This is a genomic window from Bacillus infantis, from assembly GCF_008180445.1.
Lineage (GTDB): Bacteria > Bacillota > Bacilli > Bacillales > Cytobacillaceae > Bacillus_AB > Bacillus_AB infantis_B.
On sequence record NZ_VTER01000006.1, the window covers coordinates 115,344 to 171,276 of the forward strand.

Sequence of the window (55,933 nt, forward strand, 5' to 3'; positions counted from 1 at the left end):
CACTGCAAGCAGCATTAATACAAAAAGCAGGAGCATTTCTATCATCTGATCACCTCAATACTAGTACTGACAGCCCTTATAAAGGTTCCTATTTATCTGCTGGGTTTATAAGTCCATAATACACGAGGCTCTCATACCGGCCTTCCTTCCGTACATGGTCAGCGAGGATTCCTTCTTCCTTCATGCCGAGCTTCTCCATGACCCGCCCTGAAGCCGGGTTGGACTGGAAATAGCGGGCGAACACTTTGTGGTACTTCTTTTCTTCAAATGCAAACCTGATGACTGCCTCTGCTGCCTCGGTGGCATAGCCTTTTCCCCAATATTCCTCACCTATCCAGTAAGCCAGCTCGCCATGGCGGAAATTTTGGTTGTTGGATAGGGCAATCGCACCGTACAGCTTACCGGTTTCCCTATCCGTCACTGCCAGTTCATAGTATCGGTCACTGCAGAAATTATTATGATGATTCTCCATCCAGGAAAGGGCGTCATTTACTACATAGGGATAGGGCAGGTACAAAGTACTTTTATAAAGATTATAGTTGTCGCAGAGCCTGGCGACTGTTTCTGCATCGGAAACCTGGAACAATCTAAGCAGCAGCCGGTCTGTGGATATGGTTTTATTGACATGGTCATAAATCATCTGCAAACCTCCGTATTTTTTGTAATAATATACTATATTTGTAAATATTAATATACACTGAATAAAGGCAAGTAATCTATTGAAATATTGATATAGAACCGGCTGTGAGATATATAGCCGCACTGAACATATCTTGGGGGGAACTATATGGTACTGCCGGGGCAGGAGAAAAGCAGACATTATGATTTAGATTGGATTAAGGTATTAGCGATGCTGGCTGTATTTCTCTACCATTGTTCGATGTTCTTTAACTCATTTGAATGGCATATAAAGAACGAAGAAATCAATAGAACCTACATAGAACTGTTTTCCTTGGCTGTCGGCAATTGGATCATGCCTGTCTTTTTTGCCATTTCCGGGATCAGCACCTATCACGCTTTGAAAAAGCGCCATTCCGGAGCATTTTTGAAGGAAAGGGCGGACCGCCTTGGCATTCCGCTGCTTTTGGGTATTTTTATCCTCTCTCCTCCTCAAGTTTATATTGAGAGGCTGACCGGAAAACAGTTTGAAGGTTCTTTCTTTCAATTCTTCCCTCATTATTTCGATGGGCTGTATTTAGAAATCGGCGGGACAGGTAACTTTGCCTTTTTTGGCCATCATCTTTGGTACCTATTGATGCTCCTGATTTTTTCAGCCCTAACTCTGCCTTTCTTCCTAAATGAGAGGCAGAGACAGCATATTCGAAATGGTTCCTTTGCCATTTCCCATTACTTGTTTTTGCCCCTGCCTTTAACAGTGGCAGCTCTATGGGCGAATGATATCTTAAATTTGGCTAGCTGGGGGATTTTGTTTTACTTGCTGCTGTACGCTTATGGCTATTATTTTTTTGCCCGGGAGTCATTCAGAAGTTTTGCACGAAATAGCGGCAAGCTTACAGGTACGATCAGTGCAGTCAGCTTATCAGCCTATATTTTATGGGTATTCATGTCAGGCTTTCCCGCTTATGGGACTGCTGCCTTTTATATCTTCACTGTTATTCGCGTTCTTTTAGTATGGAATGTCCTGCTGTTCATTTTTTTCCTGGGGGATAGGCATTTGAATACTTCCACTCCAGCACTATCTTATGCGAGTGAAGCGGCCATGCCTTTTTACATTCTTCATCAGCCTGTCATAATCGTTTCAGGCTTCTGGATTGCTCATTTAGATTGGAGTATTCCTTTTAAGTTTGTTTTTCTTGCAACAGCTGCATTTGCAGTAATTATGATTTTTCATCATGCAGCAATACGCAGGTACAATGGACTGAGAATTGTATTTGGCTTAAGAAGACAGCATAAACTGGCAGTGCCTCAAGAAACGAATGTGGATAGAGTTGTATAGCAAGATTAGAAAACAGCCGAGCTTAGCTGCGGCTGTTTTCTAGTGCCTCCCGTATAGAAGCTGACTGATTTAACTATTTGGAAGCCAGGTTCTGCCTCTCCGCTGCTTCGGGGGGTTTTTCCATCCAGCCGTTCTCCATCATAATATCCGATGCTTCAGTGACAAATTGAGTGATATTCATTAGGGATTTTGAATATAAGAGTCCGATATCATGCCTGCCGTTTACAGCCAGTGAATTGCCGAATGCCCTGATCTTCATGGAGAACATATCCATCTTATGAAAAAGCATGAGCTTATCCGAGAAAGGGGCAAAGGTTGAATCTGTCACCAGGTCATCTAAAAAGGTTGGCGAAGGCAGATTTTCATCATGCAGCTTTTGCATATACCTCTCCAGAGTGCTGTGTGTGATGCTTGTCCCTTTTTGGAATAGCTTCCGGATTTTCTCGCTTTTGGCTGTTTGGGCAAAGGCCATGATAAAGGCTTTGCTCGTCACATTGTTTTCAATGTTGTCATAAAGATGGGCAATTTCCAGGGCGTGCAGCGGCCTGACGCGTCCCAGGAAGCCATTTAAGAAGTCCTTTTGAGCATAATCGACCTTTTCGGGTACAGGAATAAACGGGGGCTTAATGATCAGGCCTTTTTTCATGAGGATAAGTTTAATCTGGTCCAGCAAATCCATTGTTGCTTGAGTACAGTATTTTAGAAATTCTACAATATCCTGCCTAAATACAAGGGGATAGCCCACACTATAAATGCTCATCCCCGCTTTGACTGCATATTTCAAATAATGGACGTAATAGTCGTCATGAAATAAACGGGGAGCTTCTAAATTGACATCTTTTTCACTGAAAGCATCCGGTATTGGGAAATTCTCTTCTTTTAAAATTCCGGTCGTGGTATCCAGAAACTCATTGCATAGTTTTAATGCATTTTCCAATAGAACTTTAATATCCGGATCATCCACATGGCGAAGATAGTACGACAGGATACATTTGGACATGCTGTTTCCCATATAGGTCGCCCAAAGCTTCCCCATTTCTGCAGAGGTTAATGGCTCTTTGGGATCCGTCTTATTTGTTCCAACTTTGATCGGCTTAATCGTATTCATGATCGATCTCCTTCATCCGCTTTATTGTATTAGTATCAACCTCCCTGCGGAAACGTATTCTCTGTAAATATGCATAGAAAAAGCCTGCTTCGACTGTTCGAAGCAGGCTCATATGATTGTTTTTACATTTCCAGATCAGTAAAAGCGTAAGGCAATAGCTCTTTCAGAGGCAGTTCCAGTATATCTTTCTTTTCGTTCGTTAAGTAAACAGGCATATCCGGTGAGCAGAATTCTGCCAGCACCTGCCTGCAGATGCTGCAAGGCGGAAGAAAGTCAGCCGTGTTCCCGGAAACCGCGATTGCCTGGAAGTCTCCTTTTTTATAGCCATTTGCAATAGCAGTGAAAATGGCTGTCCTTTCAGCGCAATTCGTCGCCCCAAGGGAAACATTCTCTACGTTCACTCCGCTGATAACGGTTCCATCTTTCAGCAGCAAAGCTGCTCCTACTGGAAAATTAGAGTACGGTGCATACGCAGCCTGTTTTACAGCACGTGCACTTTCCATTAATTTTTCTTTATCCATCACAATCCATCCCCTCAAATAAGAATGAACCTTTCACAGTCCCCTTACGCCAATTTTTAGTTGGCAGGACTTATTATATTATATTTTCGGGAAAAGTTTGTCAATACCGAATATTAGTGAATATGAATCCCCTTGGATTTTCCAAAATATAAACAGTAAATTTTATCAGTTCCATTATTCAGCTGCCAGCATGCAGCTCCCAGTCTTTCTTCAGCAGCGAGTAAGAGTAATGGTCATAATACTTGCCGCGGAACAGATGCTTATCCCGATAGATTCCCTCATTTACGAAGCCGAGCTTTTCAAGCAGCCTGCTCGATGCTTTGTTCTCAATTGCCACATAAGCATTGATGCGGTTCAGGCCCATGCGGCTGAATCCATGTCCAATAGCTCCTTTCAATGCCTCATTCATATAGCCCTGTCCCCAATACTCATGCCAAAGATCATATCCTATCTCTGCAATATGATTAGTCCGGTCCCAGCAATGAAAGCCGCAGGTGCCGATCGGCCGCCCATCTTCTTTTTTGACCAGCATCCAGCGGTTATAGAGCCTTTCTTCCGGATTGCTATATGATTCAACAAATTCCTCTGCCTCCGCAAGGCATGTAAAAGGCTCTTCATCATACAAAAATTCACAGATTTTTTTATCACTGAAAAGCTGGTAGATAAATTTTGTGTCCCCTGCAATTGGCTTTCGCAGGAACAGCCTTTCTGTTTCAAGATCAGGAAATATTTTAGATGCAGCCATCAGAGAAAATCCCCCTTCACAGTATCCCGTTTGCCACATATGTATATTCTGCAAAAAGGGGGCCAATCCTTCATTTCAGCTGCCTTATTCTAATTGCACAAGATGAATACAACTTCCTCTTTCTTGGGATAGTAACATTAATAATTACACAGCCGGGAAGGATACAGCATGAATAAATTTGAGAAAAACACATTGAGATTTCTTCTTGTATTTGGATTGATTTCTTTTATCAATTTGATGAGGAAGCCTCCGGTAAAAGACTGGATGCTGATCTTTCTCTTTAAAGGATACATTTCTTCCATCCTCGACAAGCTGCTTGTCAGAAAAGGTTATATAACCTACCCAGTTAAGCTGGTGAAATCATTTGACGTCAGCTTTATTTTCGACTATCTTCTCTACCCGGTTACCTGTGTCTATTTTAATCAGGTTACAAAATCATCGAGCCCTATGGGCATTTTGATTAAGTCAGTCTGCTTCAGCGGCCCAATGGCTATAGTTGAACACTTTTTTGAAAAGAGAACAAGACTAATTAGATTTAAAAAAGGATGGAGTTCGGCTACCAGTTTCTATTCTCTTACCCTGACCTTTTTGATTTCCAGGGCTTTTATAGCCATTATACGAAAGGCCAGTAAGGCACCAGTTCCCGATAATAAGTAGGAGCTGGTGCTGCTGTTTTAAGGACCGCCGCAAGTATAATGTGCTAATGATACAAAGATGGAATGGATTGTGCCTGTTCATTTTTCAGAGAGATATGCAGTTTTTTTTCAGGGCTCATAGAAGCAAAGAATATCTCCTGCAGCCGGGAGATGCCCAGCCGGGACAGCTCCAAATCAAGCCAGTCCTGATCCACATCAAACCGTTCCAAAACTTCCCGGTATACCGTTCCTTCAACAATGACAGGAAAGGCAATTTGTGAAGTGCTTCCGGAAATATTCAAGTCTCCCTTTGTGGCAGGCAACTGTGCAGGCTTGAGCTGGACACTCAGCATTCCGTTTCCCTCCAGTATCCCCAGTTCCACATATTGAATGTCAAAGACCTGCTTATCCCTCAGCATTTGCAGGATGTTATCAATGCTGTAATGGTACTTTTTTAAATTGGCACTAAGGAATTTGCCTTTATGTATAACAATGACCGGCTCAAAGGTGATGAGTTTTCCGAATTTACGCTTTGAAATCTTCAATCTCCCAATCAGCCGCTGGAGAAGGCCGATGGCAATAATGGCAAAGCCTGTTTCCAGATGCCTGATGGAGGGATCAGCTATATCCGCCCCGGCCACCGCCCCCAGTGTAATGATAACAAGATAATCAAAAACAGGAAGCTCGCCAATCGAGCGCCTCCCCATAAAAAGAGTAATAAAGAGCAATAAAGGCAGAATGGTGATGATCCTTCCGAAAATAAGAAGGCAGTTATGCAGCAGATCTTCCATAATCTTTCCTCCTGGCAGATGATGACTTTAGTTTATCGGAGGAGAGCTGGAATTATACGGGAAATCAAAAGGGCCGCCTGGCCAGAGTTTAGTTTTCTGCTCCTTGCAGCTGAAGAGTGGGCTGCCAGTGAATTAAGGGGAGTTTTTGCTGTTAAATCCAAATCAGACTTGTTTTTTTGGAATATAAGAGGAGGTTTTCCCTCTATGCAAAGAAAAACTATCTTTTTTCATGGTTTCGAGTCATATAAGGGGAATTTCTCCCTCTATTTAAGCTGTTTTCAGCACTATTTTTAAAATAAAGGGAATCTTTCCGTCTATACATTTCCAATAGCAGATAATCTAGTTTCCTTGTTTAAGAATGTTAAAGTTAAAGGAGAATCGCCTGTCCAACTGTTCAGCCATTGAGTGCGTTTATTGAATAAGAATATTCAAAAGTAAAAAGCCTGGGATATCCCAAGCTTTTTTTGTTAGTTAAGCACTGTACTGTATATTCTGCTAAAACGTATGCTGTTTAGTCTGTGATCTTAAGCCTCCCCCACATTACCTGAACTGCATAAGGTCAGAGGGCAGCCCTTCTTCATTTTAAAGTCCAAACAGCCCCGGCAGCACCATGCTGACCTGCGGGATATAAGTAACTAGCAGCAGCACAACGATGATGGCAGCGTAGAATGGAAGCAATGGCTTCACAAGCTGCTCGATCTTCACCTTGCCGACGCTGGATCCGACGAACAGGGCGCTTCCGACAGGCGGGGTAATGCTTCCGATGCAAAGATTGAGGCACATCATGATGCCAAAGTGCACCGGGTCCATCCCGATGCTCGTGGCAATCGGCAGGAATATCGGCGTGAATATCAGGACTGCAGGCGTGATATCCATGAAAGTCCCGATAATCAGCAGGATGACGTTCATCAGCAGCAGGATCAGGATCGGGTTATCGGTCAGGCTGAGGATGCCGCTGCTGATGGCCTCAGGGATGCCGGTAAATGCCATGACAAGGGAAAGGATGGTCGATGCGGCGATCAGCAGCATGATGATGGCTGTCATCTCCACCGTTTCCATCAGCATCTTCGGAACATCCTTTATCTTAAATGTCCGATAAAACATCGAGAGAATGAGAGAATACGCAACCGCAATGGCAGCGCCTTCGGTTGCCGTGAATACCCCGGCAATAATCCCCCCGATGACAATGAACACGAGCAGCAGGCTCGGAATCGCGTCAAGGAATACTTTCATCACCTGGCTGAACGTAATCTTCGGTGCGATGGGGTAATTCTTTTTCTTCGCAATCACATATGCTACAGCCATGGTCGCAAGGCCCCAGAGGATACCGGGAATATAGCCGGCGATGAAGAGCGCGGCTATCGACGTCCCGCCGCTGACAAGGGAATAGACGATCAGCAGTCCGCTAGGCGGGATCAGAAGCCCTGTCGGCGCCGATGCGATATTAACCGCAGCAGAATACGCCGGGTTATAGCCTTCCTTCTTCTGAAGCGGAGACATGACCCCGCCGATTGCTGCTGCAGCGGCAACAGAGGAACCGGAAATCGAACCGAACAGCATATTCCCGACTACATTCGTATGGGCGAGCGACCCGGGCATCCTCCCGGAAAGGACCTTCGCAAAATTGATCAGGCGAATCGCAATTCCGCCATTATTCATGATGACCCCTGACAGGATGAAGAACGGGATGGCGAGCAGGGAAAAGCTGTCGAGACCCGCCACCATCTTCTGCGCCGCTGTGAATACGGCGATATCAAAAGGAAACAAAACCAGCATGGTGACAAGAGAGGCACCGGCGATGCTGATGGCAATGGGCACGCCCAAAAATAAGAGAAGAAAGAATACAAAAAGCAATAGGAGTCCTGCTGTGATTGTCATCCCAGCCCCTCCTTTCTATCCTTATCAATATGTATGGGCTCAGGAGTCTCTACTTCTTCTGAATATAAGTCCGCTTTTCGGTTTGCGGAGATTTCCCTGATGGAAATTATAGAATAAGCGGCAATCAGGACGCCGCTCACCGGCAGGGACAGATAAATATAGGCCATCGGGAGGCCGAGTGCGGCAGAATACTGCTCCATGGAGATCCCAACTGTTTTAGACCCGCCGACAATCATGACACATACAGCAAATGCCAGGACAATCAGCTCAATCAGGATAGCTGTGGCAAGCCTCTTCCTGTTTTCCAGCTTTTCTACGATGAACTCGATTGCGATATGCTTCTTGTTTCCGAAGGCATAAGCTCCGCCGAGCATGGAAACCCATATCAGCGAATACCGGAGAAACTCCTCTGAAATCGTACTTGGCGAATCCAGCGCATATCTTGTGAATACTTGCCAGATGGCCATCAGGACCATCACACCCAAGAGGGTGCAGGTCACAAAGGCAATGCTCAGATCGATCCATTTTTTCATAGTCTGCATGATTGCTCCCCCTTTTAATTGCCTTCAGCCATATCCCGGATTTCTTTATAGTATTTTCCGGTCGATTTCTTTTCTGCAAACTCCTTATGCAGCGGCTGAACTGCTTCCATGAAAGGCTCTTTATCCGGCCTGCTGAATGTGACATTCATATCTTTGGCGTCTTTTATCGCCTTCTCTGTCGCTTTCCGCCAAACCTCTTTATGGTAAAAAGAAGACTCTTCTGCCGCTTCTGTTATAGCTTTCTTCTGTTCAGCAGTAAATTGCTTCCATTTGCTTTCATTGATAATCAGGATATCCGGGATGATGGCATGCTCGCTGTAGCTGTACTGCTTTGCCACCTCTCCATGATTATTATCCGTCAATGCTGTTTCATTATTTTCCGAGCCGTCGATGACACCCTGCTGCATAGCCGTATAGACTTCACCGAAGGACATCGGCGTCGGCGACCCGCCCATCAGCTCAAGCATCTTCAGGTTTGTCGGGCTCGGCTGGACCCGTATTTTCAGCCCCTTCAGATCATCAGGATGCATAATCGGCTTATTTTTTGTATAAAAATTCCTTGTGCCTGACTCATAGAATGTCAGTCCCCTCAGACCGATATCAGTCGTAGTCTGGTAAACTTCTTTTGCGGTGCTGCTGTTCATCGCTTTATAAAAATGGTCTTTATCGTCGAATAAATAAGGAAGGCTGAACAATGAGTAGACTTCTGAAAAGTTCTCAAGCGAGCCTGCGCTCACCTTGGCAAAGTCAATCGCACCGGTCTGTGTCAGCTCAAGTGCCTCGCGCTCCCCGCCAAGCTGTCCGCTCGGGTAAATTTTGACCTTCATACTGCCATCTGTCTTTTCCTCTACCAATCTTGCAAACTCTGTCAGCGAAGTATGTATCGGATGTGTTGTTCCCTGATTATGGGCAAGCCTCAATGTGACGGTCCCTTCCTCCTCGGCAGCCTGCGCTGTACAGCCAGCCAGGATTCCTGCCAAGAGCAGAAGGATAATGCCAAACACCTTAAAATTCTTCATAAATCCCCCTCCAGGTTATGTATGCAATGTTGTATGATTTCCTGAAGATATTCCCTAAAATATGACTATTAAAACTGAGGGGTTTATAAAGAGCATAAAAAAATGCCGGAGCAAGGTCCGGCATTTCAAGATTTTATTCAATGGAGAGCCCTTCTGGCAAAGTCGGTGAAACGGAATTTGTCCGGACGGTGCCTGGACTCTGTGAACTGGAATAGGCTGGCATCGTTCAAGTAGACATGGCTCCTGATGACCACTACATTCTGGAAGCCATCAAGGTCCAGAAGGGATCGGTCCTCATCGGTTGGTTCCTCTACGATGATTTCTTTTTTGGCAAAGCTGATATTCAGGTTCAATTCTTTTTCAAGGTACTGATAGATGGAATCCCTGCAAATATCACCAGTCAGATGGGGAACATGCTTCTCAGCCAGAAAGTCGCGGTCAAGAATGATTCTTTCTCCTCCCATCTTTCTTGTCCGCAGGACGTCCCAGACCAGATCGCCTTCCTCCAGCTGCAGCTCTTTTTTAATAAAACCCCCGGCTTCCCCCAGGCTTAAGCCGTTCAGGATCGTCTGTGAAGCTTCACTCATCTTGCCTGCCAGCTCCTTGAAGCTGACCAGGCCGGACACTGGGAAATCGAATTTGGAAGAGTTGAGGACCATCGAGCCTTTTCCCCTGATTTTTTGAATATAGCCATTTTGAGCAAGGAGATTCAAAGCTTTTCGGATGGTCTCCCTTGAAGCCTGATATTCTTTTACCATTTCATTCTCAGATGGCAGAAAGGTTTCCGGTTTGATGCTCCCGCTCCTGATTTGCTCTGTGATGCTTTGGCAGATATCGAGATACTTCTTTCTCATAAAACAAATCTCCATTCTTCATAGTTTTATCAGGCAAAGAAAAAGGAAGGGAGAAACCCATCCCCCTTCCTTATGCAGTTAGACAGCTGCACTCTGTTTCTTTTGCTTTTTAAAAGTAAAATTCTTTACCCCTGTTTTAGCGAAGATGGTTGTCAGGACGAATGGAACGACAATTGCGATGATCATACAGATGGCAAATGTTCCGATATACTGCGCCTGGATGGAAAGAATTCCAGGCAGTCCGCCAACACCGATAGAGTTGGCCATGACGCCGCTCGCTACAGAAACAACGGCTGCAATCATCGATCCGATCATAGCAGCCAGGAATGGGAACCCGTATTTCAGGTTGATCCCGAACATGGCAGGCTCGGTTACGCCCAGGTAACAGGAGATGGCCGCAGGGATGGAAACCTGCTTTTCTTCCTCATTTTTGCGGTTGATGAAGATCATAGCCAATACGGCTGAGCCTTGGGCAATGTTTGAAATCGCGATCATTGGCCACAGATTCGTTCCGCCCAGCTCACTCATCAGCTGAAGATCAATAGCATTCGTCATATGATGCAGACCGGTTATGACCAGTGGTGCGTACACGAAGCCAAACACTGCTGCAAACAGCCATCCGAATGAAGACGTCAGGCTGGAGTAAACAACATCCGAAATCACTGAACCGATCTGCCAGCCGATAGGGCCGAGCACTGTATGCGCTATCAAAACAGTCGGCACTAGTGCAAGGAAAGGAACAACAATCATTGAGATAGAGTTTGGAACCACTTTGCGCAATCTTGTTTCCAGGAAGCCTAACGTCAGACCAGCCAGGATCGCAGGAATGACCTGGGCCTGATAGCCGATCATATCAATCTGGGCAAACCCGAAGTCCCATTGCGGTATATCTCCTGCCCCTGCCCCGGCAACGCCATAGGCATTCAGCAGCTGCGGCGATACTAATGTGATACCAAGGACGATTCCGAGAATCTGTGATGCACCCATCTTCTTGGCAACAGACCAGGTGATCCCGACAGGAAGGAAATGGAATATCGCTTCCCCAATCAGCCACAGGAAGGCGTGGACGCCAGCCCAGAACTGGGATATCTCAACAATCGTCTTGGTGCCATCTTCCACGAGCTTAATGTCACCGATTACATTTCTGAAGCCGAGAATCAAACCGCCGACTACAAGGGCGGGAATCAATGGTGTAAAAATTTCTGCCATATGCCCCATCATCCGCTGAAGCAAATTCTGGTTCTGCTTGGCCGCTGTCTTGGCTTCCTCTTTTGAAGTGCCTTCTACACCGGCAATCTTAGTGAATTCATTATAAAAGCTGGAAACTTCATTGCCGATGACCACCTGGAACTGGCCGGCTTGTGTGAAGGTTCCTTTTACAAGCTTGATGTTTTCTATTTTCTCAATATCAGCCTTGGATGGATCATTCAGGACGAAACGCATGCGTGTCACACAATGTGTCACCGCTGCAATATTGTCCCGGCCGCCGATATGCTCCAGCAGCTCATTTGCAGGGCCTGTATATTTTGTCATAGGTATTCCCCCATATTTTATAATCAGCATAAATATATAACAGCGCTTTCATTAACTTGTATATACAAATACTGAGCTCTCTTAAAATTTAACTTATATATACAAGTTTGTCAACACAATCTTTTTTGCAACGATTAGGTTTATCTGAGACCCTCTGAGTCCCTTTTTCCTGGATCTGAGGGCAATAAAAAAGCTTATGAGCCTTTGCAGCCCATAAGCTTTCCTATATCTGATGCTCCACCACAACTGTCATCCATCCATCTGCGTATTCCGCATAGATCTTCCCTCCATGCAGCTCAACGATCCTTTTGGAAATAGCCAGTCCCAGTCCTGTTCCCTGGTTTTCTGTTCTCGCTTTTTCGCCTGTGACAAACCGGTCGAATAATTGATTCAAGTCAGCAACAGGAGGCTTATCCGTCCTATTGGAAATTTTTAAAACAGCTCTGGAACCCTCAGCATCTAGAAAAATTTTTATTGAAGACGGCTTCGTGCTGTATTTTATGCTATTGGAGAATAGATTTTCGTAGACCCGAACCATCATTTCAACGTCCATGGAAATCCGGACAGGCTCTTCTGTAATAAAAGTATGAAGAGTGAGCTGCTCCCGTTCCATGATCGGCATATACTCGCCGGCCATCTGCCTCAATAAAGCTGAGAGGTCGACCTTATCCATATTCAAGAGAACATCAGGGCTGGCCAGGCGTGTGTATTCCAATAACTCATTCATCAGTGATTTCAGCCTTTGTGACTTTGAATAGGTTGTTTCCAGATACTCCTTTAATTCTGCGCTGTCCTGGTATTGCCCTTTTCTCAAGAGATCCAGATAGCCGATAATTGAGGTTAACGGTGTCCTTAAATCATGGGAAACATTGGTGATCAGTTCATTCTTGGCGTTTTCAAGGCTTCTTTCATGCTCAAATCTGCTTTCAAGCTCCTTTGACATAAAATTAATATTACCGGCGAGCTGGGATAATTCATCCTTCCCTTTGATATTGATGGTCAGGCCCTGCTGTCCTCCGGCTATTTCCTGGACGCGATCGCTGATCATCTTCAAATAGAAGATTTTCTTGCGCACCAGCAAAAGGAAAACCAGAATGAAGCTTAAAATAATGATGGTAAAAAACAGGAATATGGTGACATTGTAAATCGGCACACTCAGTTCTGTCAGAAATTTCACATCGTATACTCTGAAAATCATCTGAGACAGCAGAACCATCACCAGGAAGGATGCTACAAAGCTGATGGCGATAGACCCGAGAAGCTTAAAAAACAGCCTGTTTTTCAGCATCATATCTTGTACCCCACTCCCCAGATGGTTTTGATATAGATTGGATGCTTGGGATCTTCCTCGATTTTCTCCCTGATTTTTGTAATATGGACCATGACCGTATTGTCTGATTTCAGCAGATCTTCTTTCCAGACGGACTCGTAAATCTTGCTGACACTCATGACAATCCCTTTGTTTCTCGCAAGCAGCTCGAGGATATCAAATTCCTTCGGGGTGAGCCTGATCTCTTTTCCGCCTGCGTACACCAGCCTTGTATCTGTATTGATCTCCAGGCTGCCAATCACAATTACATTTTTATCTGCTTCCGATTCTGTATTGTATTTCTTGTATCTTCTCAAATGGGATTTGACCCTTGCGATCAGCTCAAGAGGGTTGAACGGCTTTGACATATAATCGTCTGCCCCTGAGGTCAACCCCTGGATTTTGTCCATATCCTCCGATTTTGCCGAGAGCATGATGATCGGCATATGCTGCTCTTCCCTGATTTTCATGCATGCTTCTATGCCATCCATTTCCGGCATCATAATATCCAGGATGATCAGATCGAATGCCTGCTCTTCCAGCTTGCATAAAGCGTCCAGCGCGTTCTCGGCCTGGCTTGTCTTCAGTCCTTCGTTTTCCAGATAGACCGAAATCAGATGCCTGATTTCTTTATCATCGTCCACAATTAAAATATTGCCATCCACCCGTAACACATCCCATCATCCTTCTAGTTTATCGTTGCTGCAGCTCAATACATAAGCCGGAGGGACATTGCGGTACTCCCGTTTAATGTCTATGTTCTTAAAGAATTGCTCTATATATGCTTTTTTCAGCATTGTATATTGAAAAGTGATAAAACGCCCGCCAGGTTTCAGCAGCCTTCTGGTGTTATTTAAGATAGCATGGGATACAGGCTCAGGCAAACTTGCAAAGGGCAGTCCGGAGATGACAAAATCAATCTTTCCAAGCCCGCGGCTTTCAATATAAAAATCTATCTTCTCTGCCGACCCGTTAACAATGATCACATTATCTTCGTTCTGATATTTTTCCTTCAGCAAAGAATAAAATTCCAAGTTGTTTTCGATCAATAGGACGGTGGCTTCGGAGTTTCTTTTTTCCAGGATCTTTTTGGTGAAAACGCCTGTTCCAGGGCCATACTCAACAATCAATCTTGCGTTCCCGAATGCAGGATCACTGACCATCTTTTCAGCCAGATAGCCGGAGCTTGGCAAGAGTGCCCCAACTTTTCTTGGATGCTTCAAATATTGCTGCAGAAATACAGGCCCCTTCATTTCGCTTCACTCCATCTGTCGAATTTATATCTTTAGCATAAATTCAAAACCTGAAGAATTTCTCAGGGAATTTATTAAGAATTATTAAGATGCTTATATAGTTGCCAAGAGGCTGGAAAACTAAAAAAAGCTGCCTTCATGGCAGCTCAGATTTTAACCTTTATAAGAATAAGCCGGACTTCCCTTCACATCCGTTTTCACCCTGAACAGCCCGCCTGACAATGGATAATCTTTCAGCTGCTCTTCGTTCAGCCCATCTCTTGCCGTGGTGATGTACAAGTCCTTTAGGTCCCCGCCCCCAAATGTACAGCACGTCACGTTCTTGGCAGGCACCTTTATTTCTGAAAGCTGCTTACCTGTATGAGGATTCCACCTCGATACCTTGCCGCCGCCATAGTGGGCAATCCACAGCATTCCCTCTCCATCAATCGTCATCCCGTCCGGTGCACCGGCTCCTTCTGGAAAGCTGATGACTTCAGTGCGGTTTTCAATTGCCCCCGTTCTAAGGTCAAAATCAAAGCGGCTGATCTTTTTGGTTGGTGTATCGATGAAATACATGAATCTGTTGTCCGGTGACCACGCGAGGCCATTCGAAATGCCAAGCTGATCTAGCTTTTTCTCAACCTGCTGATCTGTATCCAGACAGTACAGCGACCCTTCAGCACCTGCACCCTGCTTGTCCATCGTACCTGCCCAGAACCGGCCGGCAGGATCGCACTTGCCGTCATTAAAACGATTAGAAGGAATATCGCTCTCTAATTCCTTTATTAAAGTGAGCTTCTCTGTCTCGAAGTTAAGAAGATAAAGGCCATCCTCCAAAGCCACTGCCGCTTCCTCCGTATTTCTTGGCACAATCGTCCCCACATTCTGCTCCAGCTGGATCTCCCGGTTTTCTCCTGAAGCCGGGTTGAAGATGTTCACCTTTTTCTCCTTGATATCCACCCAGTATAATAGCTGCTTCTCTGCGTCCCAGCATGGGACTTCTCCCAATGTGGCTTTTGCGTCCAGGACTAATTCTACTTCTCCCATTCTTAACACCTCGTCCTTTATATAGATTTTACTTTATTATAAACTTTCCCGGGACGGAGCGCTGGAAACGTATGAGCTAACAATATAAAAACGGCTGCCGACTTAGTCGGCAGCATGAAGTGCGGCATGCTTTAAGGGCATTTCAATTTTTTCAGCTGAAGGGTTTGAGTTTTCTTAGCTAGAACCATTATTTCGGCTTTACCCCAGAGATAGTGGTTCCAGCTCTCTTACCTGGAACCACTATTCCGGCTTGTCTCTGAAATAGTGGCTCCAGCTCCCTCATCTAGAACCACTATTCCGGCTTTTCCCTGAAATAGTGGCTCCAGCTCTCTCATCTAGAACCACTATTCCGGCTTTTCCCTCAAATAGTGGCTCCAGCTCCCTCATCTAGAACCACTATTCCGGCTTTTCCCTCAAATAGTGGCTCCAGCTCCCTCATCTAGAACCACTATTCCGGCTTTTCCCTCAAATAGTGGCTCCAGCTCCCTCATCTAGAACCACTATTCCGGCTTGTCTCTGAAATAGTGGCTCCAGCTCTGTCCTGGAACGCTAAATTTCCTTCCGCTCCACCCGCCGGATCAGCTCTTCCAGCCAGTAAATCGTATGCTCCATCCTGGTTGAAACATAGCCTTCCATGAATTCTCTGATGTTCTGATGCGCCTCGCCGACATGCTTCTCGGCGTCTATGCTGCTGATCTGCTCCCAGCGGGCCTTGATGGCGTCAAGCTTTTTTTCCAGGATGGTGATGACCTTGCCGCGTTCCACATATTTAATATTGGCGATCGCGACGACCATCTCCCCGATCCCAGTGGATTTCTCGAATTCCTTGTAGATTTTCTTCGGCAATTCTTCACGGCCTTTTGCTGTGATGCCGAACACCTGCTTATCAGGGCGATGTTCCTCTTTGATGATTTCGACTGTCTCAATGAGGCCCTGCTTCGCCAGTGTATCGAAATGGTAGTACAGCTTGCTTTCCGTCAGCCCGCTCAGCTGATCGAGCGGGATCGGTTCGGAAAGCTGCTTTTTTAATTTATAAGGATAATTATTATCCTCCATCAGTTTGCTTAAGATGAAAATTTGAATGGACATATTATATCCTCCTGCAAGAAGACTCTTCTTCTTATCATAGCAAAACTAGGCGGTGACTTCATCTGCAGCCTTGAGGGCATCACCTGCATCAAGCTCCGGAACCACGACTGGCGCCGGTTTATGAAGGAACGCTACAATGGCGATATTGATCAGCATCGCAGCTCCGCCGATTGCAGCCATGGACCAGAGGTACGGACTTGGGCTGATGCTGCTGTACATATTGGCCATATAAGCCTGGACGGAATAATACATCGGAGAAATATGGCTCATCCATTGGAATGGAGCATACATCATTTCCCGTGAGATGGCAGCGCCATTTGCTAGTGTCTGCATCAGCAGGATCGGCAGGTTCAACACCATTCCGCCTTCCCCGATGAGGAAGATCAGAACTGCTGTGAAGTTGAAGCAGACCATATAGTTCAGGATCTGCTGTCCGGCCATGCCGAAGAACAGATCACCGCTTGGCTCATTGACCAGATACGCCACTCCGACGGCAACTGCCGAGGATACAACAGCAATCAAAAGAGCTGTTAATTGCACATAAAGAAACAGCCTGGTTTTACTTGCATTGCCGCGGCTTTCCCTGAAAGCGGCGACCAGCTGCATCGCACCAATCATCGCACCAACATAGCCGGCCATTGTCAGGAACATCGGCAGCATATTATTATTCATGCCAGCAGGAATCTTATTGATTGAAATGACATTCCCGCTATACGCTGTTTCAATTTTTTTAGCCATCTCTGCTGCCTGGTCTTCCGGCAGATTCAAGTTCATTAGGACACCCTGCGCGGTTTGCTGTGAGAATTGGCTGCGCAGCTGGTTGTTAATTTCACCGACAACAGATTTCATAGTAGAAGAAACGGTAGTGGCCGAGGCTTCATTAATTGTAAAATCAATCCCTGTCGATCCCTCACCTTTTTGGAGATCCGCAGAGAAGGTTTCCGGGATCCGCACGACTAAAGCCAGGTCATTATGATTCAGGTCTTTAATGGCCTGCTTATTGCTTATATCTGTTTCAATTTCTTTAAAAGGCAGATTCTCCTGGAGCTGCCCGGCAATCTGGGCACCATAAGCGCCGGCATCTTCGTTCACTATCGCAATCGGCATTTGATCGACATTCCCTGGAATCGCAGAATAGCCTGGGAGAAAGATGCCAAGCATCGCAGCTGCATAAAAAACCCCCATAAAAATCGATGCGATCGCCCCTCGTGTTTTTAGAAACTGCGTAAATTTCATTGTTGCTTTCCTTCCTTCTGTAAAATTTATATTATTTTCATCAATATACTTTATTAAAAGTACTTTAATTTGAGTACTTTGTTAGTTTATTGCATCTTTTTGGGAAAGTCAACATAAAAAAACTGCAAAGAGAGGCGCAATTAAGCACTCTTTGCAGTCACATATGATATTCATCAACCCATTCGCTATATTCACCATACAGTTGCCTTAAGCTATCAGTCCGGGCTGCAATAACCTCACATCCGCGGTCATCATAAATGAAAAAGATAATATCCCTCGTCATGTTAATGAAAAAAATATCAGGATAATAGGAACCCTCCGCACTGCCGAACCTTGGCTTCAGAAGGAAGTCTTCATTGCAGGCTGCTTCAATAAGCTTGCGGCAATGGAAATCACTTTTTCTGCCCTTTAAATAAAATCGCGAAGTATAGCCATCTTCCCCGTCGTCAAAAAGATGAGGCAGAGCCTCGTGCCTGATTAGATATTTAAGACTTTTGTTCCTGAGATAGTGATCAAACACCTTGGTTGGCCGTTGTCTCTTATTACTCTTCTCAGGATGATAGATATTTAAGGAAACAGCCATTTCATCTTCTTCCGAAAAAAGTGACATAAAAATGGAGCATGCCTGGCTGTATACAGGCTCGAACAGATCCAGGTTCAATTCCCCATCTTCCTTGAACTGATAGATTCCGTTCCCGAGTTCAAAGTGGATGCCAATATTCCATTGGGAGTAAAGGCTCGGCTTTAATATAAGATTAGGGAAAGTCCTCTCCAAGTAAGATTTGACTTCCATCAGTATAACCTCCTAAAACCAGCTCAAAATCAGCACAAACAATCCAACACCGCAGACCAGAATCTCAAAAAAATGAATTCCGGCTACGACCATATGGCTGCTATTTTTTTGATGAAAGCCGAGAAATGGGGCGTGCTGGTTGATATACAGGCAGGCACAGGACACCAGGAGAGCGGCATTGAGATGGAATTCTGTCCTGAGCGAGGTGGCATAAGGGCTGTAGCCTTCCTGATCAATCACAAGGCTGATTCCGTATTTCTTGGATAATAGCAAAGACAAGTTCATCAGAATGAATACAAGGAGGGCGAGGCTGAACGGATGCCTGCGGTAATCAATGAAGCGCAGCCAGCGGTAAGCATTGCCCGGTTCATCATCTTCCTCCGGCTCGGCTTTCGCCATATAAAGAACGAAGCCGGCTCCAGCTGCAGCCGGGATCATTGTGAAAACTACATCGAGCAGCGGAAAACCCGGAAAGGCAAAAAAGACCGCAGCCAGGATGATTACCACGGCAATCAGCAAAGCCCAAATACGCTTATCACCGTTTTGTGCCTTTGCCGCTAAAGGCTGGATATATTCCCTCATATCTTTTCTTTTAAAACCAGGGAAGCCTGAATCGCTTCCGCCGGCCTTCCCCTTCAGCACTTCCGTAAAAGTAAAAGATATGAGCATAAGAAGAACTCCGGCAAAGAGCCATAGATAGGCGGCGAACGGATAAGGAGCAGGGTCTTCATAGCTGCTGATGATCCATATACCATCGCCAAGCAGGCAGATCAGGCCGGCAAGCATCAGGTATGCTGATATTTTATAAAGAAGCATAAGATTCCCTCTTTTTTCACTCTTTTTCTCTTATTATATCAAAGGGGAAGCAGATGGAAATTCCCTGTCGGCTCCGGATATGGATGCGCTTACTTTTCTTCGGATCTTAAAAGCTACTCAAAGAATGATGTATTGAGGCGGACAACCAGCTTTCCGAACATCTCCTTTTCTTCTTCTGTCCAGTCCTTTAGAACTTTGAAATAATGGGCCCTTCGGTTTGCGATATCTGCTGACAGTTTTTCTTTTCCCAAGTCTGTAATCGAAAATACACTTACTCTGCCATCCTTTGGATCGGAACAGCGCTTGATAAGGTCTTTTGATTCAAGTGACGCAGCCTGTCTGGACAATGTCGAGATATCAAGCTTAAATGCTTCAGCAAGCTCTTTAACGCGGGCTGGGCCGAATTCATCAAGCTGTCTGAGCAGCAGATAGGCTGAGCGCTCCAGCTGGCCGATCTTCTTTTCCGACTGCTCAAGATAGACTGCCTTGCGGATGAAGGTCGCCAATTCGTATTCTATTAGTTCAACGTCGTTTTGTTTCTCTTTTGACATGCTTTCATCTCCTAGTATGAGTGGCACATAGATTGACAAAGATTAAAATGCTTGTATAATACAAATATATACTTGTACTATACAAACATTTATCTGAAAAGTAAAGTGATTTTGAAAGGAGGAACGCTGTTCTTATTTTCCAGGACAGCTATGACTATCATGAAAAGGCTTCAAATTGTCCTCCAAATCTGTGTACTATACGCCTTCACCTTTACGGGTGATGTGATCCAGCGGGCTTTTCATATACCAATACCAGGAAGCATCATAGGACTCTTGCTGCTTCTTGCCTGTTTGCTGCTCCATATTGTGCCGGTCATCTTTGTGAAAGACGGAGCAAGCTTCCTGCTGTCGATCCTGCCTCTCCTGTTCATCCCGTCGATGGCAGGTGTCGTCAATTATCCGAGCCTGCTTTCCGCTACCGGAGCAGTACTGGCTGCCATCGTTGTCGTGAGCACGATAGCCACGATTGCCGCTGCAGGCCTGATGAGCCAGTTTTTAGAAAACCGTGCCGATAAACGAAAGGAGAAAAAAGCGTGCAAAGCCTTATCATCGCAATCCTGATGATTTTCTCGACCATCACCATCTATATGGTGATGGCTTCCGTATATAAGCGATATTCTTATCCTGTATTCATTCCAGTCCTGACTTCTACCATCATTATCGTCGCCCTTCTTGCAGGACTTCATGTGCCGTATAAAGAGTATATGACAGGCGGGAAATGGATCCACTTTTTGCTTGGCCCTGCTGTGACAGCCCTTGCCTATCCGCTTTATACTCAGCGCGAAGTCTTGAAAAAATACAGTCTGCCGGTACTTGGCGGCGTGTTCACGGGCCTGTTCACCGGGATGATCACCGGCATGCTGTTTGCTATGCTGCTCGGGATGAACCACGAGCTCATCCTGTCGCTCATCCCTAAATCGATCACCACGCCCGTTGCCATGCAGATTGCAGACGGCATCGGAGGCATTCCTTCCATGACCGTCATCTTTGTCACACTCGCCGGCTTCTCAGGTGTCCTATTAGGCCCTTCCATCATCAAGTGGGTCCGGATCCGCTCCTCGCTTGGCCGCGGCATCGCACTCGGCAGCGCCTCACACGGACTCGGCACCTCAAAAGCGTCCGAGTACGGCGAAGTCAGCGTCTCCATGAGCTCTATCTCGATGACCCTGTGCGCCCTTCTTGGATCCGTGTTTGGTCCGGTTATTGTGTGGCTGTTCCATATATGAAAAACACTGCTTTTCCATTGGGAAGGCAGTGTTTTTATGCATGAAAAAGCGTCAATCCCGGCTGGATTAACGCTTTGCTCTATTTCATCCATATTTTGGCATAACCACAACAGATAGAATTCCAGTCAATACCAAAAAAGGCTGCCTTTTTGAAATGACAGCCTTTTCCCCAGGTTTTCAGTTGTTTTCTTTATCGTCCCTGGATGGTTCAAAATAGATATAGTCGCTCCGGTCCACCGGGGTAAATTCTTCTGGCGTGTAAAAACGGAGCAGGTCCCCATTGACGATCCGGTCTGAGAGTGCTAGCTTTTGCTCTGCATTTTCCTTGTATCTGCGGGCTTCCTCCAGGCGATCATCCTCTAGCAGCACGCCGGTCTCAGAGTCATAGTACTTCCCTTCAGCAGAAGTAAAGACCGGGCTTACATAGTCGCCATTCCGGAAAGGGATCACTTCATCATGCTGTTCAGACAGCAAATCAGAACCGAGGTGGACATAATCTTTCGTGTCTATGCCAAGCAAGTGGAGCAGAGTTGGAAGCAAATCGATCTGGCCCGCATATTCATGGTTGACTCCTCCCTCCATTCCCGGTACACGAATGAATAATGGCGTCCGCTGCAGACCTGCACTTTCAAATGCTGTGACTTCCTTTCCGATCACTTCTTCCATTGCTTTGTTATGGTTATTGGAAATGCCGTAATGGTCTCCATACATAATGATAATCGAGTTATCATACAGGCCGTTTTCCTTCAGGTAGCCAAAGAACTGCTCAAGCGCTTCATCGGCGTATCTGGCAGTCTGGAAATAATTATCAACAGTTTTATCACCTGTTGTATGCTTCCCAATTGTTGCTTCCTCATCATTCAGTTTAAACGGATAATGGTGGGTAACCGTAATGAAGTTTGCATAAAAAGGCTGCGGCAATTCTTCCAGATACGGCATGGACTGCTCAAAGAAGGGCTTGTCCATCAAACCGTAGTCAGCCATTTGATCTGGGTTCATCTCAAAATAATTGGCGTCATAAAAATGGTTATAGCCCAGTGATTTATAAATTTCATTCCGGTTCCAAAAGCTTCCCATATTGCCATGGAATACTGCGGACGTGTAGTCCTGCTTCTGAGCTAAGATGGCCGGAGCTGCCTGATAGGTATTGAGCCCTTTCATCGTAAAAGCTGAACCCTGGGGCAGCCCGTAAAGAGAATTGGCCACCATGAACTCAGCATCAGAAGTTTTCCCCTGGGCAGTCTGGTGGAAAAAGTTATCAAAGTAAAGGGTGCTCCCGTCCTCTGCAAGAGAGTTCAGGAACGGAGTAACCTCTTCTCCATGCAGTTCATAATTAATCAGGAAGTTTTGGATGGATTCCATGTGCAGATAGATAACATTCATACCTTTGCCGGCCCCAAAGTAATCAGGATCGGGTTCAGCATAATTCGATTTCGTGAAATTAATTACCTCTGTCATATCATCGCTGTTTGCCATAACCCTCTGGGCAGCTGCTTTTGTGGTTTGAACGCCATCATAGATCGTGTAATTATACATGCCTAAATACTTAACGATATAATTGCGGTCGAATCCCCTTGTCAACAACTGCGGCCGGTCCACTTCCGAGAGAGCCAGATTGAGCCCGGAAATGCCTAAAGCAAACAGCAGCAGGACCTTAACCTTTCTCTGCGGTATTTTTTTCCCTTCGAATTTCGTGAATGGCAAGAAAAGTAATGCCACGATCAGCAGGAAATCAGCGAAGAAAATGAGATCGGAAGGCTGCAGCAGAGTCAATATGCTTCCGCTTACATTTCCAACATTTTGGGTCTGCGTCAATGTCGGCAAAGTGATGAAATCATTGAAGAAGCGATAATACAGCACATTCGCATACAGTAGAATCGACATGAACAGATCAATGACTATCAGGGCTGTATATTTTGCACGCCCTTTGAAAAGAAGTGCGATCCCCAGGATCAATAGCGAGGAGCCAAGCGGATTCACCAACAGCAAAAAGTGCTGGAGGATATTGTCTATTCCGAGATTGAACTGGGTCAGCTGCACAATATAAGTTTTGAGCCAGAGAAAAACGACAGCAGTGAAGTAAAAGAATGTAAATTTATCTGCTTCTGTTTGAATTGAAGTTAGTTTCATTACAACCCTTCCTCCTTGCCAGTTTTGTATTTTTTGAGAGTAAGCCCGATGTCAGTTAAAAAAAGTGTAACATGCTTTGAATTTTAAAAAAACCAATTTGGCATGGAGGATTCATTCTCAGAAATGAATAAGAGACCGGCATAATTACCGCTCTCTTTGGAAAAGAAATATTATCAAGACAGAATCATTTAACAATCAGCACCGGGCAAGCCGCCCGCTTGGCAACCTTATGGCTCACACTTCCCAGTACAAATTCCTGGAGGACATTTAGCCCCCTGCTGCCTATGATTACGATATCAGCTTTATTTTTATTGGCATAGTCGACAATGCATGGGCCCGGGTCTCCATCCAGAACAATGATCTCATACTGTACTCCGGATTCCTTTGCAAGCTTTTCAACTTCAGTCAGCCGCCTCTTTTTCCCCTCGCCAAGATTGGCAGAATTCCAGTGGCTCAGCGTTTCCGACTTGGCTTTATCAGGATCGGCGACATAGACGATTTCAATCCTGGAACCTGAACTGCATTTGGCGATATGGATGGCATTTTCAGCAGCCCTTTTACTGTGCTCTGAACCATCTGTTGCTAATAATATCTTTTGGTACATATGATAACCTCCTGATATTAAAATGATAACGCTTTCATTTTTTGTAAAAAAAGCTTTTCCCGCAACTTATTTATGATTATAACTATTTCTTATTTGAATAGCCATGGTTCAGAATAAAAAAGGAAATATTGCCCTCCTGGACTGGAGGGCATCTGTTTTATTTTACGATAAGGACAGGGCAGTCTGTCCTTTTCACGACTTTATGGCTGACACTCCCGAGAACCATTTCCTGGAGAGCATTCAATCCGCGGCTGCCGATGACAACCAGGTCAGCATCAGAAGAATTGGCATATTCAACGATTGCAGGGCCAGGTTCGCCATGAAGGATTTTGACACTGAAGGAAGTACCGAGCGCCTCCAGCTTTTCTTCAAAAGGCAAAAGCTTTTCCCGCCTCGCAAGATCAAGGTCCTCTTTGCTTTGTGTATGGAGGACGTCAGTCATAGCTTTGGAATAGTCCGCGACATAGACGATTTCTATTGATGCACCGGACAGCTCTGCCAGCCCGGCAGCTTGGTCTGTGGCTCTTTCTGAATGCTCTGACCCGTCAATGGCCAGAAGGATCCTCTTGTACATATTTATTCCCCTTTTCCTTTAATGTGCTGATAGTTTTGCGTTTGGATCCTGGAAGGCCGCCAGCTTGTCGACCAGCTTCTTGCTCGCTGCATTCAGGTTGATCACTTGTACGTCATTATGGTTCTCCCTGAATTTGAAGACGGCCTTATCAATCGCCCCCACGGCTGAATCATCCCATATATGGGCGTTTGTGAAGTCCAAAATGACCGTTTCATTTTGGACAGCAAAATCCAATGAATCAAGAAAGCTTTCAACAGAAGCAAAAAACAATTGGCCTTCTACTTCGTATACCACTTTTTGCTTGTCCGTTCTTTTGCCCAGCCTGACAGTTGATATTTTCCAGACAAAGAAAACGGCACTGAGGACCACTCCTGCCAGAACACCCTTTGAGAGGTCATGGGTGGCAACAACAATGGCAACTGTTGCAAGCATAACAACCGCATCTGTTCTCGGCGCTTTCCGCAGATAAGTGAATGAGCTCCAGTCAAATGTTCCAATCGATACCATGATCATGATCCCTACAAGGACCGGCATCGGTATCTGCACAACCAGATCTCCCAGTACAATGATGAGAAACATCAGGAAAAGGCCTGCTGTCAAAGTGGACAGTCGTCCTCTTCCGCCTGATTTGACATTGATGACAGACTGTCCGATCATTGCACATCCTGCCATGCCGCCAAAGAAGCCATTCACCAGGTTTGCAATCCCCTGGCCCCTGGATTCTTTATTTTTATTGCTTTCAGTGCCTGTCATATCATCGACGATGGAAGCTGTCAGCAGCGATTCAAGTAATCCAACAATTGATAAAGCTAGTGAGTATGGAAAAATAATGGCCAGTGTTTCAAAGCTGAATGGCACATCCGGAATAAAGAAAGATGGCAATGATCTGGTGATGGCCCCCAAATCACCTACCGTCCGAAGCTCTGTACCAGAATAGATTGCAATGGCCGTCAATAAGACTATCGCAATTAAAGGAGCCGGGATGGCTTTTAGAAACCTTGGGAGTATATAAACAATGGCAAGAGTTATCGCGACGAACACATAGGTCATTGTGGAAATGCCCAGGAAGTGCGGCACCTGTGCCATGAAAATCAAGATGGCTAAAGCATTAACGAACCCGATCATGACCGCACGCGGAATGAATTTCATCAGCTTGGCTACTTTTAATACCCCGAAAATGATCTGCAGGACACCAGTCAAAATAGTGGCTGCCAGAAGATAATCAAGTCCATGTTCTTTGACGAGCGGCACCATCAATAAGGCCATTGCCCCTGTGGCGGCCGAAATCATCCCGGGCCTTCCGCCGACAAAGGCGATAATGACAGCGATAGAGAAGGAAGCGTATAGACCCACCATGGGATCGACACCTGCTATAATGGAAAAAGCGATCGCCTCTGGAATGAGGGCAAGAGCGACGACGATGCCTGCAAGAATATCCGCCCTTACGTTTGAAAACCATTCTTTCTTAAGTTTTTCGACCAATTTAGATCCTCCTATATATATAAAGATAATGAATAACCAAAACTCAACTAAGACAGTCTAGCACGATTCGTCCTAAAAAGGAACCATTTTGAACCTTTATTTACGAAATCACAATGTGTTATGCTGATTGTAAACCTTTCATTAAAGGAGAAAAATCATGCTTATCGGATATATGAGGCCTCTTCAGGGCGATGAAAACTGTGAAGATCAACGGAATACACTGCAGAAAGCGGGCTGTGAAATCATTTTGGCAGAAGAGCATGCATCGCCAAAGAGACGCACGCAGCTGGACTCCCTGCTGGAAGGGCTTGAGCCTGGCGACAAGATTATGGTCACCAGGTTATTCAGCCTCGCGGATTCCTCACGCCACCTTGTTGAATTGCTGGAAGAAGTCAATTCAAAGAATGCTTTTATTTTTTCACTTGCTGAAAACATTGATACAGGCAATCCTGCCGGCTATTCTTTTCTTTACATAGCCAGGCATCTCGTTGAATTTCAAAGCGATGTGAAAAGCGAGAAAACGAAGCAGGGGCTTTTGGCAGCCAAGGAAAAAGGAAATATTGCCGGAAGGCCGCGCAAGGCAGATGAAAACGTCCGCCGCGCCATCGAAATGTATCAGAGCAAGCAATACAGCCTGAGGGAGATCAAGGAACAAACCGGCATCAGCAAGTCTACGCTTTACCGGTATTTAGAAAGCTGATCCCCTTTATTTCTCCATTTTTCTGTACTTCATGTGGATAGGGGGATTTTCAATGATAAAAGAGAGATTCCAGGGCATCTATTACGGCTGGGTCATTGTGTTTGTGGCTGCCCTCGGCGTGTTTTTCTCCGGCCCTGGGCAGACCTACTCTGTTTCAGTTTTTATTGATTCTTATATACGTGACTTCGGATGGAGCCGTTCTCAGGTGTCAGCGGTCTACTCGGCAGCTACTCTATGTGCAGGACTGTGCATGTTTTTTGTCGGCCGCTTCATTGACCGGCATGGGCAGCGCAAAATGGCAGTTGCTGTTGGATTCAGCCTGGCACTGGCGTGTTTCTGGAACAGCCTTGTTGCCAATACCGCCATGCTTTTTGTCGGTTTCTTCTTGATAAGACTGCTCGGTCAGGGTTCTATGTCCCTTATCCCCAACACACTTGTACCTCAATGGTTCATCCAGAACCGGGGAAAAGCGTTGAGTCTGATGGCCCTGGGGGGCTTCACCAGCTCTGCCCTTTTCCCGCCGCTGAATGCCTGGCTGGTCAATACATGGGGATGGAGCTTTTCCTGGCGTGTGTGGGGAGTTGCCCTCCTGGTCATTTTTGTACCGCTTGCCTTTCTCTTGATCCGGAACAAGCCTGAAGATATCGGCCTCCTGCCGGACGGACGGCAGAAGCCGGTCCTGAAACCAGGTGAGCAGAATATGGATGAGAGCGAACTAGAAGAAAACTGGACCTTGAAGGAAGCCATGAAAACCAAGGCTTTTTGGATGCTATTGTTCTGTGTGTCCATACCGGCATTAGTCAATACCGGGCTTACCTTCCATCTCATTTCCATTTTCGGGGTCCAGAATCTCTCGCCTGGTTTGGCAGCGGTGGTTTTAAGCCTGATGGCCATCATCGGCTTTCCGATTACACTCGCAGCCGGCTTCATTCTTGATAAAGTAAAAGTAAATTATGTCCTCGCCGGCATTTTCCTTGGGGAAATCGTCTTTATTCTGATATTGCTGTCCGCCAAAAACGTCACGGTTGCCATCATTTTCGGGGTGCTGTGGGGCATCAGCGGCGGTTTTGAGAGGATCGCCCTCAATTATGTGTGGCCCAGCTACTTCGGCAGGCAGTCACTTGGCAGCATTAAAGGAACTGCCATGACCGTGACCGTCATCGGCTCGGCACTCGGCCCCCTTCCTTTCGGTTTTGCGTTCGATCTCTTCGGCGGCTATCAGGAAATATTGTATTTGACTTTGATATTGCCGCTGCTTGCTATATTCAGTTCATTGCTGGCGCGAAAGCCTGTGAAATCAGAGCAATCCTATTCCGTTTAAACCGATGCCGCATTGGCCAAATCAGATGAAAGCCTGCATTTCTTTATGAAAGGCAGGCTTTTTAACGATATTGGGAAAAGCAGATTTCCCTCCGCTTTTCCAGATAAAAGAGATAATGTTACAGTATACTAGGAAGCCAAATCTATTAACTGGACGCCGGAATACGTTATGAATTAAAAGAGGAGGTATTTTAATATGAAAAACAAAGGCAAACATTACATAGGCATATTTGCTGTTTTATTAGTACTGCTATTAGCGGCTTGTGAAAGCTCATCTGGTGTATCAAACGATGAGTCCGAGAAGCAGCAGATTAATGATTCGTCTCAAGATGCAGAGCACGAATCTTCTGGTGCAGACTCTGCAGAAGATGACTCAAATACCGGCAGCACGAATACAGATGGCACTGCATCCGGAAAAGAAGAAGACCCTCCTGCCAATGAAGCCGAAGATAGTGTGAAGGAAGAGTATCTCCAAAAACTGAATATCAGCAAAAAAGAAGCAGACGCATTAGAAGCGGCAGATTCATCAACTTACGCTTTGAAAAAAGTAGAAAATGACCGTTGGGAAATCTGGGATGACAGGCTGAATGAAATTTATGGAGTACTGCAAGAGCGGCTTCCGGCAGAAGAGATGGAGTCCTTAAGGGAAGAACAGCGCGATTGGCTAAAGGAACGTGATGCCCGCGCATTGGAGGCATCCCTCAAGTATGAAGGAGGCACACAGGAACATTTAGAATATGTCGCTGTCCTGGCCAATCTCACAGAAGAAAGATGCTATGAGCTGGTCGAAAATTATATGAACTGATTCTTCCTTGGCGGGATTGCTGATAAACTGAAAAAAGGAAGTATCCTAAGGCATTGCGCTGAGCAATGCCTTTTTTGTTTTTTTGAGATCCCTCATACCGGTTCTTTGAGGCACTCTGGGGCAGGGGGTCTCTCTCTTGAGTGACTCATACCGGTTCTCTGAGGCACTCTGGAGTGGGCATTCACTCTCTTGAGTGACTTATACCGGTTCTTTGAGACACTCTGGCGCGGGGTTCTCAGTCAAGTCCTTAATATTGTGTAAATTCATCTTAACAATGATACAACCACTGTATTATGTTTGATTTTTTGACAGGAAAGGGGGTACCCCCTTTCCTGTCAAAAAATTTTCGCGCTTCGCTTATACCCTTACTCTTCTGTTAAGTTTTAAATTTTCATTCTCCATCAAAAATGCGCCAATTAGACGAAAAGCAGACTGAGTATTTGGGAAAATTCTTATGACTTTTTCTCGTCTTCTAATTTCCTGATTTAGTCGTTCCAACGAATTCGTACTACTGATATGCAAATGAAATCTGCCTTCTTCATTAAGGTATTGGATAGAATCTTCAAAACCATCCTCGAGTATTTCTAAAGCTTTACTAAGCTTCGGGTTATCTCCATACTTAGTTATGAATTCTTCTTTAGTGGCTCTTGCCTCTTCGTGAGAGGCAGATTGATAAATTCTTCGTAAGTCAAGAACCACTGGTTGCATCTCTTTTTTTGGCATTCTTTTTATAATATTTCGTTTGAAGTGCACAGTGCATCGCTGCCATGAGGTTCCTATAAACTCACGTTCAATGGCTTTTCTCAATCCAGTATGTGCATCTGAAATAACTAGCTTTGGGGATTGTAATCCTCGAGATTTCAACTCCTGAAAAAAGCTCTGCCAAGCTTTAAAGCTTTCAACATGATCTATTTTTAAACCAATAACCTCCCGTTGTTTTTTATTGTTCATCCCTGTCATGATATAGACTGCTTTGGAAACAACTTTATTATGTTCTCGAACCTTTATGTACATGGCATCAGCATAAAGGTACGGGAAGTGGTGAACGTTTAGTGGCCTGGCGGCCCACTTATTTACAATGGGATCAAGCTTTTCTGTCAGTGACGAAACAAAGGACTTTGATACACTCTCTCCACAAAGCTGTTCGACAATATTAGTGACTTTGCGAGTAGAAACCCCATTAACAACCATCTCAAGCATAGAGAGCGTAAGAGCTTGATCGACCCGGGAAAATTTCTCAAATAGTGAAGGGGAAAAATCACCTTCTCGTGTACGGGGAACTCGCAATTTAATCTTTCCGATACCGAGGAGGAGCTCTCTTTCATAATATCCATTTCTGTAATCCCGTCGTTCGGAAGAACGCTCATATGCGCCAGCTTTTAAATGCTCATCTCTTTCTTTTTCCATAAATTCATTAAGGACCAGCACAATCGAAGATTTTACAACTGCATCAAGGCTAGAATTCATGACGGATTCTTTTAAAGTGTCAATATTTAGGTTAAACTGTAAATGGGTCATCTTAATTCCTCCAATGTTTTCGTGGTTGTTAACATTGTTGACAAAAGGAATTAACCCCTTTTCTTTTTACACAATTATATGGACTCAATCGGGTTCTCTCTTTTGAGTGACTCATACCGGTTCATCGAGGCACTCTGGGGCGGAAATCTCTCTCTTGAGTGACTCAAAACAATTCCCCGAATCACTCTGGGTCAGTAAAGTCCTCTTTTAAATGCCTCCTACAGGACTTCCTCCCGCACTATCCAACCCAAACTCCCCTTGCTCAACTCGTTCAATGGCTTCCTTCCAAGATCGTAAACAACTGAAAAAATGAAACAATTCCCAATCCACCCTTTAGCCCCCCCAGCACCTAATGTTACACTAATACTAAATGGAATTATTTTGAAATGGGGTTAGGGGTATGGAAGACATCATATTAGAGATTGAAGACCTGAAAAAGAGCTATGGATCGAAGCCTGTGCTGAAAGGTGTTTCTTTTCAGGTGAAGCGCGGGGAGATCATTGGCTATATAGGGCCGAATGGTGCCGGAAAGAGTACGACCGTGAAAATCATGCTGGGGATTGAGGACGGGTATTCAGGCGGGGTGAGGATTTTCGGCCAGGATATATCGGATGGGAAGATTGATTATAAAAGGAAAATCGGCTATGTGCCGGAGATTGCCGAAGTGTACGACAATCTGACCGGCCATGAATATTTAACGTTTATCGGCGAGCTGTACGGCATTGATTCCGACCTTGCCAGCTATAAGGCAAAGACCTTGATGGAGCTGTTTGGCATCGGGGAAGTCTATTATTCCCGGATTGCTTCTTATTCGAAGGGAATGCGGCAGAAGCTGCTCATCATTTCGAGTTTATTGCATAATCCGGACCTCTTGTTTTTCGATGAGCCCATCAATGGCCTGGATGCGAACAGTGTCATGATTTTTAAAGAAATTATGGCCCAGCTGGCTGTGCAGGGTAAAACGATATTCTATTCTTCTCACATTATGGATGTGGTCGAAAAAATCAGCAGCCGCATCATCCTTCTCCACGATGGCAGGATTGCTGCTGATGGCACCTTCGAAGAGCTGCAGCAGACAACAGAAGGCTCGCTTGAGCAGATTTTCAACCAGCTGACAGGATTCAGCGAGCATAAGGAACTGGGTGCGAGATTTGTTTCGATTGTAGGGGAGATGTAAGGATGCAGGACTTTCAGACTCTCAAAATATTAGACCGTTTTGAATGGATGTTCAGCCGCTTTGGCGTAGACTACAAAGCTATGAGAATGATCCTGCAAGTAAAGCTGACGATGGATGGGCGCCGTGTGCCAACCGTTTTTGCGCAGAATGCGAGGAAAGAAGAAGACAAGGAAAAGAGCAATCAGTATATCAAATCGCTATGGATTTATGTTTTATTCGGGCTGTTCATGATTCCCTTTCTGCTGATGGGCAAGAACTATCTTTTCCAAATGAGCCTTTTTTATGGGGTTTTCACCTTTTTTGTCATGACAGCGATGATTTCCGATTTTTCGACGGTCCTGCTGGACATACGCGATCGGAATATCCTGTTTCCGAAGCCTGTTGACCGCAAAACGATCAATACGGCGAAAATGGTCCACGTTGTCATTTATCTATCATTCCTTACCATCGCGCTTGTCACGATCCCTTTGTTTGTCGGGCTCTTCAGGCTTGGACCCTTATTCTTCCTGACCGCAGTCATCAACATCATCCTGATTGACCTGTTTATCGTTGGATTGACCGTGCTTATCTATCTTGCATTCCTGAGATTCTTTGATGGGGAGAAATTAAAAGATCTTATTAACTATGTCCAGATCGGGCTTTCCCTGATGATCATGGTCGGCTATCAATTGCTGATCCGCTCCTTCGCCATCATCGATTTCACCGTTTCGCTGGAGCCAAAATGGTGGCAGGTATTCATCTTCCCGATGTGGTTTGGAGCCAATACGGAAATGGTGCTGAACGGCAGCTTCCAGCCGTTTTATATTATCTTTACAGCTTTAAGTATCGTGGTTCCGTTCCTGAGCATTTGGATTTATACGAAATTCAATTCGTCTTTTGAGCAAAACCTGCAGAAGCTTGCCTATCATGGCAGTGCTAAGGAAAAGAAGCGGAGCAAAACCGGCCAATTTTTCCTGAAGGTGCTTTGCCGCTCAAAGGAAGAAAGAGCATTCTTTAAATTTGCCAGCAGCATGATGAAAAATGAACGGGATTTCAAGTTGAAGGTGTACCCTTCATTAGGGTTTTCCATCGTCGTTCCTTTTCTAATGATATTCAGCAGCTTTGATACAGACCTCAACCGTCTGGAAGGCAGCAAATCATATTTATCTATTTATTTCAGCATGATCATCATCCCGACCATCATGATCCTTCTGAAATATTCAGGTAAATATAAGGGTGGCTGGATTTTCAGAGCCGCGCCTTTAGACCAGCTTGGCCCCATGTTCAGCGGGACGATAAAGGCATTTATCCTTAAATTGTATCTGCCGATCTATTCTATATTAAGTGTCCTGTTTGTCCTGCTTTTCGGGGCAGGGGTTTTGCCGGATCTGGTTGTCGTGTTTATCAATGCCTGTACCTATGCGGTCCTTTGCTTCATGATCCTGAAAACAGCAATTCCGTTTTCCGAGTCTTTTGACCAGTATAATCAGAACGGCAATGGTGTAATTATATTCGGACTGATGCTGTTTGCCGGATTATTTGCCGGACTGCATTATTTAAGCACATTGCTGCCGTATGGAATCTATCTGTATATGGCAGTTGCCCTTATATATCTGGCTGTTTTTTGGAAGCTGGCGTTTAGGGTTACTTGGAAGGATGTTCTTGAATAGGAAGGCACAAGAAAGCCGCCATGGTTTGGCGGCTTCTTTTTTACTGTGACAGCGATTGTGCATATTGCTTTATAAGATTCTTTATCATAGGATTCAGCCTTTCAGGCAGCTCATCTGCTCTGAAAAATTTTGCCTCAGTCGTTTCCAAACCGTCCGCTTTAAGAACGCCGCTTTTTATATCCCTCGAAATATAGGCAATTGTCACAGGATAAAATTCATCTCCGTTCGGTAATTTCACATGATGCCCTTTTCCTGAAATCACGCCGGCCAAATCAAGCCTGCCTATTTCAATGCCAGTTTCCTCAAGGACTTCCCTTCTTCCTGCTTCTTCAGTGGATTCGCCCAATTCAATGAATCCCCCGGGAACGCCCCAGCGGCCGTCAATCCTTTTTTGCAGCAAAAATTCTCCCATATCATTGATGACCGCTACTGCAACTCCAACTAATATGAGCGGCTCATTGCCTACAACACTGCGCAAATCTTCTATATACCCCATAGTCTCCTCCATCCTCTTTCTGTATGGAGTATATTTCCATATTGTCAATTCATTCCCCTTCTTTTCGATCCCAAAAATTCTCCCATTATCCCAAACTGGTCAGCAACACCATAAATCCATTCGTCAGTCCGTGAATTAATACCGGAGGCCAGATGGAGCCTGTCCGCTCGTAAGCCAGGGAGAGAAGAATGCCGCTGAAGAAATTGACGGGCATGACGTTATAGGTCGGGATATGAATGATGGTAAAGATCAGCGAGCTGAGCAGCAGCGCCCCCGTCAGCCCCATCCTTGTCCGCAGCCAGCGATACAAAAAGCCCCGGTAGAAGATTTCCTCATATATGGGCGAAATGACAGCAGCAGAAATGAAAGCAATGAGCACTGTGAAAAAAGTGACGTTCTGCTGCATGGCCTCCGTTTTGCTGTTTTCCCATGAGTATCCTATGAAACTGGTAAGCACGACAATGAGGACGGCGCCAATCAGCAAAGCCACTGAATATAGGCCTATAAGCTTCCAGTCCTTGGGGCTGAATGCTTTTACCCCTGCTTCCCTCCAGGAAAGCCTTTTTGGACGGAGGGCTATAAAGTATATCCCGGCCATTAAAATAACAGCTATGGTTAATCCGGTTAATGTCCCGGCATATAAATCGTCTTTAAGCCACTCGGCATAAAGAGGCTGTACAATAAGCTTCACGACTCCAATTACAATAATAAATTCAAGCAGCATTAATAAAATGAATTCTCTCCAGCCCCAGGGGTCCTGCTTTTTCCAGTTCACTTGATCCTCTTCCATTCTTTGTCCCTCTTTCTTTTGTTAATGGTATAATCCAACTATATTGGGTTACGCAACGTAACCTGCAAGCTTTTTTTAGGAGGAGTTCCGATGAAACTTTGGACAACCGGAGAAGCAGCGAAGCAGCGCAATATTTCCGTTCGCACACTCCGCTATTATGATCAGATCGGCCTTCTGGCCCCGGGATTTAAAGATGAGAATGGAAAGCGGTATTATTCAGAGGAAGACTTATTCACATTGGAGAAAATATTGATTCTTAAGTCCCTTTCACTTCCGTTAGAGGAGATCCGCGAGGTACTGAAACAGCTTTCTTATAAACAAATCATAGTATCCCACTATAATCACCTGCAGGAGCAGCTCTCAGAGCTCCAAGCCAGCATCTCCAACACAGCTTCCCTAATCAATATGACCGATTTGGAGGAGTCACTATCGTGGGATTGTGTTGCCGGGCTTGTACAAAATTCACAAAAGCGCGCTAAGAAATGGACCGACTATTTTCAGGATGAGGAAAAAGCGTTCCTGGAAAAATCAATCCCAAACCTGGGCAGCAATGATGAGACCACCCAGCAGTATATTTCTCTGCTGCGAAGGATTGAATGGTGCGTGGAACACCACATACCAGCCGAGTCGGAGAAAGGCTTTGAAATCGCTTCTGAATTAGTCCATCTATCAAATAAAAGCTTCCGGGGAGATACAGAACTGATGGACCAATTTTGGGAAGTCAGGAAAATGCCTGCCGAAGAAACAGGCCTATATCCGGTATCTGAAGAGGTGCTGGAGTTTGTGGAGCGCTGTTTGGCGCATGCGGATTCAAAGGCTGGCAGCTAAGCTCAATGGTACATAGCTGGAAAGGAGAAAGATCAAGGCTGAATCATTGCGGCTGGATAGCCCTTTATTTTTTCATTACCTTAAAGTCGACGGTCCCCTTTACCCTGACATGTTCTCCGGATTCAACACTAAAATCAGTAGAGCTTTGAACCACATAATAACCGGCGGGAAAGCCTGTGCCATTCAGGAACTCCTTCATAAAGTTTACATAGTCTTGAGGATCTTGATCTTCACTATACCCGCCGCTTTTTCCATACTCTTCCCGGTAGGGCACACCCTTTTTAAGCGTTGTTGACAGTCCGATGTCATTTACCGCACTTCCTATTTCATACCCCCGTATCTTTTCCCGCATCGGGAACAAGATAGCTGATGAAGAATGATGGATTTTGACCTCGTCTTTTTCCCCTATATATTCAATTTCCCCATATAACTCTATGTCCTCACCTTCTTCGTACTCTCCCTTTTCACTTTTAATCCGGAAGATAAAGTCACCTTGAACGGTTTCATCGCTGATCTGAGAAACTTCATATTTTTCTAAGTCGCTGTTATCGACAGAATGGGACGATTGGCAGCCCGCCGTTAGAATAGTGGACAGCAGAAAAACAGCTGAAAACAAATATTTATTCACTGAACCTCTCCTTTTGGCTTCTTTTAATATTAGAAGGGATTTTCATGAAAAAGGTTTCAACTTTTTTGGCGATACAAATAATACTCGGCATTAATGTAGCCGTCGATGTACACTTAAAAAAAGCTTTGATGATTTCATTTTTACCGTATAATTTCACCCTTCCTATTCGTCCTATCAATAAAGGAGCTGACTATATGATGACAGAACAGGAATTAGCAGGCAAAGCACGCGAACTGAAGGAGATGTTTTCTGAACTGGCAGAGGCCCATTCAGGGGAGCTTTGGAATTATTGCCGCTATCTGACCGGATCTCTGTGGGATGGCGAGGATTTGTTTCAGGAAACGATGCTGAAGGCATTGGGCGGATTATTTCAGAGATGGCATCCGACAAATACAAAATCCTATTTGTACAGGATGGCCACCAACATCTGGATCGACCACTGCCGCAGGGAGAAAAGAAGTCTTGGCACATTAGACGAAGGAGATATTCCAGCGGTTGAATTTACAGAGACGCTGGAGCTTCAGCAGGCACTCGGCTGCCTTGTTGAGCTTTTCAAACCAAGGCAGATCGCCGTATTCCTGCTGTTTGAAGTCTTTCAGTTCAAGGCAGAGGAAGTGGCAGGCATGGCCAGGACCACGCCGGGAGCCGTTTATGCCACAACGAGAAGGATGAAGGAAAAATTGAAGCAGCATAACAATCCGGAAACTCAGGATCACCGCTTCGTCCATGAAAATGAGCCGGTCATCAAAGCCTATTTAAAGGCCTTAAACGAAGGCGATGTCGAAGCAGTCCTGGATCTTATCAGTGACCAGGCACAAAATGAAGCACCTTTAGGCTTCGCAGAATTTAGCAAAGAAGAAATGCGGAATGGCTCGCTGCGCTATGGATTGCCTGGATACAGGGCCGAGTCCCGCATACTTTGGGGCAAGCCGGTTATTATTGTTTTTGCCGACGAAGGACAAGGCCCGTTCATCCATGACATTCAGTACCAGGAAACCGAAAACGGAAAAATTGTCAGGCATGTAAGCTATTTTTTCCGTAAAGAATTCATTCTGGCGGCCGCAGAGGAACTAGGTGTGCCGGCACAGCTTATAAAGCCGCCTGTGGATTGGGCGAAGTAATCTTTAAAGGCTGATTTAGGTCTGTCTTTTTCTCTTGTAAAATCTGCCCTACCTGAATGTACTTTTTTCCAATGACAGCCATTCTATCGCCTTCTCCAGGTCAACATCCCGCTTCAAGTGCTCGGGTGTCCATGTTACATACAAATCTGGCGCTATCCCTTTGCCCGTCATCCCCAAGCCCCTGTCAATCCGTGACAGCCTTGAAGCGGGATACATGAATTCAAATCCGTTATCCCATTTCTTGCTTAAGAGATTGGCATAATCATTTAATCCCTTTGTAGGCCTGCCGATGACCCGGACTTTGCTGGACTTTTTGCAAAGCTCAACAAAGGAGTCACCAGAACTGCCGCACATGTAATCTGACAATACAGCAACTAATTTAGGATTTTTGGTGCCTTTCACAAAGGTGTCAGGCACAATGTCTTTAAAATTAAACTCAACGAACCCTTTTCCTTTATTCCTCTGCCACTCCCGAATAAAGACCTTAAGGAATTGCTGTGCCTCTTCCCCCTGGATGCCTTCCAGTACCGAGAGCGTTTCCGCCAAGAATCTGCCGGCGTTCGAATGGGTGCAGTTAAACAGCATCGTGTCCTTTCTGTCAGCGAGCTCCACACCTTCTTCAGGCATGATATACGGCATGAGAGGATAATAGCTGGAGTCGCTTCCGCCATAATTGACCCGAACATCTATAATCCATTGGTCTGCTGATTCAATAAGATCCCTATTATCTTTGACCAGTTTTACAATGGCATCTGGATCCGCAAAATCAGTAATGGTGAATAGCAATGTATCCTGATTCACCTTTTCCACAGTATAGGCTGGCGTATATCCTGGTTTTTCATAAGTACTGAAAGTAATTTTACGAACATTCCCCTGCTCATCCTGTATGTCGCCATATTCATACATCGAAAGGATCGGCATCCAGTCTTCCCGTTCGGGATGGTTAGCCTTCAAGAGCCGGCTGTGCTTTTCTTTCAGTTCCGGGATGGTGAAGCCCCCAAGCGAAATAATCGCCATGCCGGCATTTAATTTTTGTTCTTTTTTCGCCCCGGTAACATAAAGGCAGTCCTTATATCGCCTGACCTGGAAGCCTCTGTCCAGCGGCTTTCTTTTTTCCGCCGAGCTGTCAGCAAAGTAAATATGGTGGTCTTGAAAGTCCAATAAATAATCTCTTACTGTATCTGCAAACTGCTCCCTGGTCAGCATATTGTTTTCTTTTAAAAGCTGTATTTTTTCAAAATAAGCCTCCGGATGATCATATCCTTTTTTATCGATGCACCCCGCATAGTCGTGATGCATGATTTCTACAATCTCTCTGAAAATCTGTTCCATAACCTATCCCCCGCGTTCATATTTTTCCTTATATTACCTATTCTATATCATGAAAGGTTTGACCTTCTTTGAAGGGTAAACTGTTCTTCCTTTAAATCGTTTGGAATAATATGTTAAAATGCAAATACAGTCATAAAAACAGGGAGCTGAGAATTTGAAGCGGAGAATAAGTCTTTTGCTGCTTGGTTTGATGTTTATTGCCAGTGCCTGTTCCTCTCAGACGAACGGAGGAGCAGATTCTTTTAAAGAGCAGGCTGCCGAAGAATTTGAGACTGATGTGTTTATTCCTGAATATGAACAGTATCCCATCACATCGGCTGAGATTAAATATCCGCCATCAGGTGACAAAAAGGATCTGGTTATGGTCTACTCGAAAGAAAAGGGTAAGTTAAGGGACAAAGAGTATATCGAAAAGTACGAGAATACAATGGATTCGAAGGTTCTATATGGACTTTATGATGGAGAACCCTGGCTTTTCATCATCACCTACAGCAATTTCGAGATCATTGATGGTGAAATCGACAGCAAGATTAAGACGATGAACGGTGTGGATGTCCATTATAGAGAGGTTGCGGCTGACACAGATATGCTAATAGCATTCTTCAATCTCGAGGAAGGCTCTTATCATATTGAGTTTTCATTGAGAGAGGGAATGACTAAAGAGAAGGCGTTTGAGATTGTTGAGGATATTATTGAGAGTAATGGGTAGAGGGATGGGTTTCCATCCCTTTGTTTTTTTGCTGAGGCACTAGTGCAAACAATAATGTTGAATAGGTTGATGCTTACTTCTTAGATTTAGGTATAAAATATGTACTGCCGCCCATTAAAAATCCACCGATGATTGCAAGTAATGTACCGATGATAACCCAATGAGTTAATGAAAGAGTAGACAAATATATTCCTAACAAAAATAAGAGTAAGCCAGCAAAAAATAAATTTCTTACTTTTTTCATTACTTGCCCCCCTTCAAAACACTTTTATTTTTTCATAGTATCTCAAACTGCTACTTTTATGGAATAAGAAAAGCCTCCTTGATTCTGTTAGCTGACCTAAAACCGAACATCACCAAGAAATCTTCTTATTTATTTATTACGTTTTTTTTCATCAAAATAAGTCCAAGTGTAATAAAGAATCCAAAATACTAATGGCATCATATATGCGTAGATATTCTTTATTGGGAGAACAAATATGATTACAAAACCAATAATTATAGTAATAGGCAGCAGCGTCCAATAGATCTTATCTTTAAAAGGCTTCAAGGGCAGGCCCCTCTTTCTAACAGCATTATTTTTCAATCAACTGATAATCTTTTGTTTTAGTTATTGAAATACTGTTGTCGTTTGCAAAATCAATTAGGTCTGCAAATAGGTTATCAGGGGAGAAATGAACACCAGAAAATGCTATAAATATGAAACCGCGCAAGGACAGGTCCCCTGGCCCAGCCAAAAAAGAGCCAAGGGACCTGTCCCCCTGGTTCATTTTAATTTCAACTGTTTGACCACGGATGAGACTAATGTATCCAAGGGATTAATTATAGGTTTAGTGGTTTGCTTAATTTCTTTGGATGCTTGGACCATAGATAGTTGAGCAACAGAAATTATTTTATCTTCCAGAATAATCCCTTGCAAAAATTTGGAAATTTCTTGGTTATATTCGTGCTTTCTCCCTTGCATTATCAATTCAAAAGTATTGTTGATTACCTTTGCCTCGATATCAATCGATTTCTGATGAGTGTGTGCATATTGATTCAGACGCTCCAGAGTTCCTTTGACTGTTGCAGGATTTGTAAATACGATTGTCTGTGCCTGCTTTACATTACAGACAGACTCAAAGAAGGGTTCATCAATTTTTATGATTGGCATAGATATTGAAAGTTGTTCTTCCGGCAGAATAGCAATATAGTTTGTGCAAGTAAGCAGGATGGCATCAACATTACATTGAGCTATCCATTCTATCTGTTCGTTCACTTTATTTTGTGCGTCTGCAGTTTTGAAGCTCCTATCTGATGTAACTCGATACATTAATGCGGGGTCAACGAAGTGTATTAGTTCCATATCATATGGGGCAAAGGCTTTCTCAATGTATTCGATATTCGAAAAGTGGGCGTGTAAGCACCCTAACTTTATTTCCAATTTAAACCCGCCTCTATATATTAATCATTATAAAATTCAACAAAAAATGCGCAATCCCTTCCTGAATACTGTAACTTCATTGTAACTCCCCCCTCCTACACTAATCCTGAAGGAAAAAGGAGGAATGGTTTTGATGGCTCGCAAAAAATCTTGGATTGGTTTAATCGTTTTGATTTTTGTATGCTCGGTCACATTGCTTCCTGGTAATTCAACGGCTGCTGGACAATTTATTACAGGCTCCTATGGGGGTAAGCCTTATAAATTGTATGTTCCAGATCAGTACAATGAAAGTCAGTCTTATCCGTTATATGTCATGCTGCATGGGTGCACACAGGATGCCAGCCAGTTTGCGACAGGGACAAAGATGAATGCATTGGCTAATGAAAAAGGGTTCTTGGTACTGTATCCTGAACAGACCAGCAGCGCCAATTCCAATAAGTGCTGGAACTGGTTCGAATCAGCCCACCAGTCGCGCGGCAGCGGGGAACCAGCTGTTATCGCCGGGATGGTGAATCTTATTAAAAATAATTATACAGTCCAAGGAGATCAGGTATATGCAGCAGGGCTTTCAGCAGGTGCGGCGATGAGTGTGATCATGGGGGCCGCTTATCCTGACCTTTTCTCTGGCATTGGTGTGGGAGCAGGTCTTGAATATAAAGCTGCAACCAGCATGACGGGCGCTTTTACGGCAATGTCGAGCGGCGGCCCTGACCCTGTGCGCCAGGGGAGGGCTGCCTATCAGGCAATGGGAAGCCAGGCAGACACCATGCCAGTCATAGTGTTTCATGGAACTTCTGACTATACTGTCGCACCGGTAAATGGAAACCAGGTCATCACCCAATGGGCAGTTACAAACGACTTAGCACAGAACGGCAAAGAGGATGGCTGGATCGACGACCAGCCGGACCAAACCGAGAACTTAAACGTTCCTGGCGGAAAAAGCTATACTGTCAGCCATTATAAAGCTGGCGACGGCAGAGTATGGATGAAGAAAGTAGCTGTCCAGAGCATGGGCCATGTCTGGTCAGGGGGAAATGTACAAGGCAGCTATACAGATCCGCAGGGTCCTGATGCCAGCCTGATGATGTGGGAGTTCTTCCATTCATTTGCAGACAATGATGACGGCGGAAATGACGGCGATGCCCCTGCCACATCAGCAAGCCCTAAAGGCGGAACCTATAATCAGCCTGTCTATGTAGAGCTCCAGACCAATAAAGAAGCATCCACTTACTATACAGTGGACGGTTCGAATCCTACAGCACAATCCACCCTCTATACAGGACCGATTTACATTTCTGGTAATACAACTCTTAAGTTTTTCAGTCAGGACAGTTCCGGGCAAAAAGAGTCTGTCAAAGAAGAGGTATATATCATTGAAGAGGATGCCCCTCCTCCCGGGGACTCGCTGACATTCAGCGCCATCTCAGGGGAAAGCGGATTTGCCGGCCGATTCACAGCAGATGGCAAAGGCTCCGGGGATATTAAGGCGGGCGACAAAGGCATGTACAACACCGATACATTCAGAGGAATTTTATCCTTTGACACAAGCACTCTCGGGCAGACTGCTATTGGATCAGCAAAATTGCGCCTATATACAAAATCAGTCTCAGGGACGGTCACTGAAATAAAAATCGACCTGAAGAATGGAACGTTTGGCGCTGCCTCAATAGAGCAAAGCGATTATTCCGCCGCTGCCACACTCACCAATATGGCCAGTTTCCAGCCGGCTGCCGTTTCTAATTACATTGATATAGATATTCCGGCCAGTGCACTGGCTCAAATCAACCGGAGCGGCAAGACACAATTCAGGCTAAAAGCAGCAACAGCAGCGAGCTTTAATCAGAATTCAGTCCTTTTTTATGGAGGCGGGAATGGAGATCTTTCTCCGGTTCTGATAATAACTAGCGCCAACTGAATGAAAAAGAGATCAGCAGGAAGCCGCTGATCTCTTTTTTTCGCCCGGAACATTATCACCAATAATTCTTCATAATCTCACGGGACCAGTCAGGCTGGCTGATCGGCTCTTTAGGGAGAAATTCCTCCATCACCGGCTTGATATCAAGAATCGGCGTCCCATTGATGCAATCAAGCCCAGTGACGGTCAGTTCCCCGCCTTCTCTTTCGACTACCCTCACAGTTGTCAGCCCTAATCGATTCGGTCTATTTTTGCCGCGCTGAGCAAAGATCCCCACTTTGGGAAGGGTGCTGTCATTTCTCGGATGCCTTGCACCAGGCACAATTTTGTTTTGATCCACCCGATGAAAATAATAGATAACTTCTACGTGGGAGAAGGATTCAATTCCTTTGAGCGCGTCCTCTGGCAGAGAATCGTCCAGCACGATCCTGCTGACCACTTCGCCCCAATAATCGTCCTCTATCTGGTGCCTTTCATTGTAGGTAAATCCAATTGGCATTAAATTAATCATAGCCATTTCCCCCTTCATCCCACTAATTCGGTTCGCACTACTAGCTTAGCAGCTGCTTACGATCCTCGTTATTTTTCCTCTTCAATATAATATCGAGCTCCTTTTTCGTATCAGGATGCAAAATAATATTCCCGCTGAAATCCATTGTTGAGTGTTTTACCTTTCTACCCCATCTCCTCGAAAACGAACGCCAGTCACAGACCATTTCAAGAAGAAATTTTCTGGGCATCGGCAGGGCTTGTTTATTTTTCGGGTCAACCACCCAATATTCCCAGTGGTGCTTGTTCTTGTGCTGATGGTGGAGCCATGCGTACTTCCACTTTAACTCATCAACGGAGTCCTTTTGACCCTCATAGAAAAACTTCTTGGCATATGGCAGAAACTCCTGCGGGGAAAATTTCGACCAATCATGGAGAATCCCCTGCAGGAATAGCCCCTCTTTCCAGCACTCAATCAGGACATTAAGTTTATGTTCCAGTATATACACTATGTTCTTCCAGACTGCCTGCAGCACGATACGCCCCCCATCCAGTTTTATTACCAGTTCCAAAATTTTAGGAGCCCGGAATTTACTTGCCAGCCGGCTCTAAATAACTTTCCTCAAAAAATGTGCAGATCCTTTCCCACAGTCAGATCAGCGTGCTTTATTCCTCCAAAAAACAAAGGTCAGAAGCAGCGAAAATATAGGTGCTAAAGCAACCAGCCTCCAGCTATTTTCAGCTCCCAGGAAGTAATAAGCTATCGGAAGTGATGTGATAAAACTGATGAACATGGAAAGCCACGATTTCTTAAATAGTCCAAAAAGGAGAGTGATGACACAAAGGATAAAGGATATTTGCCATAGCACCACAATCAAAATGAACGCCCCCTGTAAATTTGCATGTGATTTCAAACTTGGAAGTGAATAAAGGAATCTGCTCTGGAGGATATTAATGCTAGTGCAGCTTTTTCCGTGCACGATCATGAATGTGGAGGGATACATTGTGAGTACACTTACTAGCTTGATTAAAAGGATCCTTCATTTAATTATTAAGCTGGAGTTTTTTATTGATACGTATAGATATCGCTTAAACCGCTTAATAAGAGTGCAGCCCTTAACGTAAGCAATAAGGGGCTCATGGCTATCTTTTCCCCACATGATGAAGACAGGCAGCTGCGCCGGGCTTGCCTATAGGACAGAGGACAGATTTCTCATGTATCTGTCCTTCTGTTCTTCTAAAATTTCTCTGCAGTACAAAACAGCTCCGCAAAATCATTCACAATATTTAGATCCTGATTCATTTTCACATCATGCCTCATTCTTTCTAACCCTTCATAATACTCACTGTCGTTTATTAAAGTCAGCACCGATATATCTCTATTTTCTGCATGGATTAAATAATCATGAACCCTTATATATTCCCTTCGATAATCAATTCTTAAATTTACTTTAAAGCCTTTCTCTGTAAGCTCATTAAAAATTTTGCCTTTGTTCCAAAATCTTTTCTCATCTTCTCTAAAAGCAGATGGGAAGTAATAATACACCCACCAATCCGGCATATCATGAACAGCTATATTATGTAATTTATAGATGCCGCCTTTCATTAATATCCGGTAAATCTCACTTAACGCCTGTCCTTTATCGCTATAGTGGTGAAACGCATAGTTGTTCGAAATGAAATCAAAAGTCTCTGATGGGTACGGCATATTCTCTGCATTAGCTTTTACAAAAGCTGCGTGTTTCACCTTTTCCCTTGCCTTATTCAGCATTTGATCTGACAGATCCAAGCCATACCAGCTAATATTTAGCCCTGAAAAGGCTTTTATTTGCTTTTCAAGATAAAGACCTGTACCGCATGATAAATCAAGAACCTTAAAGCTTGGTTTCCGATTGCCTTCTATGTACTGTTTCAATTCGCTATCCAATCTAATTTCATCTGTCCTAAATTGATTCTTATCATATCTCTCAGCTATATTGGAATAATCCGTTGTTTTCACTGTATTTCCCCTCCCTCATTAAAGGGCTAATACACTAATATTCACCAATTTATTCCATTATCCTGCTTTTAAAGATGAATATTCTCATAAAAAAGAGTATGCAAAAGGGCAGATACCACGGTCCAAAATGCAGTATGGTTTTTCCTTATTTGGAAACGCTAGAAACAACATACATATGCACTTAGGGATATTTGATTAGGAGGTATCTGCATGGTTCTGACAAATCCTTTAAATGTGTCCGAAATAGGTTCGCTTTGGCAGACATATCAGGAAAAAACCTTGATTATGCGGTTTCTGGAATACTTTATTGAAAAGGCAGATGACCCGCAGGCAAGAAATATTTTGGGCGGATTATGGCAGGAGCTTAATTTTTATGTAGCTGAGATGGAAAATCTATTTTCTGAACAGGGGATGGTTAAACCTGTGGGTTTCACATCAGAGGATGTAAACCTGGAGGCCCCAAAGTTATATGATAATGGATTTGATATCATGTTTGTCCGTGTATTAAAGGAAGTTAGCATGGGTCTGTACACCCTTGGCATGAATATGACCTACAACAAAAAGGTAATGGCCATTTACGAGGGACTCACAACTGTCACCCAAAAAATCTATAAACTTTCAACCCGCTATTTACTTGAAAATGGAATTCTCTCTCTCCCTCCTAAAGTGACTATGCAGAAGAAAACGGAATTTATTAAAAGCAAAAAGTACATGGAGGGGTTTAAACTAATTGGTGAAAAAAGGCCTCTATCAGCCCTGGAGGTTGGAATCCTTCATCATAATCTTGAAGTTAATAATATTGGAATGCAGTTAATTACAGGCTTTGCTCAATGCGCTCAAAACAAGGAAGCCAGGCAATATTTTTTAAAAGGGAAGGATCTTGCCAAGAAACAGGTTAAAGTTATGGAGGAATTGCTTCTGGATGGGGATGTCCATCTCTCCGCGACTTCCGGCGCAACAGTAACTACATCAACAGTTCCTCCCTTTTCTGACAAGCTGATGATGCACTGCATATATATTCTTAATGGGTTTGGACTGATTGGTTCAGGCACAGGGGGATTTTTCAGTTTAAGAAACGATTTGGCGATGAAAACAATTTTGCTCGCAAAAGATGTCTATTTCTACGCGCAGGAAGGGATTAATATTAAGATTAAAAATGGCTGGTTCGAGGAACCCCCGCAAATGGAAAACCGTTCCCAAATCATTAAGAAAGGACTTGAATAAAGGGAATTCTATAGAAGAGATTAATGGCAAAGCCGGTTCTTCCTGGCACTGTTCATTCTCAAGATTATTACGCTGCTCATAAACATCGAATGCTTTATGGAAACATTTAAGCACAGACTTAACCACTTAATGAGAATTTAACATAAGCAACAGGTATTTCAAGACTATTATGCTTCCACACTAATACAGAGAGACAGGTTTTCCGTCCGCTCGGGACAAGAAACCTGTCCCTTTTCTTTCATGTAAACCAAATCCTCGATATCTGCAATGGGTTGATCACTGATTTTAACCTGCCGTCAGGATGATACAGCTTGATAGAGTCCATTTTCTTAAAATCATGCGATGCTTTTTCCATATTGTCGAGCAGTACCTTCGTTTCGTTTACATCCAATTTGAAAGAAAGAGATTGCCCCGACAATAAAATCTCTGCCTTAACATTTCCTTTAGGATCATGGTTTTTATTATACATATGATCGTCCTCCCAGTGAGCCACGGGGACAGGTCCGCTGGCCCGTTTGGCATGGAACCTGTCCTATGACTTTATATATATTCCATCCTTGCCGTATGCATACAGATGTGAGCCCCGCATAAACACCGGCCCAATGATGCGTTTGCCATCTTCATCAATAAGCTGCAGCTTATGTTTGGCTGTATAGCTGTTTTGATTTTTCTGGTAGCGCATCAGCGTTGACATATCGACTTGACCAATCAAACCCTCTTTATCCAGCATAAATTGCCCCATCATAGGGTAACGGCCGTTCACATGATAGCGCCCGGATTCGCTCATCTCATCCAGATGAACGAGATCAAAATCATCATAATAGTAAAAGTAGACTTCCTTTGATCCAGCCACATTCATTGCGCAACAGTCAATGATTCCGTAATCACCGGCTCCCCAAAGCCGTTTGCCACTCATTGTGTAAGCCACAACACCGGCACTTCCCATAGGCTCATCCCACCCGAAATTCCCAAAAATGCCTTCATCAAAGTAACTGACCCAAATGGTATCGCAGTCATCGATCTGGACATCATTGATTCCATCACCGAGCGTGAATGCCTCAATCAACTGACCATTTGGGTTATACCTCCTGGCGTTCCGTTCAACGTATGTGCCATCCTTTAAACAGCGGCCTTGTACTATCAGCAATGTCCCATCGGAAAACAGATCAGCGTGAGTCGGCATCAGAGGAATGTTCTTTAATTCCACAGTCTCTATACTGTTATCCCTAACCAACGTGATGGTCCAGCTGCATTTCGGCACAGGCCGCTCAAAAAAATCGAGTTCCTGTTCCTCGGTTTCGATCAGCAGCAGTGTTCCATCCTGAGCTATCTGGCAGCCGGCAAAGTTTAAATCTGACCTATAATCATGCCGCTTATGCAATATTAATTTTTCTATTGGAATCACCCTATCTGGAGAACATTTCCCAATCCCTTACTTAGTGCTGACTGAAATAAAACATAGAGGCATCCTGCTTCATGAAAACACGTTGTTTTCCATCAGCTCTCTCTTTCAAGTGGCCAAGGGGGAAGGTTTAAGCCCCCTCTGATTTTCTTTCCCTTTAAACATATACCGGATCCCTTTACCCGCAAGAGCTTCGTCCTCATATCTTGGGATCACATGAAAATGAGCATGGAAAATATGCTGTCCGCCAGCCTCGCCGCAGTTCCAGCCTAAATTATAACCTCGAGGCTCATGCTTTTCATCCAAGTACTTTTTCACATCCTGAAGAAGACTGTAGGTGGCCGCCCACTCCTCAGGTGTTAAATCAAACGCAGTTTCCCTGTGCTGAATAGGAACAATTAACCCTGCGCCTTCCAGCTGGCTTCCCCTTATTTGACTCTGCCCCAGCTGTAAAAAAAGACAATGTTCATTGCTCATGACAACATTCTGATCCGGCTCAAGCTCCAGCCTGCAAAAAATACAGTTATCCATCATTGATCTCCTCACTTTTATCGGCAAAACTTATATCAGCTAACCGAAAACCACCACACAACAAGCCCCATGCTCACAATTCCCCAGACTGTCGTCGCGATAATCCACCAGACTACAGGACGGGATGAAATACCGCTGCTTTCCCCGTCTCTTTTTAGAGCAGCGACCCTGCGTTCCATATTCTTTTTCATGGAAACGAGAACCGCAAATCCGCCTATGAAAAAACCGAAAACAATCCAGAATAGTAAATCCAGTTTCCAGCCCCCTTTTCAAATTGCACTGCCCCCGAATGCTTATGCATACTAGCTTAATCAATACTGTGCAGTAATCTTCCAGGGATTTCTTTATACCTCATAAAACCATCTTCTATAGAAAGGGTGGCATAATAAGAGGAGGGTTCTGCATCTGCCAATAAACACTGATCGTAGATAAGGTTAAGATACAGGTTTTTTCGCGGCTTAATTCCCTTTTCTAATAGCAAATCAGCTAACCCTCTATAAACTTTATCCAAAGTTTCACCCATACATATTTCTACAGCAAAACCTCCAGCAAGGCTTCTCCACCACGCTCCAAAGGATTTATAGATCAAATCGAATTCTAATAATGAATCTTCATTTTCAGTGAACAGTGTCTGATAGAATAAGTTTCTTTCTTCGATTAAAATCGATTGATCTTGTGATGGATCATCAGCTATTCTTTCTGATATATCATTCCATAAATCTCTGAAGCGCACATCAAAGTCTTCGCGCAGCTGGCACTCTGCCGGCATATAGGGAAACTTCAAATCAGACTTGCTCCGGGTTTTATTCAGGAATATATTCTGGATATAAATTAAGAAGTTCAATGAATGTGTAGCTTCCATTGTTATGGTTAATGAATTTTCCATATGAGCTCCTCTCAAGACTAAAAATACTGCTCAATATCGTCCAAATCAGCCCCGCTGATAATCTGGTAACTCCTGCTGCTGTCTTTTTTTGTCCTTTTGCTGAAATCATAAACCAATAAGTATTTATCATCGTAAACTGTCAGCCCGTATTCCCTCTCATCATTAGCTTTTAGAGTGATCCAATACGATTCTTTAAAATCCAGAGAGCCCATTTCATCTGCCTTTAGTTCCATTTCAGACCAGCTTTGGATCAGTGATTTTACATCGCTCTCTTTTTCCAAAATAACTTCCTTATTAGTTGAAGATTTGATTATTTGTATAGACGAAACCTCAGACATATCAGGCACCGCTTGGTTAAAAGTTGTGCTTCTTGAATTGATCATATACATAACTCCAAGGATGATCATGATAGAAATAAATCCGAAAAGCATGAACTTCTTCAATCATTCTCCCCCTTCACTTTCAGCTGAGAATGCACATGGAGTGTCTGCCCGTTTATTAAAGAACTTCAACAAAAAAAGCGCTAATCCTCCTTAAGTTCAACGCACAGACTTATTCATCAAAGTTAAGATCTTTTCTTTTATGCCGCCAATACTTGTAAAAAGTATATAAGTTTCTTTCTTTGTTTTAATGACCACTCTGTCTGTATTGCCGGATGGAAACCCAATCCTTATAGCTTCCTTTTCCTGCCCGCCATATGTATCATCATTCGATACTTCTGTAATAGCCGATAACGGTATTTCAGTCTTATTTAATAGCCAGTTTATCTCCAGGCTCCCATTCTTCTCTGCCACTTTAACTTCCATTGGTATCCCTCCTGTTAATATTTGTATACGGAACAGGGGGGAGGAGAGTTTCATTTTTTTAAAACAGCGAACGAGCCATGGGGACAGACCCCCCGGCTCCACACTAAATCAAAAGTTAATCCCTACCCCAAATAATCCCCAGCTACCTCAACATCAAATAACCCGCTCTCCCTTGCAAACTGCATTAGCAGATGGAGATGTCCAGCACCATATAAAACAAAGATCCGTTCCTCGTTGGAATTCACTAAGTTCACCAGGTTCCTATAGATCAGCAGATTTCGATAATACCAATACTTCGCTGTCCAAATGGCGCCCGCCGGGTTGCTATCGCTTCCAACCAGGGACATTCTCATATAAAGCTCTTGTCCCCTGGCAATATTCCGCGGTTCATTATGCCAAAGCAGATAGTCTTTTATAGAATGATCCTGCAAGTATGTATTTGCTTCAGAATTAATTTTCTGTCCTAGCTCTGCAAATGCCTTATACTCATCCGTATCTTCCCATTCACTTAGAGCCCCCAGGTCCGGAACGCCTTCCTCATCCTGATTCCAGTCGACTGCATGTACATGTCCCAAACCGCATTCCTTCGCCAGCCGGAATCCGACTTGATCGATTTCATTAACGGTTAATGCATTGTCTCCATTCAAATAAGAAGCATATTCATCATTCAATGCTTCTTCCTTACCCTGCAGAACTTCCAAGGCAATCTTTGTCGGGTTAAAATTCTTTAAACAAGTGATAACCTCCTGGATTTCTGCTTGCCTTGTGCCTGATAAAATATCCATTTTTTCTGTCATATACACATCTCCATTATCTATGCCTGCAAAATGGTCCGTTCCAAAGATTAACAGAGTTGGCTTGATAGGAAACACCCCCTGGTAGATTTTCAAAGACAAAGGAACAGGTTTCTCATACAGCTTGTCACAAAAAAACTGTCGCTCCTTCCCGCTATTTAGCTGCAACCGGCACCCACAACTCGCTGTTCGGAACCCTGTCAGGCGCCAAATAATTCTCAACGCACGGCTGATCTGCCAGTTCGTAACCTGAGGCAGGCAGCCATTCGGTGTACAGGCGGTTCCATGCATCAGTAATGTCAGGGAAAACAGCCCAAGTACATGCGGGAATTACGATTTTCTCCATGCCGCTTGCAGATTCACCCATATAACGACAGCCCATGAAATAATCGAACTCTTCATCGGTAATGGCAGCCTGTTTTCCGACTAGACCCAGTATCCCTTCCAGCTTGCATTGGGGATTTTCCCAGGATAGATCAATAAACCGCTGCAGCAGGCCAGTTTCAGTTGCTTCTTTCCACAGCCCCGGGATTGTTTTAAAAGCGTCCTCCGTAACCACCTTCCGCCTGACTCCCACTATTTCAACATCGGTTTCCAATACTTCGATCCGGTAATCCATTTCCTCGTCCCCTTTAATTGAAATTTGAAAGGTAAGTCTCGGTATGGCTTTTAATTTAATTCCTTTGCTGCGGGCAGCTGACGGAGTGATTCCATGAAGGTTTTTAAAAGCACGGCTGAAGGCATCCGGGGAATCATAGCCATAAAGAAACGCCAGATCAATCACCCGGACTTCAGCGTTGTTTTGAAGCTCGAACGCCGCCTGTGACAAGCGCCTCCGCCTGATATAGTCAGACAAAGAAATACCAGTCATTGAAGAGAACATCCTCGGAAAATGGTATTCCGAACAGCAAGCTCTTCTCGCTATTTCTTTTCCATCTATTTCACCTGCTAAATTCTCCTCAATATAATCCATTGCTCTATTCAATCTCTCGAGCCAATCCATATTCTGCCTCCTTTCTTGCTTACTATATCTTAAAAAGAAAAGCTGAATCCGCCATTCCCTGTGCGGAAAAAGACGGATTAGAAGTCATACTTGTATCCAATACCTCTGAACCGCCTCACCGCTGTCTGGCGAAATGACCTCATTCTCCAATACCCCGCCAACTTTCTGAATGGTCCTGGCTGAAGCTATATTTGCTTTATCACATGTGACCAGCACTTTTTCCAAACCCAGTTTCTTTGCTTCGACCAGGCTCATCTTCAGCTGTTCAGCGGCATATCCTTTGCGGCGTTCAGCCGGATGGATGCTGTAGCCGATATGCCCGCTCTCCACCAGCAGTTCTGGTGTCAGCCGGTGGCGGATATTCACCAAACCGATTATTCGACCATCAACCATGCTTACGAATTGAGTCGCAGGGACCCGGTTTGGCGGCAGCTTTCCTTTCTCCTGACCTATGACTTTTTCAAGCCATTCCTCATATTTTTCATAGTTTTGCAGGGAAGAGCCCCCATAAAGATATTCTCCCGAGTCCAGAAATGCTTTTCGGTATGCCAACATTTGTTCTTTATGTATCTTTGCGGGTCTTATCAATTTCATTATGATCAGCTTCCTTTGCTGTTTTTCCCAAAAAATGCATATGACTCCTTTCGCTGCCGGGCAGCGAATTTCCTTCTTACTGTTTCAGGGACAGACCGGCAATTAATATTAACTGGTCTTCACTCCTTACTTTAACCTCTTGAGCAATAACAGTTCTGCTGCTGTGCTATATCATGCATACTTTGGAAAATAAAACAAAACCTAACTTCAGCAGAAATATAGTCTGGTGGTGCTTGCATGCAATTTTCCCGTATTCAATTGATTTTTGTCCTGATTCTATTTATCGGCATTTCCAACCATGTTCTCATCATGCCTCACTTGCTGGCCACAGGAAAACGGGATGCATGGATCTGCGTGCTGATTGCTTATGCCTTTTTACTGAGCTGGGGCTGTATCCTATATTTGATTATGAAAAAAAATCCGAAGCGGCTGTTCCTCTTTGATTGGGTCAAAGAGCGTGCAGGAAGGACTGTATCTCGAGTCTTCATGTCTATCTTTTGGGTTTTCATTTTCACTATCAGCGCCATTTCTTTTTATGATTTGATTCAATCCGTGCATATTTACTTTCTGCCGCATACCCCTTCCGTTGCTGTCCTGCTGCCTTTTCTGCTGATCAGTGCATGGTCCGCCTACAATGGTTTAAAATCGATTGTTTATGTTTCTGCAGTGCTGCTCCCGATTGTGTGGATGCTTGGAGTTTTTGTCTCCTTATTTACCGCGGAGGAAAAAGATTATTCCTATCTCATGCCGGTTTTTACAGAGGGATATCCACCTATTGTTAAAGGAACCATCATCATTCTTGGGGGAAGCGCTGACCTCCTTGTACTACTGCTTCTTCAGCACCGTCTTAAAAAACCGTTAACAAGGCAGAATCTTTTTGTGCTTATTACGATCCTGGCGGGTCTTATTCTTGGGCCTACCATGGGATGTTTATCTTCATTCGGACCCACTCTTGCAGCTAATATGCGTTTTCCCGCCTTTGAGCAATGGCGCCTTATCACCCTGGGAGAATATATTTCCCACGTTGACTTCCTGGCCGTATTTCAATTATTAAGCGGTGAAATCATCAGAATATCGCTGGGTCTCTATCTTCTTACAAATATGCTAAAAGATTATCCGGCCTTTTCTAATAAGAAGCAAATGTTTGTGGTGGTGTCACTGCTTTTAGGAATATTAACACTGGCTCCCGTAAGCGATATGTGGGTGCAAATGATAATCGGACATTTTTTTTATCCGGCAGCCTTCGCCTTTGCCGTTTTTATTACACTGGCGTTATTGATCATTAGTTATCTGCCTGTAAGGAAAGGAACCCAAACTTTATGAACATGGTGCGTTACGATCATATTTTGGCAAAAGGGACTCTGACCGGCGGGGATTTGAGGATGTTCTTTGAACATTATGCTGATATTGAATTCGTCCCAATTGAAAAAGGCGATGATCTTCAAGCTTTTTATTGCAAAGGCATGCTTGATTCCAGGCAGCTGAATGAGTACTTCAATCGGATTCTGCTTAGTATCAGCAGAGAAGAACCACGGAGCTATTATGAAATCCTGCCTCCTGTCCAGCACATAAAAAGCATGAAAGAAATGATTAAACTGATTTTTTCCGGTTCCCTGATTGTGTTCCGGGAAGGAACCCCATTTTTCTATGTGTTTGATATCAGCAAAGTGCCGCAGCGGACTCCGCAGGAATCATCAACCGAGGTGTCTATTAAGGGGCCTAAGGATAGTTTTACCGAAGAGATGAATACCAATATTTCTTTGATTCGCAAAAGAGTGAAGTCAGAACAGCTTTATTGTGAATCCTTTACTTTAGGTTCCATTAGTAAAACAGAGATATCTTTGCTCTATTTACATGACAAGGTCAACTCAGATTTCATTAGCGAGGCCAGGCATCGGCTTAATGATTTTCAGGGTGAAAGTATTGTGAGCAGCGGCCAGCTGGAGCAATGGCTTTCTGATCGCTCCTTCTCTTTGTTTCCTTTATTTGATTATGTGACCCGTCCGGACTTTGTCGTTGAAAGCATGCTGCGGGGAAGGTTTATTTTGATTGTGAATGGGTCTCCATCTGTATTGATCGGGCCAACAAATGTGTTCGAGTTAATTAAATCGCCAGAGGATGTGCATTTTCCCTACTACTTTGTTGTCTTTGGAAGATTGATTCGAATGATAGGCTTAATAGCTGCAATATTCCTGCCGGGGTTCTGGGTGTCGTTATCTTCTGTAAATAATGACCAGCTGCCATTTGCCTTATTGGCAACACTCGTTGTGTCACGGGAAGGATTGCCGCTCCCAACCGGCGTGGAAGCTATTTTTATACTGGGGCTATTTGAGCTGTTAAGAGAAGCAGGAGTCCGGATGCCCACGGTGCTTGGCCAGACTGTTTCAATCGTGGGAGGAATCATTATTGGGGATGCTGCAATCCGTGCAGGCCTTACTTCGCCAACCATGATTGTAATTATTGCGCTGACTGCGGTCGCAAGTTACACGCTGGTAAATCAGTCGCTGGTTGGAACCGTCAGCATCCTTCGTTTTTTTACGTTAATTTTATCGATTTTCTTAGGTGTTTACGGACTTTTCATTGGAGCTTTAAGCATCCTCATTTACCTGTCAGTACTAGAATCATTTAAAGTGGCTTATCTTGAGCCAATTGCCTCACTCAAATTCAGAGAATATCTGGCAGCCTTGTTTGTGAACCCCTTCGATCGCAAGAGATTTGGAATTTCATTCATTCAGAAGCGGAGAAAATAGGATGAAGCATAAGTTTGCTATAGCCTTAATGGCCACTATATTTCTTTTCAATACCACGGCATGTGATATTACAGAGATTGAAAATCAGAACTTTGCCACAGCTGTCGGGGTCGACTATCAGGACGGAAAGTACCATCTCTATATTCAGATGCTCGGATTGGGTTCGGTGGCGAAAAGCGAGGGAGGTGAAAAGGCACCGCCTGAAGTGTACGTGTCAGAGTCGAGCGGAGAAACATTCATCGATGCCTTTTTTAAAGCCTATGGGACAGCACAGGAGAAGTTTCTATGGGCACATGTTACAGCCATCGTTTTGAGTGAAGCTGCACTGGAAAAAGGATTGGACACTGTCTTTGACGGCTTAACACGTTATTATGAATTCCGGCCGACACCCTGGATTTTCGGAACAAAAGAGCCCATAATCGATATTCTCTCTACCGGCGGGTTTTTTAATCAAACCTCGCTGAATACTATTCTTCACAGCCCGGAGAGCACCTATAAACAAAACTCTACCATTAGGCCAATCAAGCTGAACCAATTTGCACGTGAATTTTTTGAACCAGCATGCACATCCTACGTTCCATCACTTACTATCAATCAAACGCAGTGGAAGAAGAACAAAAAGAGTGAGCCAAAGCTCGTATTTAATGGTGCTTTCTTTCTCGCCGGACAAAAGTACAAAGGATATTTTTCCTACGACCAGCTAAAAGGCATCAGATGGCTGACTCCGGAGACAGTACGCGCCCCCTTGCTTTTGCCAAACGAAAAAAGGCCTGAATTCCTTGCTGTTCTCGACCGCCAAAGTGTTAAGATTCACCCTGAAAAGCAGGGTGAAAGCTTCCGTTTCAAGATTCTCTACCTTGCCAATGGAATTGTCAGCAACCGCATCAGGAACAACACAATCAAGGTTGGTGCAATGGAGGAATACACAAAAAAAGGGGTCATAAAGGAAATCAGACAATTATATCAGCTAGGCTTAGAAAACGACATTGACTTTTTAAACCTGGAGCACCAGCTATACAGACACTATCATTCTGATTGGGAAAAGCTAAAGGATCAGCAAAACCTGCTCAATAAGGATAGCCTTGAGGCCATTGAAGCACATATTACACTGGAGCACTCAGGATCATTCAAGAATAGGAAAATTACGATAAGGGAATAAGAGCCACGGGGACAGGTCCCTTGGCTCAATTTGGAAAGGACATTCATTCATATAGAATTAGCGTCCTTCAAAAGGGATTTATCCGCAGCCTTGCAGATCAATGAGCTTCCTTACAGCATCCACAATCACATCAGGCTCATCCCGCTGTATATAATGGGCGCTGTTTTCAGCAATCACCAGTTCACCATGCGAGGAGATCTCCAGCAGTTC

Annotated in this window: 62 protein-coding genes (2 of these 62 only partly in view); 17 read left to right on the forward strand and 45 right to left on the reverse strand. The window is 44.3% G+C overall.

Going from position 1 to position 55,933, the window contains the following annotated elements; genetic code table 11:
* Both FZD51_RS11840 and FZD51_RS11845 read right to left on the reverse strand, forming a co-directional pair.
* Positions 1 to 45: the start of a hypothetical protein gene (locus tag FZD51_RS11840; RefSeq protein WP_094767941.1), read on the reverse strand. 663 nt of this gene lie to the left of the window's left edge; 45 of the gene's 708 nt are visible here — the first part of the coding sequence; its start codon is at positions 43 to 45; its stop codon lies beyond the left edge, outside the window.
* Positions 46 to 88: 43 nt separating this feature from the next.
* On the reverse strand, positions 89 to 640 hold the full coding sequence (locus FZD51_RS11845; RefSeq protein ID WP_148974965.1) for a GNAT family N-acetyltransferase: 552 nt from the start codon (positions 638 to 640) through the stop codon (positions 89 to 91).
* A 147-nt stretch (positions 641 to 787) separates the two neighbouring features.
* Between FZD51_RS11845 and FZD51_RS11850 the strand changes: the two genes are divergently transcribed.
* Positions 788 to 1,957, forward strand: a complete 1,170-nt coding sequence (locus FZD51_RS11850) for an acyltransferase family protein (protein WP_148974966.1) — start codon at positions 788 to 790, stop codon at positions 1,955 to 1,957.
* Between the two features lie 73 nt (positions 1,958 to 2,030).
* Here FZD51_RS11850 and FZD51_RS11855 read toward each other — a convergent pair whose 3' ends face one another.
* The 3 genes from FZD51_RS11855 to FZD51_RS11865 all read right to left on the reverse strand — a co-directional run bounded on the left by FZD51_RS11855 (position 2,031) and on the right by FZD51_RS11865 (position 4,331).
* Entirely contained in the window at positions 2,031 to 3,065 is a 1,035-nt protein-coding gene (locus tag FZD51_RS11855) for a DUF3231 family protein (RefSeq protein WP_094767938.1), read from the reverse strand.
* A 122-nt stretch (positions 3,066 to 3,187) separates the two neighbouring features.
* Positions 3,188 to 3,586, reverse strand: a complete 399-nt coding sequence (locus FZD51_RS11860; protein ID WP_009794465.1) for a cytidine deaminase — start codon at positions 3,584 to 3,586, stop codon at positions 3,188 to 3,190.
* 178 nt (positions 3,587 to 3,764) lie between these two features.
* On the reverse strand, positions 3,765 to 4,331 hold the full coding sequence (locus FZD51_RS11865; protein WP_148974967.1) for a GNAT family N-acetyltransferase: 567 nt from the start codon (positions 4,329 to 4,331) through the stop codon (positions 3,765 to 3,767).
* Between the two features lie 168 nt (positions 4,332 to 4,499).
* Here FZD51_RS11865 and FZD51_RS11870 point away from each other — a divergent pair, with 168 nt between their 5' ends.
* On the forward strand, positions 4,500 to 4,988 hold the full coding sequence (locus FZD51_RS11870) for a CBO0543 family protein (RefSeq protein WP_148974968.1): 489 nt from the start codon (positions 4,500 to 4,502) through the stop codon (positions 4,986 to 4,988).
* A gap of 43 nt (positions 4,989 to 5,031) precedes the next feature.
* On the opposite strand, the gene FZD51_RS11875 is transcribed toward FZD51_RS11870, so the two are convergent.
* From FZD51_RS11875 to FZD51_RS11945, 15 genes are all read right to left on the reverse strand, one after another.
* A complete protein-coding gene (locus FZD51_RS11875) occupies positions 5,032 to 5,757 on the reverse strand; it encodes a DUF421 domain-containing protein (RefSeq protein ID WP_148974969.1) in 726 nt (241 codons plus the stop codon).
* 582 nt (positions 5,758 to 6,339) lie between these two features.
* Positions 6,340 to 7,635: a TRAP transporter large permease gene (locus tag FZD51_RS11880; RefSeq protein WP_148974970.1), complete on the reverse strand. Its 1,296-nt coding sequence runs from the start codon at positions 7,633 to 7,635 to the stop codon at positions 6,340 to 6,342.
* On the reverse strand, positions 7,632 to 8,177 hold the full coding sequence (locus FZD51_RS11885) for a TRAP transporter small permease (protein WP_148974971.1): 546 nt from the start codon (positions 8,175 to 8,177) through the stop codon (positions 7,632 to 7,634). The genes FZD51_RS11880 and FZD51_RS11885 overlap by 4 nt, the downstream gene beginning before the upstream one ends.
* A 14-nt stretch (positions 8,178 to 8,191) precedes the next feature.
* A complete protein-coding gene (locus tag FZD51_RS11890; protein ID WP_148974972.1) occupies positions 8,192 to 9,196 on the reverse strand; it encodes a TRAP transporter substrate-binding protein in 1,005 nt (334 codons plus the stop codon).
* Positions 9,197 to 9,333: 137 nt separating this feature from the next.
* Complete coding sequence (gene treR / locus FZD51_RS11895) at positions 9,334 to 10,050, reverse strand: trehalose operon repressor (RefSeq protein ID WP_148974973.1); 717 nt, start codon at positions 10,048 to 10,050, stop codon at positions 9,334 to 9,336.
* A 78-nt stretch (positions 10,051 to 10,128) separates the two neighbouring features.
* Complete coding sequence (gene treP, locus FZD51_RS11900) at positions 10,129 to 11,583, reverse strand: PTS system trehalose-specific EIIBC component (RefSeq protein ID WP_094767933.1); 1,455 nt, start codon at positions 11,581 to 11,583, stop codon at positions 10,129 to 10,131.
* Between the two features lie 223 nt (positions 11,584 to 11,806).
* Positions 11,807 to 12,874 carry a sensor histidine kinase gene (locus FZD51_RS11905; protein WP_148974974.1) on the reverse strand — a complete coding sequence of 356 codons (1,068 nt, stop codon included), beginning with the start codon at positions 12,872 to 12,874 and terminating at the stop codon, positions 11,807 to 11,809.
* Positions 12,871 to 13,557: a response regulator transcription factor gene (locus tag FZD51_RS11910; protein WP_148975347.1), complete on the reverse strand. Its 687-nt coding sequence runs from the start codon at positions 13,555 to 13,557 to the stop codon at positions 12,871 to 12,873. The genes FZD51_RS11905 and FZD51_RS11910 overlap by 4 nt, the downstream gene beginning before the upstream one ends.
* Positions 13,558 to 13,572: 15 nt before the next feature.
* Complete coding sequence (locus FZD51_RS11915; protein ID WP_148974975.1) at positions 13,573 to 14,145, reverse strand: class I SAM-dependent methyltransferase; 573 nt, start codon at positions 14,143 to 14,145, stop codon at positions 13,573 to 13,575.
* A gap of 153 nt (positions 14,146 to 14,298) precedes the next feature.
* Positions 14,299 to 15,174, reverse strand: coding sequence for an SMP-30/gluconolactonase/LRE family protein (locus FZD51_RS11920; protein ID WP_148974976.1), 876 nt, complete (start codon positions 15,172 to 15,174; stop codon positions 14,299 to 14,301).
* Between the two features lie 549 nt (positions 15,175 to 15,723).
* Positions 15,724 to 16,263 carry a PadR family transcriptional regulator gene (locus tag FZD51_RS11925; RefSeq protein ID WP_148974977.1) on the reverse strand — a complete coding sequence of 180 codons (540 nt, stop codon included), beginning with the start codon at positions 16,261 to 16,263 and terminating at the stop codon, positions 15,724 to 15,726.
* Between the two features lie 45 nt (positions 16,264 to 16,308).
* Positions 16,309 to 17,499: a YhgE/Pip domain-containing protein gene (locus tag FZD51_RS11930; protein ID WP_148974978.1), complete on the reverse strand. Its 1,191-nt coding sequence runs from the start codon at positions 17,497 to 17,499 to the stop codon at positions 16,309 to 16,311.
* A gap of 157 nt (positions 17,500 to 17,656) precedes the next feature.
* Entirely contained in the window at positions 17,657 to 18,292 is a 636-nt protein-coding gene (locus FZD51_RS11935; RefSeq protein ID WP_148974979.1) for a DUF3885 domain-containing protein, read from the reverse strand.
* A gap of 12 nt (positions 18,293 to 18,304) precedes the next feature.
* Positions 18,305 to 19,108: a hypothetical protein gene (locus tag FZD51_RS11940; protein ID WP_148974980.1), complete on the reverse strand. Its 804-nt coding sequence runs from the start codon at positions 19,106 to 19,108 to the stop codon at positions 18,305 to 18,307.
* Between the two features lie 113 nt (positions 19,109 to 19,221).
* The gene (locus FZD51_RS11945; RefSeq protein ID WP_148974981.1) at positions 19,222 to 19,659 is read right to left on the reverse strand and encodes a MarR family winged helix-turn-helix transcriptional regulator; all 438 of its coding nucleotides are present in this window, start codon (positions 19,657 to 19,659) and stop codon (positions 19,222 to 19,224) included.
* Between the two features lie 159 nt (positions 19,660 to 19,818).
* On the opposite strand from FZD51_RS11945, the gene FZD51_RS11950 reads away from it, so the two are divergent.
* Together FZD51_RS11950 and FZD51_RS11955 are read left to right on the forward strand one after the other, a co-directional pair.
* Positions 19,819 to 20,220, forward strand: coding sequence for a CidA/LrgA family protein (locus FZD51_RS11950; protein ID WP_148974982.1), 402 nt, complete (start codon positions 19,819 to 19,821; stop codon positions 20,218 to 20,220).
* A complete protein-coding gene (locus FZD51_RS11955) occupies positions 20,193 to 20,885 on the forward strand; it encodes an LrgB family protein (RefSeq protein WP_187445725.1) in 693 nt (230 codons plus the stop codon). Before FZD51_RS11950 ends, FZD51_RS11955 begins: the two co-directional genes overlap by 28 nt.
* A 177-nt stretch (positions 20,886 to 21,062) precedes the next feature.
* Here the strand turns inward: FZD51_RS11955 and ltaS are convergent, their stop codons facing one another.
* The 4 genes from ltaS to FZD51_RS11975 all read right to left on the reverse strand — a co-directional run bounded on the left by ltaS (position 21,063) and on the right by FZD51_RS11975 (position 25,675).
* Positions 21,063 to 23,015 (reverse strand): lipoteichoic acid synthase, encoded by a 1,953-nt coding sequence (ltaS, locus tag FZD51_RS11960; protein WP_148974983.1) that lies wholly within the window; start codon positions 23,013 to 23,015, stop codon positions 21,063 to 21,065.
* A gap of 184 nt (positions 23,016 to 23,199) precedes the next feature.
* The gene (locus tag FZD51_RS11965; RefSeq protein ID WP_148974984.1) at positions 23,200 to 23,619 is read right to left on the reverse strand and encodes a universal stress protein; all 420 of its coding nucleotides are present in this window, start codon (positions 23,617 to 23,619) and stop codon (positions 23,200 to 23,202) included.
* A 157-nt stretch (positions 23,620 to 23,776) separates the two neighbouring features.
* Positions 23,777 to 24,193, reverse strand: a complete 417-nt coding sequence (locus tag FZD51_RS11970) for a universal stress protein (RefSeq protein ID WP_148974985.1) — start codon at positions 24,191 to 24,193, stop codon at positions 23,777 to 23,779.
* Positions 24,194 to 24,211: 18 nt separating this feature from the next.
* Positions 24,212 to 25,675, reverse strand: coding sequence for a SulP family inorganic anion transporter (locus tag FZD51_RS11975; protein ID WP_148974986.1), 1,464 nt, complete (start codon positions 25,673 to 25,675; stop codon positions 24,212 to 24,214).
* A gap of 157 nt (positions 25,676 to 25,832) precedes the next feature.
* Between FZD51_RS11975 and FZD51_RS11980 the strand changes: the two genes are divergently transcribed.
* From FZD51_RS11980 to FZD51_RS11990, 3 genes are all read left to right on the forward strand, one after another.
* On the forward strand, positions 25,833 to 26,375 hold the full coding sequence (locus FZD51_RS11980; protein ID WP_148974987.1) for a recombinase family protein: 543 nt from the start codon (positions 25,833 to 25,835) through the stop codon (positions 26,373 to 26,375).
* 52 nt (positions 26,376 to 26,427) lie between these two features.
* A complete protein-coding gene (locus tag FZD51_RS11985; protein ID WP_262380895.1) occupies positions 26,428 to 27,696 on the forward strand; it encodes an MFS transporter in 1,269 nt (422 codons plus the stop codon).
* 195 nt (positions 27,697 to 27,891) lie between these two features.
* Positions 27,892 to 28,500, forward strand: a complete 609-nt coding sequence (locus tag FZD51_RS11990; protein WP_148974989.1) for a lysozyme inhibitor LprI family protein — start codon at positions 27,892 to 27,894, stop codon at positions 28,498 to 28,500.
* Positions 28,501 to 28,857: 357 nt separating this feature from the next.
* On the opposite strand, the gene FZD51_RS11995 is transcribed toward FZD51_RS11990, so the two are convergent.
* Entirely contained in the window at positions 28,858 to 30,018 is a 1,161-nt protein-coding gene (locus FZD51_RS11995) for an IS256 family transposase (RefSeq protein ID WP_148974990.1), read from the reverse strand.
* Between the two features lie 400 nt (positions 30,019 to 30,418).
* Here FZD51_RS11995 and FZD51_RS12000 point away from each other — a divergent pair, with 400 nt between their 5' ends.
* Together FZD51_RS12000 and FZD51_RS12005 are read left to right on the forward strand one after the other, a co-directional pair.
* Positions 30,419 to 31,195 (forward strand): ABC transporter ATP-binding protein, encoded by a 777-nt coding sequence (locus FZD51_RS12000; RefSeq protein ID WP_148974991.1) that lies wholly within the window; start codon positions 30,419 to 30,421, stop codon positions 31,193 to 31,195.
* A gap of 2 nt (positions 31,196 to 31,197) precedes the next feature.
* A complete protein-coding gene (locus FZD51_RS12005) occupies positions 31,198 to 32,844 on the forward strand; it encodes a hypothetical protein (RefSeq protein ID WP_148974992.1) in 1,647 nt (548 codons plus the stop codon).
* A 40-nt stretch (positions 32,845 to 32,884) separates the two neighbouring features.
* Here the strand turns inward: FZD51_RS12005 and FZD51_RS12010 are convergent, their stop codons facing one another.
* Together FZD51_RS12010 and FZD51_RS12015 are read right to left on the reverse strand one after the other, a co-directional pair.
* Positions 32,885 to 33,340, reverse strand: coding sequence for an NUDIX hydrolase (locus FZD51_RS12010; protein ID WP_148975349.1), 456 nt, complete (start codon positions 33,338 to 33,340; stop codon positions 32,885 to 32,887).
* 85 nt (positions 33,341 to 33,425) lie between these two features.
* Positions 33,426 to 34,130 (reverse strand): CPBP family intramembrane glutamic endopeptidase, encoded by a 705-nt coding sequence (locus FZD51_RS12015; RefSeq protein ID WP_148974993.1) that lies wholly within the window; start codon positions 34,128 to 34,130, stop codon positions 33,426 to 33,428.
* Positions 34,131 to 34,220: 90 nt separating this feature from the next.
* Here FZD51_RS12015 and FZD51_RS12020 point away from each other — a divergent pair, with 90 nt between their 5' ends.
* Positions 34,221 to 34,958, forward strand: coding sequence for a MerR family transcriptional regulator (locus tag FZD51_RS12020; RefSeq protein WP_148974994.1), 738 nt, complete (start codon positions 34,221 to 34,223; stop codon positions 34,956 to 34,958).
* Between the two features lie 64 nt (positions 34,959 to 35,022).
* On the opposite strand, the gene FZD51_RS12025 is transcribed toward FZD51_RS12020, so the two are convergent.
* The gene (locus tag FZD51_RS12025) at positions 35,023 to 35,586 is read right to left on the reverse strand and encodes a hypothetical protein (RefSeq protein WP_148974995.1); all 564 of its coding nucleotides are present in this window, start codon (positions 35,584 to 35,586) and stop codon (positions 35,023 to 35,025) included.
* Positions 35,587 to 35,780: 194 nt separating this feature from the next.
* On the opposite strand from FZD51_RS12025, the gene FZD51_RS12030 reads away from it, so the two are divergent.
* Entirely contained in the window at positions 35,781 to 36,707 is a 927-nt protein-coding gene (locus FZD51_RS12030) for an RNA polymerase sigma factor (protein ID WP_148974996.1), read from the forward strand.
* A 48-nt stretch (positions 36,708 to 36,755) separates the two neighbouring features.
* On the opposite strand, the gene FZD51_RS12035 is transcribed toward FZD51_RS12030, so the two are convergent.
* A complete protein-coding gene (locus FZD51_RS12035; protein ID WP_148974997.1) occupies positions 36,756 to 38,039 on the reverse strand; it encodes a S41 family peptidase in 1,284 nt (427 codons plus the stop codon).
* A gap of 154 nt (positions 38,040 to 38,193) precedes the next feature.
* Here FZD51_RS12035 and FZD51_RS12040 point away from each other — a divergent pair, with 154 nt between their 5' ends.
* Positions 38,194 to 38,748 (forward strand): hypothetical protein, encoded by a 555-nt coding sequence (locus tag FZD51_RS12040; protein WP_148974998.1) that lies wholly within the window; start codon positions 38,194 to 38,196, stop codon positions 38,746 to 38,748.
* Between the two features lie 73 nt (positions 38,749 to 38,821).
* Here FZD51_RS12040 and FZD51_RS26160 read toward each other — a convergent pair whose 3' ends face one another.
* Both FZD51_RS26160 and FZD51_RS12050 read right to left on the reverse strand, forming a co-directional pair.
* A complete protein-coding gene (locus FZD51_RS26160; RefSeq protein WP_187445726.1) occupies positions 38,822 to 38,992 on the reverse strand; it encodes a hypothetical protein in 171 nt (56 codons plus the stop codon).
* Positions 38,993 to 39,514: 522 nt separating this feature from the next.
* The gene (locus FZD51_RS12050) at positions 39,515 to 40,171 is read right to left on the reverse strand and encodes a hypothetical protein (RefSeq protein WP_148975000.1); all 657 of its coding nucleotides are present in this window, start codon (positions 40,169 to 40,171) and stop codon (positions 39,515 to 39,517) included.
* A gap of 133 nt (positions 40,172 to 40,304) precedes the next feature.
* On the opposite strand from FZD51_RS12050, the gene FZD51_RS12055 reads away from it, so the two are divergent.
* Positions 40,305 to 42,086 (forward strand): extracellular catalytic domain type 1 short-chain-length polyhydroxyalkanoate depolymerase, encoded by a 1,782-nt coding sequence (locus FZD51_RS12055; RefSeq protein ID WP_420886249.1) that lies wholly within the window; start codon positions 40,305 to 40,307, stop codon positions 42,084 to 42,086.
* Positions 42,087 to 42,141: 55 nt separating this feature from the next.
* On the opposite strand, the gene FZD51_RS12060 is transcribed toward FZD51_RS12055, so the two are convergent.
* The 3 genes from FZD51_RS12060 to FZD51_RS12070 form a co-directional block, all read right to left on the reverse strand.
* Positions 42,142 to 42,597 carry an SAM-dependent methyltransferase gene (locus FZD51_RS12060; protein WP_148975002.1) on the reverse strand — a complete coding sequence of 152 codons (456 nt, stop codon included), beginning with the start codon at positions 42,595 to 42,597 and terminating at the stop codon, positions 42,142 to 42,144.
* 40 nt (positions 42,598 to 42,637) lie between these two features.
* Complete coding sequence (locus FZD51_RS12065; RefSeq protein WP_148975003.1) at positions 42,638 to 43,111, reverse strand: DUF5662 family protein; 474 nt, start codon at positions 43,109 to 43,111, stop codon at positions 42,638 to 42,640.
* Positions 43,112 to 43,812: 701 nt separating this feature from the next.
* On the reverse strand, positions 43,813 to 44,574 hold the full coding sequence (locus FZD51_RS12070) for a class I SAM-dependent methyltransferase (protein WP_148975004.1): 762 nt from the start codon (positions 44,572 to 44,574) through the stop codon (positions 43,813 to 43,815).
* A 210-nt stretch (positions 44,575 to 44,784) separates the two neighbouring features.
* On the opposite strand from FZD51_RS12070, the gene FZD51_RS12075 reads away from it, so the two are divergent.
* Positions 44,785 to 45,798 (forward strand): DUF3231 family protein, encoded by a 1,014-nt coding sequence (locus FZD51_RS12075; RefSeq protein ID WP_148975005.1) that lies wholly within the window; start codon positions 44,785 to 44,787, stop codon positions 45,796 to 45,798.
* Between the two features lie 238 nt (positions 45,799 to 46,036).
* Here the strand turns inward: FZD51_RS12075 and FZD51_RS12080 are convergent, their stop codons facing one another.
* From FZD51_RS12080 to FZD51_RS12125, 10 genes are all read right to left on the reverse strand, one after another.
* Positions 46,037 to 46,267: a hypothetical protein gene (locus FZD51_RS12080; protein ID WP_148949965.1), complete on the reverse strand. Its 231-nt coding sequence runs from the start codon at positions 46,265 to 46,267 to the stop codon at positions 46,037 to 46,039.
* Positions 46,268 to 46,330: 63 nt separating this feature from the next.
* Positions 46,331 to 47,179, reverse strand: a complete 849-nt coding sequence (locus FZD51_RS12085) for a hypothetical protein (RefSeq protein WP_148975006.1) — start codon at positions 47,177 to 47,179, stop codon at positions 46,331 to 46,333.
* 129 nt (positions 47,180 to 47,308) lie between these two features.
* Positions 47,309 to 47,731 carry an HIT family protein gene (locus tag FZD51_RS12090; protein ID WP_148975350.1) on the reverse strand — a complete coding sequence of 141 codons (423 nt, stop codon included), beginning with the start codon at positions 47,729 to 47,731 and terminating at the stop codon, positions 47,309 to 47,311.
* 35 nt (positions 47,732 to 47,766) lie between these two features.
* Positions 47,767 to 47,922 carry a hypothetical protein gene (locus tag FZD51_RS12095; RefSeq protein WP_338120378.1) on the reverse strand — a complete coding sequence of 52 codons (156 nt, stop codon included), beginning with the start codon at positions 47,920 to 47,922 and terminating at the stop codon, positions 47,767 to 47,769.
* 116 nt (positions 47,923 to 48,038) lie between these two features.
* Positions 48,039 to 48,617 carry a hypothetical protein gene (locus FZD51_RS12100; protein ID WP_148975008.1) on the reverse strand — a complete coding sequence of 193 codons (579 nt, stop codon included), beginning with the start codon at positions 48,615 to 48,617 and terminating at the stop codon, positions 48,039 to 48,041.
* A gap of 17 nt (positions 48,618 to 48,634) precedes the next feature.
* The gene (locus tag FZD51_RS12105) at positions 48,635 to 49,060 is read right to left on the reverse strand and encodes a DUF5301 domain-containing protein (protein ID WP_148975009.1); all 426 of its coding nucleotides are present in this window, start codon (positions 49,058 to 49,060) and stop codon (positions 48,635 to 48,637) included.
* A gap of 96 nt (positions 49,061 to 49,156) precedes the next feature.
* A complete protein-coding gene (locus FZD51_RS12110; RefSeq protein ID WP_148975010.1) occupies positions 49,157 to 49,423 on the reverse strand; it encodes a SunI/YnzG family protein in 267 nt (88 codons plus the stop codon).
* A 122-nt stretch (positions 49,424 to 49,545) separates the two neighbouring features.
* A complete protein-coding gene (locus FZD51_RS12115; protein ID WP_148975011.1) occupies positions 49,546 to 50,220 on the reverse strand; it encodes a DUF5694 domain-containing protein in 675 nt (224 codons plus the stop codon).
* Between the two features lie 151 nt (positions 50,221 to 50,371).
* Positions 50,372 to 51,220: an AraC family transcriptional regulator gene (locus tag FZD51_RS12120; RefSeq protein ID WP_148975012.1), complete on the reverse strand. Its 849-nt coding sequence runs from the start codon at positions 51,218 to 51,220 to the stop codon at positions 50,372 to 50,374.
* An 84-nt stretch (positions 51,221 to 51,304) separates the two neighbouring features.
* On the reverse strand, positions 51,305 to 51,814 hold the full coding sequence (locus tag FZD51_RS12125; protein WP_187445727.1) for a GNAT family N-acetyltransferase: 510 nt from the start codon (positions 51,812 to 51,814) through the stop codon (positions 51,305 to 51,307).
* 237 nt (positions 51,815 to 52,051) lie between these two features.
* Here FZD51_RS12125 and FZD51_RS12130 point away from each other — a divergent pair, with 237 nt between their 5' ends.
* The 3 genes from FZD51_RS12130 to FZD51_RS12140 are packed head-to-tail and all read left to right on the forward strand — an operon-like array spanning position 52,052 to position 55,723.
* Entirely contained in the window at positions 52,052 to 53,137 is a 1,086-nt protein-coding gene (locus tag FZD51_RS12130; RefSeq protein WP_148975014.1) for a GerAB/ArcD/ProY family transporter, read from the forward strand.
* Positions 53,134 to 54,564: a spore germination protein gene (locus tag FZD51_RS12135; RefSeq protein WP_148975015.1), complete on the forward strand. Its 1,431-nt coding sequence runs from the start codon at positions 53,134 to 53,136 to the stop codon at positions 54,562 to 54,564. The genes FZD51_RS12130 and FZD51_RS12135 overlap by 4 nt, the downstream gene beginning before the upstream one ends.
* Position 54,565: 1 nt before the next feature.
* The gene (locus tag FZD51_RS12140) at positions 54,566 to 55,723 is read left to right on the forward strand and encodes a Ger(x)C family spore germination protein (RefSeq protein WP_148975016.1); all 1,158 of its coding nucleotides are present in this window, start codon (positions 54,566 to 54,568) and stop codon (positions 55,721 to 55,723) included.
* Between the two features lie 78 nt (positions 55,724 to 55,801).
* Here FZD51_RS12140 and FZD51_RS12145 read toward each other — a convergent pair whose 3' ends face one another.
* Positions 55,802 to 55,933, reverse strand: the 3' end of a protein-coding gene (locus tag FZD51_RS12145) for an alpha/beta fold hydrolase (RefSeq protein ID WP_148975017.1). It continues 600 nt past the right edge of the window; 132 of the gene's 732 nt are visible here — the last part of the coding sequence; its start codon lies beyond the right edge, outside the window; it ends in the stop codon at positions 55,802 to 55,804.

Excerpts from the sequence above, each read along its gene's own strand:
- FZD51_RS11995 (WP_148974990.1), bottom strand. The coding sequence starts at position 30,018 with ATGACCCATTTACAGTTTAACCTAAATATTGACACTTTAAAAGAATCC.
- FZD51_RS12030 (WP_148974996.1), top strand. The coding sequence starts at position 35,781 with ATGATGACAGAACAGGAATTAGCAGGCAAAGCACGCGAACTGAAGGAG.
- FZD51_RS11935 (WP_148974979.1), bottom strand. The coding sequence starts at position 18,292 with ATGGAAGTCAAATCTTACTTGGAGAGGACTTTCCCTAATCTTATATTA.
- FZD51_RS11950 (WP_148974982.1), top strand. The coding sequence starts at position 19,819 with ATGAAAAGGCTTCAAATTGTCCTCCAAATCTGTGTACTATACGCCTTC.
- treP (WP_094767933.1), bottom strand. The coding sequence starts at position 11,583 with ATGACAAAATATACAGGCCCTGCAAATGAGCTGCTGGAGCATATCGGC.
- FZD51_RS11985 (WP_262380895.1), top strand. The coding sequence starts at position 26,428 with ATGATAAAAGAGAGATTCCAGGGCATCTATTACGGCTGGGTCATTGTG.
- FZD51_RS12010 (WP_148975349.1), bottom strand. The coding sequence starts at position 33,340 with ATGGGGTATATAGAAGATTTGCGCAGTGTTGTAGGCAATGAGCCGCTC.
- FZD51_RS12005 (WP_148974992.1), top strand. The coding sequence starts at position 31,198 with ATGCAGGACTTTCAGACTCTCAAAATATTAGACCGTTTTGAATGGATG.
- FZD51_RS12135 (WP_148975015.1), top strand. The coding sequence starts at position 53,134 with ATGAACATGGTGCGTTACGATCATATTTTGGCAAAAGGGACTCTGACC.
- FZD51_RS11990 (WP_148974989.1), top strand. The coding sequence starts at position 27,892 with ATGAAAAACAAAGGCAAACATTACATAGGCATATTTGCTGTTTTATTA.
- FZD51_RS12075 (WP_148975005.1), top strand. The coding sequence starts at position 44,785 with ATGGTTCTGACAAATCCTTTAAATGTGTCCGAAATAGGTTCGCTTTGG.
- FZD51_RS12120 (WP_148975012.1), bottom strand. The coding sequence starts at position 51,220 with ATGGATTGGCTCGAGAGATTGAATAGAGCAATGGATTATATTGAGGAG.
- FZD51_RS12015 (WP_148974993.1), bottom strand. The coding sequence starts at position 34,130 with ATGGAAGAGGATCAAGTGAACTGGAAAAAGCAGGACCCCTGGGGCTGG.
- FZD51_RS11945 (WP_148974981.1), bottom strand. The coding sequence starts at position 19,659 with ATGTCAAAAGAGAAACAAAACGACGTTGAACTAATAGAATACGAATTG.
- FZD51_RS11970 (WP_148974985.1), bottom strand. The coding sequence starts at position 24,193 with ATGTACAAGAGGATCCTTCTGGCCATTGACGGGTCAGAGCATTCAGAA.
- FZD51_RS12110 (WP_148975010.1), bottom strand. The coding sequence starts at position 49,423 with ATGGAAGTTAAAGTGGCAGAGAAGAATGGGAGCCTGGAGATAAACTGG.
- FZD51_RS12095 (WP_338120378.1), bottom strand. The coding sequence starts at position 47,922 with ATGAAAAAGAATATGGAACGCAGGGTCGCTGCTCTAAAAAGAGACGGG.
- FZD51_RS11930 (WP_148974978.1), bottom strand. The coding sequence starts at position 17,499 with ATGAAATTTACGCAGTTTCTAAAAACACGAGGGGCGATCGCATCGATT.
- FZD51_RS11940 (WP_148974980.1), bottom strand. The coding sequence starts at position 19,108 with ATGCTTCTTTATAAAATATCAGCATACCTGATGCTTGCCGGCCTGATC.
- FZD51_RS12000 (WP_148974991.1), top strand. The coding sequence starts at position 30,419 with ATGGAAGACATCATATTAGAGATTGAAGACCTGAAAAAGAGCTATGGA.
- FZD51_RS11845 (WP_148974965.1), bottom strand. The coding sequence starts at position 640 with ATGATTTATGACCATGTCAATAAAACCATATCCACAGACCGGCTGCTG.
- ltaS (WP_148974983.1), bottom strand. The coding sequence starts at position 23,015 with ATGAAACTAACTTCAATTCAAACAGAAGCAGATAAATTTACATTCTTT.
- FZD51_RS11915 (WP_148974975.1), bottom strand. The coding sequence starts at position 14,145 with ATGAAGGGGCCTGTATTTCTGCAGCAATATTTGAAGCATCCAAGAAAA.
- FZD51_RS26160 (WP_187445726.1), bottom strand. The coding sequence starts at position 38,992 with ATGAAAAAAGTAAGAAATTTATTTTTTGCTGGCTTACTCTTATTTTTG.
- FZD51_RS11965 (WP_148974984.1), bottom strand. The coding sequence starts at position 23,619 with ATGTACCAAAAGATATTATTAGCAACAGATGGTTCAGAGCACAGTAAA.
- FZD51_RS11880 (WP_148974970.1), bottom strand. The coding sequence starts at position 7,635 with ATGACAATCACAGCAGGACTCCTATTGCTTTTTGTATTCTTTCTTCTC.
- FZD51_RS11860 (WP_009794465.1), bottom strand. The coding sequence starts at position 3,586 with ATGGATAAAGAAAAATTAATGGAAAGTGCACGTGCTGTAAAACAGGCT.
- FZD51_RS11865 (WP_148974967.1), bottom strand. The coding sequence starts at position 4,331 with ATGGCTGCATCTAAAATATTTCCTGATCTTGAAACAGAAAGGCTGTTC.
- FZD51_RS11850 (WP_148974966.1), top strand. The coding sequence starts at position 788 with ATGGTACTGCCGGGGCAGGAGAAAAGCAGACATTATGATTTAGATTGG.
- FZD51_RS12125 (WP_187445727.1), bottom strand. The coding sequence starts at position 51,814 with ATGAAATTGATAAGACCCGCAAAGATACATAAAGAACAAATGTTGGCA.
- FZD51_RS12115 (WP_148975011.1), bottom strand. The coding sequence starts at position 50,220 with ATGACAGAAAAAATGGATATTTTATCAGGCACAAGGCAAGCAGAAATC.
- FZD51_RS12055 (WP_420886249.1), top strand. The coding sequence starts at position 40,305 with ATGGCTCGCAAAAAATCTTGGATTGGTTTAATCGTTTTGATTTTTGTA.
- FZD51_RS11925 (WP_148974977.1), bottom strand. The coding sequence starts at position 16,263 with ATGTCCATTCAAATTTTCATCTTAAGCAAACTGATGGAGGATAATAAT.
- treR (WP_148974973.1), bottom strand. The coding sequence starts at position 10,050 with ATGAGAAAGAAGTATCTCGATATCTGCCAAAGCATCACAGAGCAAATC.
- FZD51_RS12090 (WP_148975350.1), bottom strand. The coding sequence starts at position 47,731 with ATGGATAACTGTATTTTTTGCAGGCTGGAGCTTGAGCCGGATCAGAAT.
- FZD51_RS11980 (WP_148974987.1), top strand. The coding sequence starts at position 25,833 with ATGCTTATCGGATATATGAGGCCTCTTCAGGGCGATGAAAACTGTGAA.
- FZD51_RS11870 (WP_148974968.1), top strand. The coding sequence starts at position 4,500 with ATGAATAAATTTGAGAAAAACACATTGAGATTTCTTCTTGTATTTGGA.
- FZD51_RS12035 (WP_148974997.1), bottom strand. The coding sequence starts at position 38,039 with ATGGAACAGATTTTCAGAGAGATTGTAGAAATCATGCATCACGACTAT.
- FZD51_RS12020 (WP_148974994.1), top strand. The coding sequence starts at position 34,221 with ATGAAACTTTGGACAACCGGAGAAGCAGCGAAGCAGCGCAATATTTCC.
- FZD51_RS11905 (WP_148974974.1), bottom strand. The coding sequence starts at position 12,874 with ATGATGCTGAAAAACAGGCTGTTTTTTAAGCTTCTCGGGTCTATCGCC.
- FZD51_RS11885 (WP_148974971.1), bottom strand. The coding sequence starts at position 8,177 with ATGCAGACTATGAAAAAATGGATCGATCTGAGCATTGCCTTTGTGACC.
- FZD51_RS12130 (WP_148975014.1), top strand. The coding sequence starts at position 52,052 with ATGCAATTTTCCCGTATTCAATTGATTTTTGTCCTGATTCTATTTATC.
- FZD51_RS11920 (WP_148974976.1), bottom strand. The coding sequence starts at position 15,174 with ATGGGAGAAGTAGAATTAGTCCTGGACGCAAAAGCCACATTGGGAGAA.
- FZD51_RS11875 (WP_148974969.1), bottom strand. The coding sequence starts at position 5,757 with ATGGAAGATCTGCTGCATAACTGCCTTCTTATTTTCGGAAGGATCATC.
- FZD51_RS11890 (WP_148974972.1), bottom strand. The coding sequence starts at position 9,196 with ATGAAGAATTTTAAGGTGTTTGGCATTATCCTTCTGCTCTTGGCAGGA.
- FZD51_RS11855 (WP_094767938.1), bottom strand. The coding sequence starts at position 3,065 with ATGAATACGATTAAGCCGATCAAAGTTGGAACAAATAAGACGGATCCC.
- FZD51_RS12100 (WP_148975008.1), bottom strand. The coding sequence starts at position 48,617 with ATGGAAAATTCATTAACCATAACAATGGAAGCTACACATTCATTGAAC.
- FZD51_RS12080 (WP_148949965.1), bottom strand. The coding sequence starts at position 46,267 with ATGTATAATAAAAACCATGATCCTAAAGGAAATGTTAAGGCAGAGATT.
- FZD51_RS12060 (WP_148975002.1), bottom strand. The coding sequence starts at position 42,597 with ATGATTAATTTAATGCCAATTGGATTTACCTACAATGAAAGGCACCAG.
- FZD51_RS12140 (WP_148975016.1), top strand. The coding sequence starts at position 54,566 with ATGAAGCATAAGTTTGCTATAGCCTTAATGGCCACTATATTTCTTTTC.